A 57,291-nucleotide genomic window follows, 5' to 3' on the forward strand; every position below is an offset into this window, starting at 1 on the left:
CATCGATCACCTTGTCCAGCGCACGCTCGCCCTGGCCCTTGTCCATCAACGCCTGGTTGATCGGGTTTTGCCGGTTCAGGTAGCGGGTCAGGTGCTGGCCTTGGGCATCGTCGTACACCACGAACAGCACGTTGGGGTTACGCTGGGCACGCCGGGCAAAGTCAGAGAGCACTGGCACGTCGTTGTCCCAGATCGCCCGCGGGGCCACCGAAGCCAGCAGCTCGGCCATGTCGTTGGCAGAGTCCTTCAGGTTCTTTTCCAGGGTGCTGCGCAGTTGCTGCTGTTCGCTTTGCAGGCGCTCCGACAACCCGGCGCTCAGGCGCTGGCGGGTGCTGCTGGACAGGCTGTCCAGGCCCGAGCGCACGTCTTGCCCGGCTTGCTCCAGGTCGTTGGCCAGCTGGCGGCTGTCGTTGCCCAGGCGTTCGCCAAGGTCGGCTTCCAGGGCGGTGACCGTGCTTCGGGTGAGCGCAACGGCAACCAGCACCTGCACCAAAAGAGCGATACCAAGGGCAACAAACACAGGCCGCAAAAGGCGGCTTCGTAACAGTGAGAGGATGGCAGACACGGTGTAACCCTCGTGTTTACTGGCGCCACTATTTTGATGGCATCTACAGAAACTTCTTACAGCAAGGGTTGTGCCGAAGGCAGCAGGGATAAACGCCAAGTTTCAGGAAGAGGGTTGCCTGTACCGGCCTATCCCGAGATCTGTGGAGATGCTGTGGGAGCTGGCTTGGCGGCGATAGGGCCAGTGCAGGCATACCCCACAAATGAAAACGCCGCAGCCCCTTTCAGGGCCACGGCGTCAGATCAGCCTGGAGGGCAGATCAGGCGAACGGGTGACGCAGCACGATGGTCTCGTTGCGGTCCGGGCCGGTCGAAATGATGTCGATCGGCGCGCCAACCAGCTCTTCGATGCGCTTGATGTAGTCACGCGCAGCTTGCGGCAGCTCTTCCAGGGTTTTTGCACCCAGGGTCGACTCACTCCAGCCTGGCATCTCTTCGTACACCGGCTCCAGGCCGATGTAGCTGTCGGCATCGGAAGGCGCGTCGATGACAGCACCGTTCTCGTTCTTGTAGCCAACGCAGATGTTGATGGTTTCCAGGCCGTCCAGCACGTCCAGCTTGGTCAGGCAGATGCCCGAGATGCTGTTGACGTCGATGGCGCGACGCAGGATCACAGCGTCGAACCAACCGCAACGGCGAGCGCGGCCGGTGGTGGAACCGAACTCGTGGCCACGCTTGGCCAGGGTAGCGCCGGTCTCGTCGAACAGTTCGGTCGGGAACGGACCGGAGCCTACGCGAGTGGTGTACGCCTTGGTGATACCCAGGATGTAGTCCAGGTACATCGGGCCAACGCCGGAACCGGTGGAAATACCACCAGCGGTGGTGTTGGAGCTGGTGACGTACGGGTAGGTACCGTGGTCGATGTCCAGCAGCGAGCCTTGGGCACCTTCGAACATGATGTCCTTGCCGGCGCGACGCAGGTTGTGCAGCTCGGCGGTGACGTCGAGCATCATCGGCTTGAGCTGCTCAGCGTAGGCCATGCACTCGTCCAGGGTTTGCTGGAAATCGATGGCCGGCTCTTTGTAGTAGTTCACCAGCTGGAAGTTGTGGTAGTCCAGCAACTCACCCAGCTTGGCAGCGAAACGCTCGCGGTGGAACAGGTCACCCACGCGCAGGCCGCGGCGCGCGACCTTGTCTTCGTAGGCTGGGCCGATACCACGGCCGGTGGTGCCGATCTTGGCTTCGCCACGGGCTTTTTCGCGGGCCTGGTCCAGGGCCACGTGGTACGACAGGATCAGCGGTGCAGCCGGGGAGATGCGCAGGCGCTCGCGCACCGGTACGCCTTTTTCTTCCAGCTTGGTGATTTCGCGCATCAGGGCGTCCGGGGCAACGACCACGCCGTTGCCGATCAGGCACTGTACGCCTTCACGCAGGATGCCGGACGGAATCAGGTGCAGAACGGTCTTTTCACCGTTGATCACCAAGGTGTGACCCGCGTTGTGGCCCCCCTGGTAGCGCACTACGGCGGCAGCATGTTCGGTCAGCAGATCGACGATCTTGCCTTTGCCCTCATCACCCCACTGGGTGCCCAGGACGACGACATTCTTACCCATTACATTGGTCCTCATTCACGCAAACTTGGTTGCCGGCCTGTTGCCGACGCAGAAACTCACTGGGCCAGCGGCAGAACCTGCCAGCGCCCGTCTTGCTGAATCAATTGCCGATCACAATCCGCCTCGAGAGCAGCACTCAACGGCTGGCCAGGCAGGGCCTGGACCACACGCTGGCCCTCGTTGCGCAACTGGCAGACTTGCTGCCAGAGGGCCGCGTCGCCACTGTCCGGCATCCAGATGCCGCCAGTTGGCAATACGACCTCCGCTCGCCCCAGTGTGACCAGGGTCTTCAAATCCGTGGAAAAACCGGTGGCCGGGCGGGCCCGGCCAAAGTCGGCGCCGATGTCGTCGTAGCGCCCGCCCTGGGCGATCGATTGACCCTCGCCCGGCACGAACACGGCAAACACCACGCCGGTGTGATAGTTGTAGCCGCGCAGCTCGCCGAGGTCGAAGTACAACGGCAGGTCCGGATAGCGCGACGTCAGGCGATCGGCGATCGCCAGCAGGTCGTCCAGCGCCGCCAGCACGCTGGCCGGGGCACGGCCCAGGCGCACGCGGGCTTCGGCCAGCACTTCACGGCCACCGCACAGCTCGACCAATGCACGCAGCATGTTGCCCAGGTCCTTCGGCAGGTCGGCGGTCAATGCCTGCACTTCATCGACGGCCTTGCGCTGCAGGGCGTCGAACAGCTGCTGCTCGACCGCACCGGACAAGCCGGCAGCACGGGCCAGGCCGCGGTAGATACCGACGTGGCCCAGGTCCATGTGTACGTCCGGCACATCGGCCAGTTGCAGCGTGGCCAGCATCAGGCTGATGACTTCCACGTCGCTGGTCGGGCTGGCATCGCCATACAGCTCGGCGCCTAGCTGGATCGGGCTGCGCGAGGTGGACAGTGCACGCGGCTGGGCGTGCAGCACGCTGCCGGCGTAGCACAGGCGGCTCGGGCCTTCACGGCGCAGGGTGTGCGCGTCGATGCGCGCCACCTGCGGGGTGAAGTCGGCGCGGAAGCCCATCAGGCGACCGGACTGCGGGTCCACTACCTTGAAGGTGCGCTGATCCAGGTCCTGGCCGGCGCCGGTGAGCAGCGACTCCAGGTACTCGATATGCGGGGTGACGACCAGCTCGTAGCCCCAACTCTGGAACAGGTCCAACACCTGGCGGCGCGCGATCTCGATGCGCGCGGCTTCAGGTGGCAGTACTTCCTCGATGCCATCTGGCAGCAGCCAGCGGTCTACCGTTGCCATTACGCCTTTTCCCCTCTGGTCCGGGCGGCTTGCCAGCTGGCGAGCCGTCAGTAAAGCCGGTATCGCGCACAGCAGCGGGCAGCACTGATCCCAGCGCAGCCACCGTACCCGATACCCTCGAATTGCCTTGCGAGCTGACCAAACCGTCAACTGGCGCTGTGCCAATCAACCTTTCAGACGCAAAAAAGCCGGGAAATTTCCCGGCTGCCTCATCATACACCCCTTTTCATTCAGGATGCACCCCGCCTGGTGTTTTAGCTGCCAGGCGGGGCGCCGCTGCATGAAAATCAGGGCCTGAGCATCACGGCTTGCTCTTGTCCAGGTAACGGAAGAACTCGTTCTTCGGGTCCAGGACCAGCACGTCGCTCTTGCTCGAGAAGCTCTCGCGGTATGCCTGCAGGCTACGGTGGAACGCATAGAAATCAGCGTCCTGGCTGTAGGCCTTGGCATAGATGGCAGCCGCCTGGGCGTCGCCGTCACCACGGGTTTCTTCTGCTTCGCGGTAGGCCTCGGCCAGCAGCACACGGCGCTGGCGGTCGGCATCGGCACGAATACCTTCAGCCAGCTCGTTACCCTTGGCACGGTGCTCGCGAGCTTCACGCTCACGCTCGGTGCTCATGCGGTCGAACACGCTGCGGTTGACTTCCTTCGGCAGGTCGATGGCCTTGACGCGCACGTCGACCACCTCGATGCCCAGCTCTTTGTTGGCCATGCGGTTCAGCGATGCAGTGATGTCGGCCATCAGTGCGTCACGCTCACCGGAAACCACCTCGTGCAGGGTACGTTTACCGAACTGGTCGCGCAGGCCGCTTTCCAGACGACGCGACAGACGCTCGTCGGCGATCTGCTTCATGCCGGACGTGGCGGTGTAGAAGCGCTCGGCATCCTTGACGCGCCACTTGGCGTAGGCGTCGACCATCACCGCTTTTTTCTCCAGGGTCAGGAACCGCTGGGTCGGGGCGTCGAGGGTCATGAGGCGGGCGTCGAACTTGCGCACCTGGTTCACGTACGGAATCTTCACGTGCAGGCCGGGCTGAACATCTGCCTGGACCACCTTACCGAAGCGCAGCAGTACCGCACGTTCTGTTTGGGACACGATGTAGAAGCTGTTCCAGGCCACAATGGCCAGAACGACGGCGGCGATCAGGGCGATCAGCGATCTATTGCTCATCAGCGGCTCTCCCTAGTACGCAGCGGCTGCTGTTGCTGTTGCAGGTCCTGCGCCGCACGGGCGGCCGCATCGTTGGCCGATGGCGACACGCTGGTGGTTGGCGTGGACGGGTTGCGGCTGCCTTCGACCATCTTGTCCAGTGGCAGGTAAAGCAGGTTGTTCTGCCCGTCCTTGGTCGCCACCATGACCTTGCTCGAATTGCTGTAGACCTCTTGCATGGTCTCCAGGTACAGACGCTGACGGGTCACGTCAGGTGCCTTGTGGTACTCGGTAACCAGCTTGGTGAAGCGGTCGGCCTCACCCTTGGCCCGGGCGATGACTTCGTCGCGGTAACCGTTGGCGTCCTCGATGATGCGCTGGGCCTGACCACGGGCTTCCGGCACCACGCCATTGGCGTAGGACTCGGCCTGGTTGCGGGCACGCTGCTCGTCTTCGCGGGCACGGATCACGTCGTCGAAGGCTTCCTGCACTTCACGCGGGGCTGCCGCGCTCTGTACGTTGACCTGGGTAACGGTGATACCGGTACGGTAGTTGTCGAGGAAGCGCTGCAGACGTTCGCGGATATCCACGGCCATCTGTTCACGGCCTTCAGTGAGCACCTGGTCCATCGAGGTGGAACCCACCACGTGGCGCAGGGCACTGTCGGTCGCGTGCTGCAGGCTCACCTCAGGCTGGTCGACGTTAAGCACGAAGTCCTGCAGGTTGCTGATCTTGTACTGGACGGTCAGCGGTACCTCGACGATGTTCTCGTCTTCGGTCAGCATCTGCCCCTGCTTGGTGTAGGCACGCTCACGCGTGACGTTTTCCATGTACTTGCGATCAATCGGCGGGAAGTAGATGTTCAGGCCGGGACCGACCGTCTCGTGGTACTTGCCGAAGCGCAGCACCACGGCCTGCTCCTGCTCGTCGACCACGTACACGGCACTGTACAGCCAGATGGCAGCCAGCACCGCCAGGCCTATGCCCAGCAGGCCCAGGCCACCGCCCTTGCCGACATTGCGGTCACCGCCGCCACGTTTCTTGTTACCGCCGAACATGCCATTCAGGCTGTCCTGCAGTTTGCGGAAGGCCTCGTCCAGATCCGGCGGACCTTTCTTGTCACCACCACCGCCACCGCCACCACGGCGGCCGCCCCAGGGATCCTGATTGTTCGAGTTGCCACCCGGCTCGTTCCAAGCCATAGCGCTCTCCATCTGATAAAGCAAAGACGCGCCCACGGCGCGCCGTCCAATGCTACAGAATGCCTGTCACTGCTGCCCGGCGACCTCGACGAGCATTTATTGCAAAGTGTGTTGCTCGACAAACACTTGCGGCTCCATGCCTTCGCGGCTGACCAGGCGATTCAATTCGACCCTGGGCAGTCGCACGCTCAGCAGGCTGCGCCCTTCTTCATCATGCTCTTCACTCTGCACGGCACCCAGAGCAAAGAATTGCGCGCGCAAGCGGGCAAAACGCTGCTCCAGGCACAGGGTACCGACAAACAGATCATCCCCCAGCAACTCGGCAATCGCCTGGCCAACCAGCTCCAGACCACGCCCATCACGTGCCGATACCCAGACCCGTTCCGGCTTGCCGTCGGCATTGCGCTGGATCTGTGGCTCGACATCTTCGAGCAGGTCGAGTTTGTTATACACCTCAAGGATCGGCAAGCCTTCAGCGCCAATCTCACCCAACACGGCCAGCACCTGCTCGATCTGCTCCATGCGCTCTGGCTCATGGGCGTCGATCACGTGCAGCAGCAGGTCGGAGTTGCTCGACTCTTCGAGCGTAGCCCGAAATGCCTCGACCAGCTTGTGCGGCAGGTGGCGAATGAAGCCCACGGTGTCGGCAAGGACGATCGGCCCCAGGTCGTCGAGCTCGAGCCGGCGCAGGGTCGGGTCGAGGGTGGCGAACAGCTGGTCCGCGGCGTACACCTCGGATTCGGTCAGGGCGTTGAACAGCGTGGACTTGCCGGCGTTGGTGTAACCCACCAGCGATACTGAAGGGATATCCGCCCGATTGCGCCCGCGACGCGCCTGCTCACGCTGGCTGCGTACCTTCTCCAGGCGTGACTTGATCTGGCGAATGCGCACCCGCAACAGGCGGCGGTCGGTTTCCAGCTGGGTTTCACCCGGGCCACGCAGGCCGATACCACCTTTTTGTCGCTCAAGGTGGGTCCAGCCACGCACCAGCCGCGTGCTCATGTGATCAAGCTGGGCCAGTTCGACCTGCAGCTTGCCTTCATGGGTACGCGCCCGTTGGGCGAAAATATCGAGGATCAGCCCGGTACGATCGAGCACACGGCACTCGAACACACGTTCAAGATTGCGCTCCTGACTGGGCGTAAGGGTGTGATTGAAAATCACCAGGTCTACCTGTTCGGCATGGACCAGGTCGTGCAATTCCTCGACCTTGCCGCTGCCAATCAGGTATTTGGCCGTGGGCTGATGCCTTGTCACTGTCACCAGCGAGACGATGTCCGCCCCGGCCGACAATGCCAGCTCCCGAAACTCCTGCGGATCTTCGCGCGCCTCAGGGTTCTGACCTTCCAAGTGAACGAGCAACGCCCGCTCACCACCACCGTGGCGCTCAAAGAACAATGCAGGCTCCTATCAGGCGTTGCCTGGCTCGCTGTCGCCGAGGTCGGAATCGGACGGGCTTGGCAGGCGAACCGGACGGGCAGGCACTACAGTCGAAATGGCGTGTTTGTAGACCATTTGGCTGACGGTGTTCTTCAGCAGTACCACGAACTGGTCGAACGATTCGATCGAGCCCTGCAATTTGATGCCGTTGACCAGGTAGATGGATACCGGAACCTTTTCTTTTCTCAAGGTGTTCAAGTAAGGGTCTTGTAGCGAATGCCCTTTTGACATATGCCGCACTCCTGTAAGGATAAATAATAGAAAATCAAGAAAATCGATAAATTAGGCCGCCCCTTCGCAAGAATAGACGGCAATCAGCAGGGACTCAGCTCAATATGGAGATGGCCCCAAGGTATTTCAAGGTGCGGGACAGATTGTCGCAGGCCATGCTGTCAAGCCAGTGCACATCAGGCCAGCCACGCAACCAGGTGAACTGCCGCTTGGCCAGCTGCCGGGTAGCAATGATACCGCGTTCTCGCATCTCATTCTCAGTCAGCGTGCCGTCCAGGTAATCCCAGACCTGCCGATACCCCACAGCCCGTATAGACGGCAGCCCGGCGTGCAAGTCACTTCTGGCTCGCAGCGATCGGACCTCGTCAACGAAGCCCTGTTCCAACATCTGCGAAAATCGTAACGCAATTCGCTGATGCAAAATGTGACGATCTGTAGGAGCAATCGCCAAACTCGCGACAGTATAGGGCAAATGTCCGCCAGCGCCTGCGTCTGCGGCGCGACTTTCCGCGAATTGACGCTGGCGATGGGCTGTCATGCTCTCACCGCTCACCCGATACACTTCCAGCGCGCGGATTAGCCGCTGCGGGTCGTTGGGGTGGATGCGCGCCGCCGATTCCGGGTCGACCTCGGCCAATTGGCGGTGCAGTTCGGCCAGCCCCAGCGCCTCGGCTTGGGCTTCCAGGTCGGCCCGCACCGCAGCGTCAGCTGCCGGCATGTCGGCCAGGCCGTCGATCAACGCCTTGTAATAGAGCATGGTGCCGCCTACCAGCAGCGGGATCTTGCCACGCGCGGTGATGTCGGCCATGGCCTCCAGGGCATCGGCGCGAAATTGCGCGGCCGAATAGCTCTCGGCCGGGTCGCGGATGTCGATCAGCCGGTGCGGGTGGGCAGCCAGGATTTCTTTGGACGGCTTGGCCGAACCGATGTCCATGCCGCGATAGACCAGCGCCGAGTCGACGCTGATCAGCTCGCACGGCAGCACTTTGGTCAGTTCGATAGCCAGGTCGGTCTTGCCGGCCGCCGTCGGGCCCATCAGGAATATTGCAGGGGGCTTGCCGCTCATTTCATCGACCGCGCAGGAAGAGTTTGTCCAGATCGTCCAGGCCCATCTGGGTCCAGGTGGGACGGCCATGATTGCACTGGCCACTGCGCTCGGTATTTTCCATGTCGCGCAGCAGGGCATTCATTTCAGGAATGGCCAGGCGCCGATTGGCGCGCACGGCGCCGTGGCAGGCCATGGTGCCAAGCAATTCATTGAGGTGCGCCTGAATACGGTCGCTGGTGCCGTACTCCATCAGGTCGGCGAGCACATCCTGAACCAGGCGGTTGGCCTCGGCCTGCTTGAGCAAGGCCGGAATCTGGCGTATCGCCAACGTCTCGGGGCCCAGGCGCTGCAGCTCGAAGCCCAGGCGCTGGAACCACTGCGCATGCTCTTCGGCGCAATCAGCTTCACGCTGGCTCAGGGCCAGGGTTTCGGGCACCAGCAGCGGCTGGCCGATAAGGCCTTCGCTGGCCATGGCCACCTTGAGGCGCTCGTACATGATGCGCTCGTGAGCAGCGTGCATGTCCACCAGCACCAGGCCAACCGCGTTCTCGGCCAGGATATAGATGCCCTTGAGCTGCGCCAGTGCGTAGCCCAGCGGGGGAATATCACCCTGGCTTTCGGGCAACGTCGTGACCGGTGCCGCACCGCCTTCCAGCGGTTTGTAGAACTCGCGATACACCGCCTGTGCCTCGGCGGCCGGCAGCGGCTGCGAAGGGCGTGGGGTGTATTGATACTGGTAACCGGCGCCACTGCCGCCGTTGGAGATCGCATGCTGCGGCGCCTGAGGCCGTTCAAGCACTGGCGAAGCCAGGCGCATTTCGCCCTGTGGGCCGAACTCACCGGCCTGCTGACCGGTGGGGCGGATCAGCTCAGGTACGGCGGCAGGCGCGGCCAACTGGTCTTCCGGACGCACATCGGCCAATGCGCGGTGCAGGGTGCCATACAGGAAGTCGTGCACCGAGCGCCCCTCGCGGAAGCGCACTTCGTGCTTGGTCGGGTGCACATTGACGTCGACGCCGTTGGGTTCCAGCTCCAGGAACAGCACGAATGTGGGGTGCCGACCATTGAACAGCACGTCACGGTAGGCCTGGCGCACAGCGTGGGCAACCAGCTTGTCGCGCACCGCACGGCCATTGACGAAGAAGTACTGCAGGTCTGCCTGGCTGCGCGAGAAGGTCGGCAGGCCAACCCAGCCCCACAGGCGCAGGCCGTTGCGCTCGACGTCGATCGGCAGCGCCTGCTCCATGAAACCGGGGCCGCAAATGGCGCCTACCCGCCGCGCCCGGGCCGTTTCGTCATGGGCCTCGTGCAGGCTGAGGATGCTCTTGCCGTTGTGGCGCAGATGAAAGCCGACGTCGAAACGCGCCAGCGCCAGCCGGCGGATCACTTCCTGCAGGTGATCGAACTCGGTTTTCTCGGCCTTCAGGAATTTGCGCCGCGCCGGGGTATTGAAGAACAGATCGCGAACTTCTACCGAGGTACCCACCGGGTGCGCCGCCGGCTGCACGCGCGGGGTCATGTCACGGCCTTCGGTTTCGACCTGCCAGGCCTCGCTGGCATTGGCGGTACGCGAAGTCAGGGTCAGGCGTGCCACCGAACTGATCGACGCCAGGGCCTCACCACGGAAACCCAGGCTCAATACCCCTTCAAGGTCTTCCAGCTCGCGAATCTTGCTGGTGGCGTGACGGGCCAGGGCCAGCGGCAGGTCGTCAGCAGAAATACCACTGCCATCGTCCCGCACCTTGAGCAACTTGACGCCGCCCTGCTCCACGTCCACGTCGATACGTCGGGCACCGGAGTCCAGGCTGTTTTCCAACAGCTCCTTGGCAACCGAGGCCGGCCGCTCGACTACCTCGCCGGCGGCGATCTGGTTGGCCAGCCGCGGGCTGAGCAGCTGGATGCGCGAACCGCCACTCATTGCGCGGCCAATGTGGTAGCAGGGATGTCGAGGCGCTGGCCGACCTTCAGCTCATCCGTCTTGAGGCTGTTGGTGTTGCGCAGGCTGGCCACGCTGACCTGGTAACGCACGGCGAGCATCGCCAGGGTCTCGCCAGGGCGCACTGTGTGCTCACGTGGGCCGGCGGCAAGCTTGCCGGTATCACGCAGCCAGGCAATATAGGTACCCGGCGGTGGGTTCTGCTGGAAGTACTGGCGCACACCGGTATGGATCGAACGGGCCAAGGCCTGCTGATGGCTGGCGGTGGCCAGCTTGGCGGCTTCGTTGTTGTTCGAGATGAATCCGGTTTCAACGAGGATCGACGGAATATCTGGCGACTTCAGCACCATGAAGCCGGCCTGTTCCACACGCTGCTTGTGCAGCGAGGTGACACGGCCCATGTTGCCCAGCACCTTCTGCCCCACATTGAGGCTGGAGCTGAGCGTGGCAGTCATCGACAGGTCCAGCAGCACGCCGGCCAGCATCCGGTCCTTGTCATCGAGGCTGACGTTGCCAGCACCGCCGATCAGGTCAGAACGGTTTTCCGTGTCGGCCAGCCAGCGCGCGGTCTCGGAGGTGGCGCCGCGGTCAGACAGGGCGAACACCGAGGCACCAAATGCAGCACGCGACGGCGCGGCGTCGGCGTGAATCGAGATGAACAGGTCGGCCCCCTTCTTGCGGGCGATTTCCGTGCGTTTGCGCAGCGGAATGAAGTAATCGCCCGTACGGGTCAGCTCGGCACGAAAGCCTCTTTCGCTGTTGATCTGGCGCTGGAGCTCTTTGGCAATCTGCAGCACGATGTCTTTTTCATGCTGGCCACGCGAACCGGACGCACCCGGGTCTTCGCCACCGTGGCCGGCGTCGATGGCAACCACGATTTCACGCTTGCCGCTAGGCACCGGCGGCAACTTGATGGCGGGCTGGGCCGGGGATACCGGCACCGCTGGCGTGGTCGCCGGCGTCTGCACCGGCACGGGCGCCGGAGGTGGCGCGCTGGCCGCAATGGCGTCGGCTTCCTGATCGTACAGGTCGACCACCAGGCGATTGCCGTATTGGGCATTCGGCGCCAGCGTAAAGCTTTTCGGGGTGACCGACTTTTTCAGGTCTACCACCACCCGTAGATCGGTGGGGGTGCGCTGGGCTGAACGCACGCTACTGATCGGCGTGTTGGAGGTGGCCACGTTCAATGGCGCGGCCAGCGTGGCGCCATTGATGTCGATAACCAGACGATCAGGCGCGCTCAAGGTGAAGACGCTGTGCTGCACGGGGCCAGACAGGTCGAAGACCAGCCGCGTGTTGTCTGGCGCGCGCCACAGGCGCACGCTCTTGACTTGAGTGACGGCCAGAGCGTCAACGGTCACCGTTGTCAGCAGCAGCCCAACGATGGCAACCAGTGCGCGTATGCGCATACCTACCCCACTTACTGTTTATAGTGTTTGGCCAGTGCCACGCACCAGGCCTCGCCGCGAGCCCCCTGCGGCGAAAGGATCAGCGAGCGTCCGCCCGCTTGGGGGGTCATGGTAATGGTCAGGTCAGGCTTTGGCAAAACGCCCGCACCCTTTTGTGGCCACTCGAACAGGCAGAGCGGGTCGCCTTCGAAATAGTCACGGATTCCCATGAACTCCAGTTCCTCCGGATCGACCAGGCGATACAGGTCGAAGTGGAAGGCCCGCACCTCACCGATTTCGTAGGGTTCGACCACGGTGAAGGTCGGGCTTTTCACTGCACCCGTATGGCCCAGGCCACGGATCAGCCCTCGGGAAAGCGTAGTCTTGCCCGCACCCAGGTCGCCTTCAAGAAAGATCACGCCGCGACCGCCGGTCACCTCAGCCAGGGCTGCGCCAAACTTGACCGTGGCATCTTCATCGGCCAGAAACAGGGTTATGCCAGACACGCAGAATGCTCCTCCAGAAACTCACGAATGACCGGCGCCAGATCACTGGCCGCCAGGCCTCTACCTTGCACACCCAGCCGCTCCCCCGCACAGGCATGCAACCACACACCCAGCCCAGCGGCCTGCCAGGCGTCCAGCCCTTGGGCCAGCAAGGCCGCCAGCACACCGGTCAGCACATCGCCAAAGCCGGCCCCGGCCATCGCCGGGTGGCCTCGCTCGCACAGCATCAGTTGCCCGGCGGGGTCGGCGACCAGGGTACCGGCCCCCTTGAGCACGCAGACGCTGTTGTAACGGCGCGCCAGCTTGCGCGCAGCGCCCTGGCGGTCGGCCTGCACCGCCTCGGTGGAAATGCCCAGCAGCCGCGCCGCCTCCCCCGGGTGCGGGGTGAGGATACTGCCACTGGGCAGGGCCAGGGGGGTACGCGCCAGCAAATTCAGGGCATCGGCGTCCCATACCTGCGGCTGCTCGGCGTTGGCCACTGCCGACAGCAGGCTACGCCCCCACGCCGCTTGCCCCAGCCCCGGGCCAACCACCAGTACCGAGGCGCGCTCCAGCACGCCCATCAGCTGGTTGGCCGAGCTGACACCCAGGCACATGGTTTCGGGCAGACGGGCCAGGCTCGCGCCGACATGCTCAGGGCGCGTCGCCACGCTGACCAGCCCGGCGCCACAGCGCAGGGCGGCTTCAGCGCTTAACAGCACAGCGCCGCCTGTGCCAAGGTCGCCACCGACCACCAGTACATGACCGAAGTCGCCTTTATGGGCATGCGCATGCCGTGTCGGCAGGTGCGCGACGGTCACGCTGCTGAGCAGTTGCGGGGCATGGCTGGGGTGTTTGGTCTGCGGCATGGGGTCAAAGGCTCCATTGTCTGGCAGAATTATACGCACCTGAGCCCGTATTGCCTTACCCATCCATGTCCAGCTGCACACCTGACCTCGCCCAACTGGCCCAATCGATCAAGATTTGGGGCCAGGAACTCGGTTTTGCCCATGTCGGCATCGCCGGGGTCGACCTTGGCGAACACGAACACCACCTGCAGCGCTGGCTCGATGCCGGCTACCAGGGCGAAATGGAGTACCTGGGCGCGCACGGCAGCAAGCGCTCGCACCCCGACCAACTGATTCCCGGCACGGTGCGGGTGGTCTCGCTGCGCATGGACTACCTGCCCGGCGACACACAGATGGCGCAGCGCCTGGCGCAGCCGGAAAAGGCCTACATATCGCGCTATGCGCTGGGCCGGGACTACCACAAGCTGGTGCGCAAGCGCGTACAGTTCCTGGCCGACCGCATTCAGGAGGCTATCGGCCCGTTCGGTTACCGCGCATTCGTCGATAGCGCCCCGGTGCTGGAGAAGGCCCTGGCCGAACAGGCCGGGCTGGGCTGGATCGGCAAGAACACCTTGCTGCTCAACCGCAAGGCGGGCAGTTACTTCTTTCTTGCCGAGCTGTTTGTGGACCTGCCGTTGCCGGTGGACGAAGCGACCACCAGCGAGCATTGCGGGCGCTGCCAGGCCTGCCTGGACATTTGCCCGACCCAGGCATTTGTCGGGCCTTATGTGCTGGACGCCCGGCGTTGCATCTCATACCTCACCATCGAACTGAAAGGCGCGATCCCTGTCGAGTTGCGGGCAATGATGGGCAACCGGGTGTTCGGTTGCGATGACTGCCAGATCGTCTGCCCCTGGAACCGTTTTGCCAAGCACAGCCAGGAACAGGACTTCCAGCCACGGCATGGGCTGGAGAATGCCGAGTTGGCGCAGATGTTCCTGTGGGATGAACGTACCTTCCTGCGCAAGACCGAGGGCGGGCCGTTGCGGCGGGCGGGGTATGAGCGGTTCTTGCGCAACCTGGCGGTGGGGTTGGGCAATGCGCCTTCCACCATTCCTGTGATCGAGGCCCTGAAGGCCCGCCGCGAGGATGAATCAGAACTGGTGCGCGAGCATGTGGAGTGGGCTTTGGCCCGGCACAACATCCAGTAACCACCCGCCCCACAAAGACTGCATCAGGGCTGAAAATGACCTACTGCTGGTCGTTGTAGTGGAACTTGGGCATTTCCCAGTGGAAGCGGATAGCCAGCAACCGCACCAGAAACCCGCCAAACAAGGTCAGCAGCATCGCCTGCTCTGCCGGCACCTTGAAATACACGCACCCCAGGTAGAACCAGGCCGCCGCAAACGACACGCTGGCATACAGCTCACGGCGGAACACCAGTGGAATGTCGTTGCAGAAGATATCGCGCAAGATCCCACCAAACACCCCGGTGATCACCCCGCTGATCGACGCCACCAGCATGCCCTGCCCCATCTCGAGTGCAGTCATGCAGCCAATCAAGGTAAAGGCCACCAACCCCAGGGCATCGAGCACCAGAAACAGCGAGCGCAGGCGGCGCATCATTGGCGCAATGAAGATGGTCAGCAACGCCGCAAAGCTGGTCAGCACCAGGTATTCCGGGTGCTTCACCCAGGTCAGCGGGTAATGCCCGAGCAGCACGTCGCGCACCGAGCCGCCGCCCAGGGCGGTGACGCAGGCGATCAGCACCACGCCGAACCAGTCCATGCCGCGGCGCCCGGCAGACAACGCGCCGGTCATGGCTTCGGCGGTGATAGCGATGAGGTAGAGCATCAACAACATGGCGCGGGTCCGTGCAGGAAAGGCGCGCAGTCTAACCAGTTGCCCAAGGCACCAAAAGGGGGCGCAGATACAATATCTGCGCCTTGTGGGCTCACAGTTTGATGAAGTGCTCGCGGTAGTGACGCAGCTCGGCGATCGATTCGCGGATATCGTCCAGCGCCAAATGGGTGTTGCCCTTCTTGAAGCTGTCACGCACGCCCGGCGCCCAGCGCGCGGCCAGTTCCTTCAGGGTGGAGACATCCAGGTTGCGGTAGTGGAAGTAGTTTTCCAGGTTGCGCATGTGGCGATAGAGGAAGCGGCGGTCCTGGCAGATGCTGTTGCCGCAGATCGGCGACTTGCCTTTGGGCACCCACTGCTCGAGGAAGGCGATGGTCTGCGCTTCGGCTTCTGCCATGCTGAGCTTGCTCTCGCGCACGCGCTGGGTCAGGCCCGAAGCACCGTGGGTACGGGTGTTCCATTCGTCCATGCGCGCCAGCACTTCGTCACTGTGATGGATGGCGATCACCGGCCCTTCAGCCAGGGTGTTCAGCTCGCTGTCGGTAACGATGGTGGCCATCTCGATGATGACATCACTGTCCGGATCCAGGCCGGTCATTTCCAGGTCGATCCAGATCAGGTTCTGTGGGTTTTGCATGCAGGGGCTCCTCATATAGGCCGTCATATTAGCCTAGTGGTCAAAGCAAACCCATTCACTGCATCAAAGGTAAGCGGAATGGTCCAGCGCCTGGCGTGCTAAACTGCCAGCCGTTTTCAATGCCCTACCCGGGCCTTTCTCACGGTACCTTCATGGCCAAACGCCAGCTCAATCGCCGCCAAAACTGGCGGATCGAAAAAATCCAGGGCGAGCGCGCCGCTCGCGCCGCCAAACGCGAGCAGCATGCGCTGCAGGAACTGGAGGGCGGCGACCTGGGGCCCGAGCAACTGGGCCTGGTGATCGCGCACTTCGGCGTGCAGGTAGAAGTTGAAGCCCAGGATGGCGAAACCGCAGGCCAGGTGTTCCGCTGCCATTTGCGGGCCAACCTGCCGGCGCTGGTCACCGGCGACCGTGTCGTGTGGCGTGCGGGCAACCAGGGCATTGGCGTGATCGTGGCGCAGATGCCACGCAGCACCGAGCTGTGCCGGCCGAACAACCACGGGCAACTCAAGCCGGTGGCAGCCAACGTCGACCTGATCGTGATCGTGTTCGCCCCGGCACCGGAGCCGCACCCGAACCTGATCGACCGCTACCTGGTAGCGGCCGAGCACGCCGGCCTGCGGCCGCTGCTGCTGCTGAACAAGGCCGACCTGATCAACGACGAGAACGGCCCCGGCCTGCATGCGCTGCTGGAGGTTTACCGCGAACTGGGCTACCCGCTGCTGGAAGTATCGGCACACCAGGGCGACGGCATGCAGCGCCTGCAGCAACTACTTGACGGCCACATCAGTGTGTTCGTCGGCCAGTCCGGGGTGGGCAAGTCGTCGCTGGTCAACAGCCTGCTGCCGGACGCGGGCACCCGTGTCGGCGACCTGTCGGAATGGTCTGGCCAGGGCACCCACACCACCACCACGGCACGGCTGTACCACTTCCCTAATGGCGGCGACCTGATCGACTCGCCGGGCATCCGTGAGTTTGGCCTTGGCCATGTCAGCCGCGACGACGTGGAAGATGGCTTCATCGAGTTCCGCGACCTGTTCGGCACCTGCCGCTTCCGCGACTGCAAGCACGACCGCGAACCGGGCTGCGCGCTGCTCAAGGCACTGGACGAGGGGCGCATCACGCCGCAACGCATGAACAGCTACCGCTCGATCATCGCCAGCCTGACAGAAGACAGCTACTGAAACGCTTGAAATGAAAGTTGCCGCGATCCCCTGTGGGAGCGGCTTTAGCCGCGAACACCGGCAACGCCGGTGCCATCCACCGCGCTGGATGCTTCGCGGGTAAACCCGCTCCCACACTGATCGCGCCAGCGTTCAGGTTTTGTGTAGAACAGTCGCCCGCACAAAAAAAGCCGTTTACTGCTCCTTGGCCTCATCCATCTTCAGCGTGCCATCTTCAAAGATGTTCAGCTTCTGGCGCAGCTCACGCGGCTGCATCGGCGCTTGTTCCGCTGCCCCTGGGGCATCCGGCACGCCAGCCCCTGGCGCAGCGCCAGTGGCTGGCGGTGCAGCAGGGTCGGCGGCCGGCGCTTCGGGCGCACCCTGCTCACCCTCGATATTGCGCTGGGCCTTCTTGGTCAGCACGATGATATCGATACGGCGGTTGACCGGGTTGAACGGGTCCTTGCGGTCAAACAGCGACGACGAGGCATAACCCACCACCCGCGCCACCTGACCATCCGGGTAACCACCGGCTACCAGTGCACGGCGCGCAGCGTTGGCACGGTTGGCCGACAACTCCCAGTTGCCGAACTCGCCACTGCCGGCATACGGCTTGGCATCGGTGTGGCCGCTGATGCTGATCTTGTTCGGCACCGCCTTGATGGTGTCGGCCATGGCCAGCAGGATGTCTTCAAAGTACGGCTGCAAGCGGGCGCTACCGATGTCGAACATCGGCCGGTTCTCGGCATCCATGATCTGGATGCGCAGGCCGTCCTGGGTGATCTCGAACAGGATCTGGTCCTTGAACTTCTGCAGCTGCGGGTTCTCTTCTACCTTGTTCTGCAGCTCCTGCAGCAGCAACTCCAGGCGCTCGCGCTCGACCTGCTCGGCCATGGTCTCGACCTGGTCCTTGCTCAGCTGGGTCGTGGACTCGGGCATCGGCTCGGATTTGACTTCCGGGTTGATGGTTTTTTCCGGTGCCAGTTCAGGTGAGCCACCCAGGTCGATGACATAGGGCGTGCCGCTTTCCGAGAAGCCGATCGGGTCCTTGAAGTAGCCGGCAATGGCGATTTTCTGCTCCGGGGTGGCTGTGGACATCAACCACAGCACCAGGAAGAACGCCATCATTGCCGTAGCAAAGTCGGCAAAGGCGATTTTCCAGGCGCCGCCGTGGTGGCCGCCGCCAAAGCGTTTGACGCGCTTGACGATGATGGGCTGGTTGTTTTCCATGACTCAGCGACCGCGAACCGCTTGTTCCAGCTCGGCGAAACTTGGGCGGTGCATGGGGTACAGCACCTTGCGCCCGAACTCGACGGCCAGCGAAGGCGGCATGCCCGAGGCCGAGGCGACCAGCGAAGCCTTGATCGATTCGTAGAGGTTCAGCTCCTCCTTGGCATCGTGCTCCAGGCACTTGGCCAACGGGCCGAAGAAGCCATAGGCAGCCAGGATACCGAAGAAGGTACCGACCAGCGCCGCACCCACGTGCATGCCGATGGCCGCCTGGTCGCCCTCGCCCAGCGAGGCCATGGTCACCACGATACCCAGTACCGCCGCGACAATACCGAAACCGGGCATGCCGTCAGCGATGCCGGTCACCGCATGGGACGGGTGCTCCAGCTCTTCCTTCATGCTCAGCAGCTCCATGTCGAACAGGCCCTCGAGTTCGTGCGGGGCCATGTTGCCGGTGGACATGATGCGCAGGTAGTCGCAGACAAACGCGGTCATGCGCTCATCGGCCAGTACTGTCGGGTACTTGGCGAAGATCGGGCTGGCGGCGGCGTCCTCGATGTCGGCCTCGATGGCCATCATGCCTTCGCGACGGCTCTTGTTGAGGATCTCGTACACCAGGCCCAGTACCTCCAGGTAGTAGGCGTGGGTGAAGCGCGAGCCGAACATCTTCATCGACTTCTTGATGACGTGCATGGTCATGTGGCCAGGGTTGGCCTGCAGGAATGCACCAAAGGCGGCACCGCCGATGATCAGAACTTCGAACGGCTGGATCAGCGCCGCGATCTTGCCGTGGGAGAGCACGTAGCCGCCGAGCACGCTCGCGAATACGACGATGATGCCGATAATTTTAGCCATAGGTTCAAAGCACTTGCTGTCGTGGTCAGGGGAAGAGACGGGAGCTTTAAAACTCTTCTTCTACTTATCGGCAGAACTGCGCCAGACTATAGCCACTCAATGCGAAAAGCCAGTTCGGACTGATGTCAAAATGCCAATCGAAACCAAGGTGCCCGCTCAGGCCCCGCGTACGCTAGAGGCCTGGGTAAAGCTGCTAGAGAGTGTTCGCATCCCCGTGCCGAAGCACAGCTACGACCGGGTCATGGCTGCCATTCACGACAGCCGCCGCTCGCTGCGCGATATCGCCGAACTGATGCAAGATAGCCCGGCGCTGGTGCTTTCGGTGATGCGCGAAGCAAACCATCCCACCAACGCCAGCCAGGCCGAGCCCGCCGAAAGCCTGGAGGTGGCCCTGAATCGCCTGGGGCTGGAGCGCAGCGAGCAACTGCTCAAGCGCCTGCCCGCGCTGCCCGTCGAAGAAATACCGCCCGTACTGAGCCAGTTCCAGCTGATCAGCCAGCACGCCTCGCAGCAGGCCAGCGGCCTGTTTGCCAGCCGCCTGGCACGCCTGTGGCAGGAAATTCACTGGGGAAGCCTGCTTTTCCTGTCTCCACTGTGGCCGCTGGCACTGGCCTACCCCAAGCTGCTTGACACCTGGGAGCTTCGGGTTATCCACAAGGGCGAGGACGCCGCCCTGGTAGAGGATGAGCTGTTTGGCGTGCGCATCATGGCGCTGTGCCAGACCATGGCGGAGTACTGGCGCCTGCCGCAGTGGGTGACACAAGGTTACCGCCTGCTGCTGGAAGAACGCGATCAACTGGCCCTGGTGCTCAACATCGCCCGCGACGAAGATCTGCTCAGCCAGCAACACCGCCTGGACGCCGAGCCTGGCCTGCGCCGCTGGTTCAACCAGCCGGCCAACACCGTGCTGCTGGCCAACAACCTTGCGCTGGCGGCGCAAGTGGGCTGGGACAACCCGCACCTGCTGCGCTGGCAGCTGCTGACTGCGCTGTACCTGCAAACTTCGCTGGAAGACGTGCAGCAGCAAGTACACCAGCAGGCTGCCGCCAGCGCCCGCCGCCACGCCAGGCATGCCCTGTTCCACCCGGCTGAGGCGCTGATCTGGCCCTGGCACCAGCGCCGCCCGCACCCGGACATGCTGGCGCCGCCACCGCCCAGCAGCGACGACCTGGCGCGCTGGCGCAAGCTGTGCCAGGACTTGTTGGCACAGCCCAGCCCGTTCACCAACACCGTGCACCTGGCTACCCAGGCCCGCGAAGCCCTGCTGGCCTGCGGCATGCAACGCATCATGCTGCTGAGCCTGGACAAGGCCAGCGACAGCCTGCGCGTGCAGCAGATTGCGGGGCTACCCAACGAGGCAGGTGCCTTGGCCTTGCCGGTGTCACAAAACAAACTGCTGCAAAAGCTGATGGCCCAGGCCGGGCAACTGCGCATCACTCCGGAAAACCACAGCCAGTTCTCGGCCTTGCTGCCAGCCCCGCTACGTGCCCTGTTCCGCAGCGAGCACGTGCTGCTGCGCTCGCTGGCGGTGAATGACCAGGTTCTTATGCTGATGGTGGCCGACCAAGGCTGCCGGCCTTTGGCCGACATCAGCGTGCAGGCCTTCGGCAAGACCGCACAATGCACAGAGCGGGCACTGTCGGTGTTTGCCAACCGCAAGGGCTGAGCCTTGCGCTACAATCGCCCCTCTTTCCACACTGGAGACCGTGGATGACTGACTTTTCCGGCCTGCCCCTGGTGATCGAAGCGGCTGACCTGCTGCCACGCCTGGGTTCGCCACAGCTGATCCTGGTCGACCTGAGCAGTGCCAACCGCTATGTCAGCGGGCACATCCCCGGCGCACGCTTTGTCGAAGGCAAGCGTACCCAGCTTGGCCAGCCTCCTGCCCCCGGCCTGCTGCCGCCGCAGGGCGAGCTGGAAAAACTGTTCAGCGAACTCGGCCACCGCGACGACGCCGTCTATGTGGTGTACGACGATGAAGGCGGTGGCTGGGCCGGGCGCTTCATCTGGCTGCTCGACGTGATTGGCCACAAGGCGTATCACTACCTCAATGGCGGTATCCAGGCCTGGCCGGCAGACACGCTGTCCACCGAAGTGCCCGCCAGCAGCAACAGCCCGGTGCACCTGCGTATCGACAACGCGCCCACCGCCACCCGCGAGTACCTGCAAAGCCGCCTGGGCGCCGATGACCTGGTCATCTGGGACGCTCGCGGCCCGCAGGAATTCAACGGCGAGAAGGTACTGGCAGCCAAGGGCGGTCACATCCCCGGCGCTATCAACTTCGAGTGGACAGCCGGCATGGACCTCAACGACAACCTGCGCATTCGCCAGGACATCAAACAAGTCCTCGCGCAACTGGGCATCACTCCTGACAAGGAAGTGATCACCCACTGCCAGACCCACCGCCGCTCCGGCTTCACTTATCTGGTGGCCAAGGCCCTGGGCTACCCACGCGTCAAGGCCTACGCCGGCTCGTGGAGCGAATGGGGCAACCACCCGGACACGCCTGTAGAAGTTTAAGGAACCTGCATGAAATCCCGTTTGTTCATCATCAGCCAGTACCTGCTGCCGCACCACCTGCTGTCGCGGCTGGCCGGCTGCATTGCCGAGTGCCGCGTGCGCTGGTTCAAGAATGCCTTTACCGCCTGGTTCGCCAAGCGCTATCAGGTCAACATGTCTGAAGCCCTGGTCGAGGACTTGAGCGCTTATGAGCACTTCAATGCGTTCTTCACCCGCGCCCTGAAGCCGGGCGCCCGCCCGCTGGACGAAACCCCAGGCGCCATCCTGTGCCCGGCCGACGGTGCCGTCAGCCAGCTCGGCCCGATCGAGCACGGTCGCATCTTCCAGGCCAAGGGCCACGGTTTCAGCGCGCAAGAGCTGCTGGGCGGCGACCCGGCCATGGCAGCGCCGTTCATGGGCGGCGAGTTTGCCACGATCTACCTCTCGCCCAAGGACTACCACCGCGTGCACATGCCGCTGGCCGGCACCCTGCGCGAAATGGTCTATGTGCCGGGTCGTCTGTTCTCGGTCAACCAGACCACCGCAGAGAACGTTCCCGAGCTGTTTGCCCGCAACGAACGCGTGGTCTGCCTGTTCGACACCGAGCGCGGGCCGATGGCCGTGGTGCTGGTGGGTGCGATGATCGTCGCCTCGATCGAAACCGTGTGGGCTGGATTGGTGACGCCGCCCAAGCGTGAGCTGAAGACCTTCCGTTACGACGAAGCCAGCCGTGCGCCGATCCACCTGGAGAAAGGTGTCGAGCTGGGCCGCTTCAAGCTGGGCTCGACCGCCATTGTGCTGTTCGGGCCGGAGCAGGTGAAGTGGGCTGAGAACCTGGGCGCTGGTTCTGCAGTGCGCATGGGGCAGCTGTTGGCGGCGCCTGCACAGGCTTGACCGTGGTTTTTGCTTCGAGGTGATCGGCGCGGGTTCTTCAGCGCCTGTGAGATCGAGCGCCGCGCGGGCGGCGCTCGATCTCACAGGCGCTGAAGATTAAACGGCAAACTAGCCGCGGGCGTCGCGGTCGCGCAGGCCCAGCAGGTACAGCACGCCATCCAGCCCCAGGGTGGAAATCGCCTGCTTGGCAGACTGGCGCACCAGCGGCTTGGCGCGGAACGCTACGCCCAGGCCGGCCAGCGACAGCATCGGCAGGTCATTGGCGCCATCGCCCACGGCAATGGTCTGCTCCAGCTGCAAGCCTTCTTCGTGGGCCAGCTTTTGCAGCAGCTCGGCCTTGCGCTGGGCATCGACGATCGGCTCGACAGCTACGCCGGTCACTTTACCGTCGACCACTTCCAGCTCGTTGGCAAACACATAGTCGATGCCCAGGCGCGCCTGCACCTGGCGAGCGAAGTAGGTAAAGCCACCGGACAGGATCGCGGTCTTGTAACCCAGGCGCTTGAGCTCGGCGAACAGGTTTTCGGCACCCTCGGTCAGGCGCAGCGAGGCACCGATTTCGTCCAGCACACCCACATCCAGGCCCTTGAGCAGCGCCATGCGCTCCTTGAAGCTGGCGCGGAAGTCCAGCTCACCGCGCATGGCCCGCTCAGTGATGGCCGCCACCTGCTCACCCACGCCGGCCGCCTTGGCCAGTTCGTCGATGACTTCGGCTTCGATCAGCGTCGAGTCCATGTCGAACACCGCCAGGCGGCGGTTACGGCGGAACAGGTCGTCCTTCTGGAAGGCGATATCGACGCTCAGCGCTTCGGCCAGGGCAAAGAAGTCGGCACGCAGGGCCTGGGCATCGCTCGGTGCGCCACGCACGGAGATCTCGATGGCCGCCTTGCCTTTTTCGGTATCGGCATCCAGCGCCACGCGCGCAGACAAACGCTCGATGCGCTCGATGGTGAGCCCGTACTGGCTGATAACCGCACTCACCCGCTGCAGTTGCTCGGGGGTGATCTTGCGGCTGAGCAGGGTGACGATGTGGCGCGCTTCGCCTTGGCCGTCAGCCCAGTGCTGGTAGTCGGCCTCGGAAATAGGCGTGTAGCGGGCCTGCAGGTTCAGTTCGTGGGCCTTGGCCTGTACGCTTTGCAGCAGGGCGGTAGCCACTTCGTTGTCGGGGATGTCGACCAGGATACCGAACGACAAAGTGCCGTGCATGACTGCCAGGCCTATGTCGAGGATGCTCACACCGCCCTGCAGCAGGACGCCGGTGATTGCCGCAGTGAGACCGGGACGGTCCTCACCGGTGATGTTGATCAGGACGATTTCGCGCACAACCTGGCTCCGACTTCGATGAAAAATGCGCATTCTACCGATTTTCCGTGACCATCGGGCGCCAACGATACTTTGCCGACAAAACCGGGGTCGCTATACTGCCCCACACTTTCTGCCATTAAGAGCCGAGCTCAGTGAACCGGCCCACGCCCGTCAAACCAGACAATTTCTTCCTGATGATCTATCGTGCCCTGAGTCAACGCCGCGTGCCGCTGGCATTGCGCATCGCCTGCACCAACATCTTCCTGGTCGCGCTGGCGTTGGTGATCTATGCCTGCGTGATGGGCCTGCAGTTCAAGCAGGCCATGCACGAGCAGGCCGATGCCCTTGGCCAGAGCCTGACCACCCAGACCGCCACCTCGGCGACCGAGCTGCTGGTGTCCAACGACATCCTCAGTCTCAATGTGCTGCTGGGCAACCTGGTGAAAAACCCGCTGGTGGCCCACGCGGCTATCTATAGCGTGGACAACCGTATCCTCGCCGAAGCCGGCCAGCGCCCGCGCAATAGCCTGCTGGGCGAGGCCGAGGGCCTGTACCAGACCAAGATCACCTTCCAGGACGTGACAGCCGGGCAACTGCGCATCAGCCTGGACATGAGCCAGTTCCAGCAACCGATGCTGATCAGCCTGCAGAGCATGGGGATCATGGCGGCCATCCTGTTGGCCCTGGCCCTCAGCCTGAGCCTGCGACAGGGCCGTTTCATCACCCTGCCGCTGCTGCAGTTGCGGGTGTGGCTGCGTGACCCGCAACCCTATACCCCGGCCACAGACCGCCAGGACGAGATCGGCGACATCGCGCGCCAGCTGCATGCGCGCCTGGCCCCACCGCCGGAGCCAGAGCTTGAGGAGGAGGACGACGAGCATTTCGACGACTTCCACGACACAGCACCGGCCTCCACGGCTGCGTCGCGTCCCAGGGTTGCCGCATTGGCTGAGGAAGATGACGACGCCTTTGCCGGCCTGCTGGACGACGACAGTGCGCCCAAAGCCGCCCCGGTCGAGTCTGACGAGCCGCAGTACAGCGCCGTACTTGCCGTGCAACTGGGCTCGCAGGAACAACTGCGCCGTTTGCCCCGCACACGCCTGACCGAGCTGACCGAACGCTACCGCGATTGCCTGGAGCATGCAGCCTCGCTCTATGACGGTGAAACCCACACGCTCAACGACGGCAGCACCCTGGTGCTGTTCCACAGCCGCGACTGTGGCGAGGACTACCTGACCAACGCCATCTGCTGCGGTGAGCTGTTGCGCGCCTTGGGTCATGCCCTGCAGATCGAAGTGGCTGACAGCGGCATCACCCTTCAGCTGCAGCTGGGCCTGGTCCTGGGCAACGACCTGCAAGGGCTGGAGCTGGTGGACCTGCTGATGACCGAAAAGGCCCAGGATGCCCTGGCGCTGTCGCAGCACAGCCGCAACCTGTTGCTGGTGGAGCGGCAGATCAGCGATGACGCGCTGATTCGCCAGCGCGCCCGCATTCGCCCGATTGCCAGCCCTGAAGGCGCCTGCTGCGTGGAGCGCTTGATGGAGCCTTACCCGTCGATGCTGGAGCGCCAGCTGGCCCGCATGCACGAACGCCGCGCCTGACAGTTTCCCCCTGTGGGAGCGGGCACGCCCGCTCCCACAAAGTCCGCATCTATCCTTTAGATACAAAAAAGCCCGCAACCTATGCGGGCTTTTTTGTGGATGGCTGTTGGATCAGAACCGATAAACTTCCATGTCGGTGCGAATCGGCGAGGCCATCGGAATCTTGGACTTCTCCGGTCCCTTCTTCACCTGCACCGGTGCAGCGGGCTTTTTCGGGGCTTCTTCGGCAATCGCCGGCTGGTTGGCCAGCGGCTTGACTGCGGTGCTCAGCTGTTCAGCCAGCTTCTGCAGCAGTTGGCCCTGAGCCTGTACCTGCGACGACTCGCTACCCTCATGCTGCTGCTCGAGGTGAACGATACGGTTGTCACGCACATGGCCCCGGCGGTCCAGCAGACGCCACTGGGCATCCAGGATGGCCGGCTGGTTTTTGCCCGAGTCCAGGCGCGTGATCGACAACAGTACCTGCACGTCCGGGCTGAAGCCAGCGGTCGCCGGCGCCAGCACAACGCGCTGGCTGTCCAGGCGCCAGGCCAGTTGACGCACCAGCAACTGGTCGATATCCGACGAAAGGCTACCCGCCCAACGGCCGTCAGTCGCCGCGCTCAGGCTGCCATCGGCTTGACGCTGCAGGAACGTCTCACGCTGCAGGTAATCGGCTACCGATACCGGGCCGAGCACCACGGCCATGCCTGCACTCTGCGAAGGCTGGCCAGGATCACCACTGTCGAGCTGGTACAAGGCAACCGGCTGATGCATGGTGCACCCGCCAAGGCCCAGCAGGCCAGTCATCAACAGCGCAAATGGAAGGCGCAGAAGTTTCATCATCCCATCCAGGCGGTCGCCTATAGGCCACCGCAGTGATACATATAGATTCAAACGGGCACACGACTACGTCGGCACCGCAAGGGCCATATCATCCGCGAAATAACCGTCCGACTCCAGCATTTCTGCCCGGAACGGCGCTGAAATTGCCGTTCCAGACATTTCTGCACGTTACGCCGGCACTTCCACCTGCAACCCATCGACGCGCTGGAAGCCGCGTGGCAGCTTGCTGCCTCGCCGTCCGCGCTCGCCCTTGTAATGCTCCAGGTCGTCCGCTTTCAGAGAAAGGGTACGCTTGCCGGCTTGCAATACAAGGGTCGCACCTTCGGCAATAACGGCCAGATCGGTGACATATTCTTCACGACTGGCCACCCGGTCGCCCGGCACGCCAATGATCTTGTTGCCCTTGCCCTTGCCCAGCTGCGGCAAGTCGCTGACCTTGAACACCAGCAAGCGACCTTCGGTGGTCACGGCTGCCAGCCAGTCCTGCTCGCGATTGGCCACCGGGCGCGGGGTCATGACCTTGGCACCGTTGGGCAAGCTGAGCAAACCCTTGCCGGCCTTGTTCTTGGCCTGCAAGTCTTCACCCTTGACCACAAAGCCGTAGCCCGCATCCGAGGCCACCACGTACAGCGCGTCGTCGTCCGGCAACAGCACGCACTCGAAGGTGGCCCCTGGCGGTGGCGTCAGGCGGCCGGTCAGCGGCTCGCCCTGACCACGTGCCGACGGCAAGCTGTGAGCAGCCACCGAGTAGCTGCGGCCCGTAGAGTCGATGAGCACGGCAAACTGGTTGGAACGCCCGGCCGCAGCGGCCTTGAAGCCATCGCCGGCCTTGTACGACAAGCCGGTGGCGTCGATGTCGTGGCCTTTGGCGCAACGCACCCAGCCCTTCTCCGAGAGCACCACGGTGACCGGCTCGGTCGGCATCAGTTCGTTTTCCGAAAGGGCCTTGGCTTCGACGCGCTCGACGATGGGCGAACGGCGCGCATCGCCGTAGGTTTCGGCATCCTTGATCAGTTCGCTGCGCACCAGCTTGCGCAGCTTGGCCTCGCTGCCCAGCAGCGCCTGCAGCTTGGCCTGTTCCTTGAGCAGTTCGTCCTGCTCGCCGCGGATTTTCATCTCTTCCAGGCGCGCCAGCTGACGCAGGCGGGTCTCAAGGATGTACTCAGCCTGGATTTCGCTCAGCTCGAATCGGGCAATCAGCGCCTGCTTGGGGTGCTCCTCGGTACGAATGATGTGAATCACTTCATCCAGGTTGAGGAATGCGGTGAGCAAACCGTCCAACAGGTGCAGGCGCCTTTCCACCTTGTCCAGGCGATGCTGCAGCCGCCGGCGAACAGTGTTGGTGCGGAACTCCAGCCATTCCACCAATATTGCACGCAGGTTCTTCAACTGCGGGCGGCCGTCCAGGCCAATGATATTGACGTTGACCCGGTAGCTGCTCTCCAGGTCGGTGGTGGCGAACAGGTGCTGCATCAGTTCGTCGGCATCCACACGGTTGGAGCGCGGGATGATGACGATGCGGCACGGGTTCTCGTGGTCGGATTCGTCACGCAGGTCCGCCACCATCGGCAGTTTCTTGGCCTGCATCTGTGCGGCGATCTGCTCCAGCACCTTGGCCCCGGAGACCTGGTGTGGCAGTGCAGTCACAACGATATCGCCATCCTCGACGCGGTAAACGGCACGCATGCGGATCGAGCCGCGGCCGCTTTCGTACATCTTGAGGATTTCTGACCGCGGCGTGATGATTTCCGCCTCGGTGGGGTAGTCCGGCCCCTGAATGTGCTCGCACAGCTGCTCGATGGTGGCCTTGGGCTCGTCGAGCAGGCGCACGCAGGCGCTGGCCACCTCACGCAGGTTGTGCGGCGGCACGTCGGTGGCCATGCCCACGGCGATACCGGTGGTACCGTTGAGCAGGATGTTGGGCAGGCGCGCCGGCAGCACGGCCGGCTCCTGCAGGGTGCCGTCAAAGTTCGGTACCCAATCCACGGTGCCTTGGCCAACTTCGCTGAGCAGCACTTCGGCGTAGCGTGACAACCGCGCCTCGGTATAACGCATGGCGGCGAACGATTTCGGATCGTCCGGCGCACCCCAGTTACCCTGGCCGTCGACCAGGGTGTAGCGGTAGCTGAACGGTTGCGCCATCAGCACCATGGCCTCGTAGCAGGCCAAGTCGCCGTGGGGGTGGAACTTGCCGAGCACGTCACCGACGGTGCGCGCCGACTTCTTGTGCTTGGCATCGGCATCGAGCCCCAACTCGCTCATGGCATAGACGATGCGTCGCTGCACCGGCTTCAGGCCATCGCCGATGTGCGGCAAGGCGCGGTCCATGATCACGTACATGGAATAGTTGAGGTAGGCCTGTTCGGTGAAGTCAGCCAGCGAGCGGCGTTCGACACCGTCCAGGCTGAGTTCCAGTGAGTCGCTCATGCGGGCCTCGTCATTTCAGGTTCTGGCGTAGCAGCATGGTGCCGCCGCGCTGGGTAAATTCAAGTTGTTTCAGGGCACTCATGCCCAGCAGTACGGTTTGCCCGTCCAGCCCCGGCACCACGATGGCGCGCACATCCTGCAGGCGGATATCGCCCAGTTGCAGGCTGACCAGGCGTGTGCGGTAGCCTTCGGTGCGGCCATTGGCGGTGCTGAGCAACACCGGGCTGCCGCGCTCAAGGTTCAGGTCACGGGCCAGCGCCTCGGGGATCGCCACATCGGTGGCACCGGTGTCGAGCATGAAATGCACCGCCTGGCCGTTGATCGCGCCATCCACCATGAAGTGGCCCTGGCCGTTGCCCAGCAGGCGCACTTCGACAAAGCCTTCGCCGTGCTCGGACTGCACCTGGGCATTAGGGTTGCGCTGGCTGTCTTCCCACTGGCCGAAAAAACGCGTGGCGAGGAACAGTGCCGCCGCCCAGGCGACGATCATCAGTACCCTGCCCGCCCGCTTGCCCGGCGCCTGGCTCATGGTTTGGCGCTCCAGCCACCTTCCGGTGCAGCGAAGCGCCAGACAATCGGGCGCGTCTCGCCATCGGCCCGGGCGCCGTTGTTGTTGTCCAGGCCGATCCATGCGCCCTTGGCATCAATCACAAGGGCTTCGGCCAGGCCGAATGGTTGCGGGTATCGGCGCGCCTCGGCCAGGGCGTCGGCCGCAAACGACCAGCAGCGCTCGACCTGACCGCTGTCGGTATCACGCCGGCAGACCCGGTAAGCATTGCGTTCGAGGGTGAAGAGCTTGCCCTCGAACCAGGCCAGGTCGGCAAAATCGCGCGACAGCGCCCTGGCATTGGGCATTTGTGCAGGCTGCATCTCGACTCCGGCCTCGCTCAGCAGCACACAGCTGCGTCCGCAGGTCCACACCGATTGCTGGCGCTCGATGGCCACCAGGCCACGGCGCTCGCGTTCGGCGGCCAGCCACAGGCGGTCGCCCGCCGGGTTGATCGCCAGGCCTTCGAACAAGGCATTGAAGTTCAGCAGCATGCCGCTGGCGCGGGCCTGGCGCACCATGGCCGGGTCGATCTTCAACCAGTCCGGCTCGCCTTGTACCGGTAACTGCAATACGGCGGCATGGGCTTCACTGGCCAGGTACAGGTTACCCGCCTGGTCACAGGTGATACCTTCGAAATCCAGCTCGCCCCCGCGAATGTACGAGGCCGCCCAATTACGCGATTTCAGGCCCCATGGCAGGCCGCTTTCCGGAGGCGATGGCGGGGTAAAGGTTAGCGGTTGCGCGCGCCACGTCGGGTTCTGCTGGTCGAAGCGGTAGATGCGGTCGTCGTCGCGGTCGGACACGCCCCACAGCCCGCCCCGGCATTGCGCCAGGCCGGACAAGTTGCCACCGCGCATGCCGTCAATCGGGTACTCGGCAGTGAGCTTCAGCTCGGGCCAGTTACCCGCCAGGGCAGGCAAGGCAACCAACGCAACGCAAACGGCAAGAACGTGCCGAATCAAACCATGACCTCGGCCAGGTTGCCTTTGGTTTCCAGCCAGCTCTTGCGGTCACCTGCGCGCTTCTTGGCTAGCAGCTTGTCCATCAGCTCGCAGGTGGCCTCGACGTCATCCAGGGTCAGCTGCACCAGGCGCCGGGTGTTCGGGTCCATGGTGGTTTCACGCAGTTGCGGCGGGTTCATCTCACCCAGGCCCTTGAAGCGGGTAACCTGCGGTTTACCGCGCTTCTTCTCGGCCACCAGGCGGTCGAGGATGCCGTCACGCTCGGCTTCGTCGAGGGCGTAGTAGATTTCCTTGCCCAGGTCGATGCGATACAGCGGTGGCATGGCCACGTACACATGCCCCGCCTCCACCAGCGCACGGAAGTGCTGGACGAACAGCGCACACAGCAGCGTGGCGATGTGCAGGCCGTCAGAGTCGGCGTCGGCGAGGATGCAGACTTTGCCGTAACGCAGTTGCGCCAGGTCTGTGGCACCCGGGTCAACACCGATGGCCACGGCGATGTTGTGCACTTCCTGGCTGGCCAGAACTTCGCCACCGTCCACTTCCCAGGTGTTGAGGATCTTGCCGCGCAGCGGCAGGATCGCCTGGTATTCCTTGTCCCGTGCCTGCTTGGCCGAGCCACCCGCCGAGTCACCCTCGACCAGGAACAGTTCGGCACGCATCGGGTCCTGGCCGGCGCAATCGGCCAGCTTGCCCGGCAAAGCCGGGCCCTGGGTGATGCGCTTGCGCTCGACCTTCTTGCTGGCCTTCAGGCGGCGCCCGGCGTTGCTGATGGCCAGTTCTGCCAGTTGCATGCCCAGCTCGGGGTGGGCGTTGAGCCACAGGCTGAAGGCGTCCTTGACCACGCCGGAGACAAAGGCAGCCGCCTCGCGCGACGACAGGCGCTCTTTGGTCTGCCCGGAGAACTGCGGCTCCTGCATTTTCATCGAGAGCACGAAAGAGATGCGCTCCCACACGTCCTCCGGCGCCAGCTTCACCCCACGCGGCAGCAGATTGCGGAACTCGCAGAACTCGCGCATGGCATCCAGCAGGCCCTGACGCAGGCCGTTGACATGGGTGCCGCCCTGCGCAGTGGGGATCAGGTTGACGTAGCTTTCCTGGACGCTGTCGCCGCCTTCTGGCAACCACAGCAACGCCCAGTCTGCGGCTTCCTTGTTGCCCGCCAGGCTGCCGCAGAACGGCTCGTCAGGCAGGCGCTGGAACTCGCTGACCGCATCGACCAGGTAAGAACGCAGGCCGTCTTCATAGTGCCACTCGACCTTCTCGCCGCTGGCTTTGTCTTCAAAGCTTACCAGCAGCCCCGGGCACAGCACGGCCTTGGCCTTGAGCACATGCTTGAGGCGGCTGATGGAGAACTTGGGTGAGTCGAAGTACTTCGGGTCTGGACTGAAGTAGACGCTGGTACCGGTGTTGCGCTTGCCGACCGAGCCGACCACTTCCAGCTCGCTGGCCTTGAAGCCATCGGCGAAGGTCATCTGGTATTCGTTGCCGTCGCGCTTGACGCGCACACGTACCTGGGTCGACAGGGCGTTGACCACCGAGATACCCACACCGTGCAAACCCCCGGAGAACTGGTAGTTCTTGTTGGAGAACTTGCCGCCGGCATGCAGCTTGGTAAGGATCAGCTCGACACCGGACACGCCCTCTTCCGGGTGGATGTCCACCGGCATGCCGCGGCCATCGTCGCTGACCTCCAGCGAATGGTCGGCATGCAGGATGACCTGCACAGAACGGGCGTGGCCAGCCAGGGCTTCGTCAACACTGTTGTCGATGACTTCCTGGGCCAGGTGGTTGGGGCGGCTGGTATCGGTGTACATGCCCGGCCGCTTGCGGACCGGGTCAAGGCCCGAGAGGACTTCGATGGCGTCTGCGTTATAGGCGCTAGCGCTGGGATTGGCCATAGGGTCTCGTCGTCAGTCTGGTGAATGCAAAAAGGTCAAAATACAGAAAAATCGAGCGCCGCGTAGTGCCCGCGAGCAATGCCGGCAAACGCCAGCAGAGCCGGCAGGCGCTCGGCAAAGCCCTGGAAGCTGTGATCGCCACCGGCCTGGATACGCAGGGCGCATGCACGGTAATAACGCTCGGCATGGCGATAGTCCAGGGTCTCATCGGCGGTCTGCAGCCACACTTGATAGCGGCCGGCATCCACCGGGGCCGGCACTTCCAGCTCGGCCAGGGCCTGTACGTGATCGTGGGTCAGCTCCCAGGTTTCACCGCTGTAGTGATTGCGCTGAGTGCCCAGGTACCCGTCGAAATGCTTGTGCGGCGTTACCGCAGGGTTGACCAGCAGGGCCTTGAGGCCATGGCGCTCGGCCAGATGGGTGGCATAGTAGCCGCCGAGCGAACTGCCCACCAGCAGTGGCGCACCCAGTTCGGCGATGGCCGCTTCAAGCTGGGCGATGGCCTGCCGCGGGTGGTGATGCAAGGCGGGCACACGTAGCTGGGCCGACAGGCCCAGTTGCTGCATCACGGCGTCGAGCTGGCGCGCCTTGGTCGACAGCGGCGAGCTGTTGAAGCCATGGATATAGAGGATGGAACCCGACATGCTGCCCCCGAAATCTGTGGCTTCGCGCCTGATGATGTGGGCGCAGGGACGCGCAGTGTAGCGCGTTCGCCGGGTTTTGGCGCCGCACCGTGGTTTTAGCAACAAATTCTTCAACAGACTTGAAAGTACCGGGGGCGCTCTGCGCCCATTCGCGGCACAAGGCCGCTCCCACAGGGATTCCCGGTCTCCTGTGGGAGCGGCCTTGTGCCGCGAATGGGCTGCGCAGCAGCCCCAAGATCCTCAATACCCCGGGCTATCAAAGTCGAGTTTCACCGCAAAATCCGTGGCCCGCTCCACCCCGGTTTCCAGCCGCCCGTCGGCGTGCAGGCGCAACCAGCGGTACCCGGGCTGCTCCTCGCTCACCTTGAAGTCTTCGCTGCGCGCCGCGAACTGAATACAGGTTGAAGGCGTGGCCAGCAGGCGCCGCCCGTCGCGCACCTCATCCCATTCCTGATGCACATGCCCCCACAGCAACGCCCGCACCTGTGGATAAGCCTCGACGATATCGAACAGAGCCTGGGCATTGCGCAAGCCGATCGGCGCGATCCAGGCGCAGCCGATGTCTACCGGCTGATGGTGGAAGCACACCAGGCAATGCCGCTCGCCCGCCTCGTTCAAGGCGGCCTCCAGCACCGCCAGCTGGTCGCTCTCCAGCAGACCGTGTGTCGCCCCCTGCACCGCAGTGTTGAGCATGACAATACGCCAGGCCCCAACATCAGTTACCGCTTGCACCAGCTCCGGGGCCACTTCAGCCATTATCCGGGCCTCGTCGTGGTTACCCGGCAACCAGCGGGTGGGCACGGCTAACGGCGCCGTCAGCTCCCGGAACGCCTCATAAGAGGCAACGCTAGCGTCCTGGGACAGATCACCTGTACACAACAGCAGGTCGACAAGCGGTTGCTCGCGCCGCACCTGGGCCACCACATGGCGCAGGCTGTCACGGGTATTGAGCCCCAGCATGCTGCCGGCCGGATCGGCGAAAAGATGGGCGTCGGTCAGTTGCAGCACATGTACAGGGCGCGTCTGGTCTGGATGCATGTCAGCGAACGCTTGCCAGTTCGTGGCCGCAGGCCAGGCAGTGGCTCAGCCATTCACCCAGGAACAGGTTGAGCTGGGCCTTTTCGTCCGGCTGGTGCATGGCCTCGTTCGGATACGGGTAGATACTGCGCAGGCGCCGGGTGTGTTCGGCGCTGACCACTTCGGCCATGCGTGCATCGTGGTACACCTGCACTTCCAGGTGCGGCACCGGCAGCCACGGCAGGCTGTGCTCCTGACGCACATGCAAGGTGGTGGTGTACGGGCAGGCCAGCACCACGTCCAGCACCAGCACGCCGAGCATCTGGTCGCCCTGGGTCATGCCGATGCGGCGCGAGCTCTGGGTGGTGCGCATGTCGGGCAACAGGCGCATCAGCCGGGCGTAGTTGGCCTCGCAGGCGGCCTGCAGCCCGACCAGGTCGACTCGATAGCGCTCGCGCAGCAGGTTCACTTCCACATACCTCGTACTTCGTCACGGTTCAGCGCCAGCCATTGCAAGCCGATAATAGTCGCCGCGTTGCAGATGCGCCCATCGCGTACCGCCTGCAAGGCATCCTCGAACGACCACACGCGCACGCGGATGTCTTCGCCCTCTTCTTCCAGACCATGCAGCCCTCCCGCGCCTTCGCTGCTGCAACGGCCAAGGAACAGGTGAACGTATTCGTCACTGCCGCCGGGCGACGGGAAGTAGCGGGTCATCGGCCACAAGGCACTGAACGTCAGGCCAGCCTCTTCCTCGGCTTCGCGATGGGCGACTTCCTCGGGTTCTTCATCCTTGTCGATCAGCCCGGCAACCATCTCGATCAGCCAGGGGTTACCGACCTTGTCCAGTGCGCCGACGCGGAACTGCTCGATCAGCACCACTTCATCACGCAACGGGTCGTAAGGCAGCACACACACTGCATCGTGGCGCACAAACAGTTCGCGGCTGATCTCGCGGCCCATGCCACCGGCAAACAGCTCGTGGCGCAGGTGCACCTTGTCGAGCTTGTAGAAGCCCTGGAAGCAATTGTCCCGCTTGACGATCTCGACCGCCTTGGGCACCGAATTCAACGTGTCTGACATGGAAATCCTCGTTACCTCAATTACCGCATCGCGCCATCCTACTCTGCACGCTTGCCCGTTTCACCCCTTTCCGGCAACCGTTCGCACACTCGGGACAGCGCGTCTTCACTCTGTTAGCTTAGTGGCGAACTGAAGGCCGCGCAGACGGTCAAAGGCCGACTTTCCCTGTTCTGCAAGGATCACCATGACACTTGTCAAACTGACTTCCGTGGCTGTGCTGGCACTGGCTCTGGGCGCCTGCCAGAGCCTGTTCACGCCCAACTACCGGGCCCCGCTCGAGGTCAAGCGCGACGCCTGGGAGCATGTCAAACCCGGCTGCAGCGAAAGCGACTGCCCGCTGGTGAACATCGACACGGTCCACTTCCCCGCCCTGCCCGCGCTCGACGGCATTGTCGAAAAGCGCCTGCTGCAACTGACCGAAGACAATCAGCATGGCACCGCGCCCAGCACCTTGCAGGCCTACGAACAGCAATACCTGGCCAGTGCCGACAAACGTAACAGCAGTTATTTGCAAGCCAAGGTACGCGAGCAGCATGACGGGCTGGTGATCATCGAATTGTCCAGCTACCTGGACAGTGGTGGCGCGCATGGCATGCCCGGGCGCGGCTTCATCAACTACTCGCGCAAGCTGGACAAGGTGCTGACCCTGCAGGACATGCTGGTGCCAGGCCAGGAGGAGACCTTCTGGAAAACCGTCGAGGAGTCGCACCGGGCCTGGCTGATGAGCGTGGGCATGGACAAGGACGCCGAGTTCGTCAAGACCTGGCCGTTCAAGAAGTCGCCGCACATCGCCCTGACGTACGGCGCGGTAGTGGTCAAGTACGAGGTCTACGCCATCGCGCCCTATTCCATGGGCCACGTGGAACTGAAGATCCCCTACCCGCGCCTGAATGGCGTACTCAAGCCTGAACTGTTTCCCGGCCGCGGCTGAAGCTCAGCAGCCCGTGCAGCACACCTGCCAGTAACAGTGCTGGCAGGGTAGCCCCCAGCTCTGGAGCGTTGGCGGCAATCAGGTGATAGGCCGCCACCCCCGCAAACCAGGCCACCAGTGCCTGCCAGTGCAAGCCACCCACCTGCGCCGGCAGGCGACGACGACGGATCACGTAGTGGTCCATCAGCACCACGCCAAACAGCGGCGCGAACACCGAACCAATCAGCAGCAGGAAGTTTTCGTACTGGGCCAGCGGGGCCAGCAGGGCGATCAGGGTGCACAGTACGCCAATGCCCAGCGCCAGGTGCTCAACCTTCACAGGTACGAGCACGCCGGTGGAAACAGCCGCCGAGTGGATGTCGGCAAAGGCCTTTTCCGACTCGTCCAGCAGAATGAGCAGCAGCGGAATACCCATGCCTGCGCCCGCCAGGGCCAGCAGCAAGGCATTGACTTCGCCACTGGCGGCAAAGGCCAGGGTGTAGGCCACGCCCAGGCTCATCAGCCAGGTGTTGCCGATGAAATAGCCAAGTACCGTGCCGCCGAACACGTGCTTGCCGTTGCGGGCGAAGCGCGAGTAGTCGGCGATCAGCGGCAACCAGGACAGCGGCATGGCGATGACGATGTCAAAGCCCACGGCCAGCGACATCGACCCGTCACCGGCGCGGCCCCACAGTTCAGCCAGGTCGGCCTTGGCGAACAGGTTCCAGGTCAGCCACAGACAGGCGCCCAGCAACACCCAGATACCCCAGGCGCGCAGCACCTTGCGCACGAAGGCCAGCGGCCCGCTGACGGCCAGCAGGGTGGCCAGAGCGCCGAAACACAGGGTCCAGAGCATCGGGCTGTTCCAGGCACTGCCTTCGCCGAACGCCCGCGCGCCCAGCAGGCTGGCGGCATCGCGCATGACAATGATCTCAAATGCGCCCCAACCTACCAGTTGCAGCAGGTTGAGCACAGCCGGCAAGCGCGCGCCATGGCTGCCCAGGCTGAGTTTCAGGGTGCCCATGGCAGAAAGGCCGGTGTCGCTGCCGATGACACCGGCGGCGCCCAGCAACAGCACACCCACGCCGGTGCCCAGGGCGATGGCCAGCACCGCGCTGGCAAGGCCAAGGCCTGGGGCGAGCATGGCGCCGACTTGCAGCACCATCAGGCCGATGCCGAGGGAGAACCACAGCGAGAACAGGTCGCGGGCGCCGAAGATGCGCTGGTGGGTGGGGACCGGGTGGTCGGGGGAGAATTGGCTGGGGGTGGTCATTGTCATGTTCGCCAGAGGAATGGATGGGGCTTCGCCGAGCCATTGTGGGAGCGGGCTTGCCCCGCGAAGGCGTCTGGCCTGCCGAACGCGTTGGCGCAGCTGACGCTTTCGCGGGGCAGGCCCGCTCCCACAAAGGGAAATGACGTTCTTACACTTTGTGGTACAGCTGGCTGCCTTCCTGGCGGAAACGCTCGGCCTGCTCGCGCATACCTTGCTCGACCGTTACATCCACGGCCTCGATCTTGGCGGCGTATTCACGCACTTCCTGGGTGATTTTCATCGAGCAGAACTTTGGCCCGCACATCGAGCAAAAGTGCGCCACCTTGGCCGATTCCTTCGGCAGGGTCTCGTCGTGGAAGGCACGGGCAGTGTCCGGGTCCAGACCCAGGTTGAACTGGTCCTCCCAACGGAACTCGAAACGCGCCTTGGACAGGGCGTTGTCGCGAATCTGCGCGCCGGGGTGGCCCTTGGCAAGGTCGGCGGCGTGCGCGGCGATCTTGTAGGTGATGATGCCCGTCTTGACGTCATCCTTGTTCGGCAGGCCCAGGTGTTCCTTGGGCGTGACGTAGCAGAGCATGGCGCAACCGAACCAGCCGATCATCGCCGCACCGATGCCCGAGGTGATGTGGTCGTAGCCCGGGGCAATGTCGGTGGTCAGTGGGCCGAGGGTGTAGAACGGCGCCTCGTCGCAGCACTCCAGCTGCTTGTCCATGTTCTCCTTGATCAGCTGCATCGGTACGTGGCCAGGGCCTTCGATCATGCACTGCACGTCGTGCTTCCAGGCGATTTTGGTCAGCTCGCCGAGGGTTTCCAGTTCACCGAACTGCGCGGCGTCGTTGGCATCGGCGATCGAGCCAGGGCGCAGGCCATCACCCAGCGAGAAGCTGACGTCGTAGGCCTTCATGATTTCGCAGATTTCGTCGAAGTGCGTGTAGAGGAAGTTTTCCTTGTGGTGCGCCAGGCACCACTTGGCCATGATCGAGCCACCGCGGCTGACGATACCGGTGACGCGCTTGGCGGTCAGCGGCACATAGCGCAGCAGCACACCCGCGTGGATGGTGAAGTAGTCCACGCCCTGCTCGGCCTGCTCGATCAGGGTGTCGCGGAACAGTTCCCAAGTCAGGTCCTCGGCCACGCCATTGACCTTCTCCAGGGCTTGGTAGATCGGCACGGTACCGATTGGCACCGGCGAGTTGCGAATGATCCACTCACGGGTTTCGTGAATGTGCTTGCCGGTGGACAGGTCCATGACCGTGTCCGAACCCCAGCGAATGCCCCAGGTCAGCTTGGCCACTTCTTCCTCGATCGAGGACCCGAGGGCACTGTTGCCGATGTTGCCGTTGATCTTCACCAGGAAGTTGCGGCCGATGATCATCGGCTCCACCTCCGGGTGGTTGATGTTGGCCGGGATGATCGCGCGCCCGCGGGCGATTTCCTGGCGGACGAATTCGGGGGTGATTTCTTTCGGGATGTTGGCACCGAAGCTGTGGCCGGCGTGCTGCTCGTTCAGCAGGCCAGCGGCGCGGGCTTCTTGCAGCTTCATGTTTTCGCGGATGGCTACATATTCCATCTCGGCGGTGATGATGCCTTGGCGGGCATAGTGCATCTGCGAGACGTTGGCGCCGGCCTTGGCACGGCGCGGGTTGCGCACGTGGGCGAAACGCAACTTGGCCAGTTCGGCGTCGTTCAGGCGCTGCTGGCCAAAGTCGGAGCTGAGCCCGCCCAGGCGCTCGGTGTCGCCGCGGGCCTCGATCCACGCCGAACGCACGTCGGCCAGGCCCTTGCGCACGTCGATGATGACGTTGGGGTCGGTGTACGGGCCCGACGTGTCGTAGACCAGTACCGGCGCGTTGGTCTCGCCACCGAAATCGGTCGGGGTATCGTCCAGGCTGATTTCACGCATGGGCACGCGAATGTCCGGCCGCGAGCCTTCGACATAGATTTTGCGCGAGCGCGGGAACGGTTGCACGGACTGCTGATCGACTTGTGCCGATTCGCTGAGGTTGATCGCTTTTTCTTGTTTGGTCATCACAGGCTCTCCAGACGGCTTCCTAGCAGTGGAATGTCGGGGAGAACCTGAAAAACGCGGACGCACCCATGAAGGCGTGCAGTGCCGGATAGGGGGTGCCTGAAGCTGCATGCAGCTGCGACATTCCCGGACCTGGCACAAGAGGCTCCCCGGGAAGGCGAGCAATCTTGTTCCCTACGCAGGCGCTAACCTGATCAGGTTCAACGGGATCCGCACCTCTGCGATCTCAGCCTTTGCTTCAAGGCACCCCGACAAGAACATGCGCAGTCTAGACTGGAGTGGTCGGCAAAGCCAAGCGGGTAAATGCGCGGATGATGAAAGGCACACCGAGCGATTGTTGCCGGGTGCGCATGGCACTACACTGGCCCATCGCTCGATACTCAACAGTTCAGTAATTAAATTTCGTACAAGGATTGCCTCTATGCTGCGCAAACTCTCACTGGCGATAGCCGTGTCTTGTGCGTCCAACGGAATGGTCTGGGCAGCGGATATGCTCCCGACAGTTAAAACCGACCTGGTCAGCGTTTATCAGGAAGCGGTAGACAACAACGCCGACCTGGCAGCAGCACGCGCCGATTATGGCGCCCGCCGCGAAGTAGTACCGCAGGCCCGCGCCGGGTTGCTGCCGAACCTGTCGGCCGATGCCGAAATGATGAACACCCGCACCAAGCTGGACGAGCCCTCCATCACCTCCAACCGCAGCGGCAATTCATGGAGCGCAACCCTGGCCCAGCCAATCTTCCGCGCTGATCGCTGGTTCCAGCTGCAGGCCGCCGAAGCGGTCAACGAACAGGCAGCGCTGGAGCTGTCGGCCACTGAACAGAACCTGATCCTGCAAACCGCGCAAAACTACTTCGCCGTGCTGCGCGCGCAGGACAACCTGGCCGCGACCAAGGCTGAGGAAGCCGCGTTCAAGCGCCAGCTGGACCAGTCCAACGAACGCTTCGATGTGGGCCTGTCGGACAAGACCGACGTGCTGCAATCCCAGGCCAGCTACGACACGGCGCGGGCCAACCGGATCATCGCCGAGCGCCAGGTGCAGGATGCCTTTGAAGCGCTGGTCACTCTGACCAACCGTGAATACACCTCGATTCAAGGCGTGGTGCATACCCTGCCCGTGCAGGTCCCCACGCCAAACGACGCCAAGGCTTGGGTCGAAACCGCCGGCCGCCAGAACCTCAACCTGCTGGCCACCAACTATGCGGTTTCTGCTGCTGAAGAGACCCTGCGCCAGCGCAAGGCCGGCCATGCGCCGACCCTGGATGCCGTGGCCAAGTACCAGAAAGGTGACAACGACAGCCTCGGCTTTACCAACCCTTCGCAACTGGGCGTGCGCTACAGCGGCGATGTCGAACAGACCAGCGTTGGCCTGCAACTGAACATCCCGATCTACAGCGGAGGCCTGACCAGCTCGCAGGTACGCGAGGCATACCAACGCCTGAGCCAGAGCGAACAGCAGCGTGAAAGCCTGCGCCGCCAGGTGGTAGAAAACACCCGCAACCTGCACCGCGCGGTGAACACCGATGTAGAACAGGTACAGGCGCGCAAGCAGTCGATCATCTCCAACCAGAGCGCGCTGGAAGCCACTGAAATCGGCTACCAGGTAGGTACCCGCAACATCGTCGATGTGCTCGATGCCCAACGCCAGCTGTACACCTCGGTGAGGGATTACAACAACAGCCGCTATGACTACATCCTCGACAACCTGAGCCTGAAGCAGGCGGCCGGCACCCTGAGCCCGCAAGACCTGCAAGACCTCAAGCGCTACCTGAAACCGGACTACAACCCGGACAAGGACTTCCTGCCGCCAGACCTGGCTGCGGCAGCGGCCAAGAACTTTGAGCGTCGCCCTTGAAATAGGGGCGTATTTCTCACAGACCGGGTTGCTTTTGATGGCCTCATCGCCGGCAAGCCAGCTCCCACAGGTTCCTCACTGGCCTCAAACCCTGTGCAGTACCTGTGGGGGCTGGCTTGCCGGCGATGAGGCCAGGACAACCAAAGCAAACGTCAGCGGACAAGCGCATCCAGGCCATCGAGCAAGCGCTGCAACGCGCCCTGATTGGCCCGCATCACCGCCCTGCCCGCCTCGCCCATGCGCTGCGCATCCTGCGGCAACTCGACCAGCCGCCGCACCGCACCGGCCAGCCCGTCGGCATCGTCCACCTGCTGCAACGCCCCCGCTTCACGCAACATCGCGCTGATTTCGAGGAAGTTGAACACATGTGGCCCCATGAGCACCGGCAAGGCCAGCGCCGCAGGCTCCAGCGGGTTGTGCCCTCCCGTCGGCACCAGGCTACCGCCGACAAAGGCGATATCGGCCAACGCATAGAGGAACAGCAACTCCCCCATGGTATCGCCCAGCAACACGCGGGTCTGGGCATCGACCGGCGCTGCAGAAGAACGGCGCACGGTGGCGAATTGCTCGCTGCACAGCGCATGCACCGCAGCAAACCGCTCAGGGTGACGCGGCACGAGGATCAGCAAGGCATCGCCATGCACCTGCAACAACTGCCGATGAGCCTGCAGAATCAGCGCATCTTCACCGTCATGGGTACTGGCGGCAATCCACACCGGGCGCTGCTCGGCCCCCCACTGCTCACGCAATGCCTTGGCACGCGGTAGCAGTTGCTCATCGATCTTCAGGTCGAACTTGATCGAGCCGGTGACTTTTACGCATTCAGGGCGTGCGCCCAGATCACGGAAGCGCTGAGCCTCGGTTTCAGTCTGCACGGCAATCAGACTCATCTCGGCCAGCATCGGCCGGGTCAGCCTGGCAAAGCGCCCGTAGCCGCGTGCCGAGCGCTCGGACAATCGTGCATTGGCCAGCGCCACCGGAATCCCGCGTTTGGCACACTGGTGAATGTGGTTGGGCCACAGTTCGGTTTCCATGATGATGCCCAGCTTCGGCTGGACATGGTCGAGAAAACGCCCCGCAGCCCACGGCAGGTCGTAGGGCAGGTAGCAATGCTGCACGCGCGGTTCGTCGGCGAACATGGCGCGAATACGCTCGGAACCGGTCGGCGTCATGCAGGTCAGCGTGATCGGTAGTTCGGGATAAGCCTTGAGCAAGGCGCGAACCATGGGCGCTGCAGCAATGCTCTCGCCTACCGACACCGCGTGCACCCAGATCCCGCCCTGGTGCATAAGGGGCAGGTTGAGCGCAAAACGCTCGCCGATACGCTGCCCATAGGCTGGCGCCTTGCGCGCGCGCAGGTACAGGCGCAGCGCAACCAGCGGCAGGCCCAGGTGAAACAGCAAGGTATAGAGTGTTCTGTTCATGGCGGCGAAGTTTACCCGATCGCGCGCAGGTGCACTGCAAAGCGCTCTGCCAGCCACTGCGCGGCCGGGCCCAAGGGTTCATCGCGGCGCCAGGCCAGCTCGGCCACCAAGGCCGGAGGCCGCCAATCGCTGTCCAGTTCAACCATATGCGCTTGGTAGGTCGGATACTGCACCACATGCCGTGGTAACCATGCCCAGCCCAGGCCGCGCATCAGGAGTTCGGCCATGGCGTAGAAGCTGTCGGCGCGCCATACCTGAGGGCTGATCGCCTCGCCGCCGGGATAACCGCTTTGCTGTGGGGTGATCAGTAACTGCCGGTGGCGTGCGAGTTGTTGCCGGGTGACCCGGCCTTCGCCCGCCAGCGGGTGGCCGACCGCGCACACCGTAACCATCTCCACACTGCCCAGCGCCCGCCGCTCCAGCGATGCCGGGATGCTCTCGTGGAGGAAGAACAGGCCCAGATCGGCGCGCCGCTCCACCAGCTTACGCGCTACATCGCCCTGGGCACCGCTGGCCAGTTGCACCTCCAGAAACGGGTAGCGGCTGGCCAGTTCGTCGAGGCTGTCGATCACCGGCTGATACGGCATGGCTTCGTCCTGGGCAACCCGCAGCAGGGCTTCCTGGCCACGCATCAGCGCGAGCGCCCGGCCATCCAGGCGTTCGCACTGACGCAACAGTTCACGGGCATCTTCCAGCAAGGCCGTACCGTTTTCGGTCAGCCTGGGCTGGCGGCCGCTGCTGCGCTCGAACAAGGTGACGCCAAGGTCGGTTTCCAGCAGCGCGATGGCATTGCTTACGGCCGATTGCGCCTTACGCTGCTCGCGCGCAACGGCGGAGAACGAACGCAGCTCGGCAACCCGTGCAAACAGGCGCAGTTGTTCCAGGTCCCAGCGCTCTGCCATTAACCTATCTCCATTTCTGATAGGTAATGACTTTACCGCATCCAGGGCGCGTCTAGAATGCTCGACCAGTCACCGGAGAAACGCATCATGAACGCCTATACCTATCTCGCTATCGCCATCTGCGCCGAAGTCGTCGCCACTGCCTCCATGAAAGCGGTCAAAGGCCTGAGCACGCCGTTGCCTTTGCTTTTGATGGTGGTGGGTTACGGCATCGCGTTCTGGATGCTGACGCTGGTGGTACGCAGCATTCCGGTGGGCATCGCCTATGCCATCTGGTCGGGGCTGGGGATAGTGCTGATCAGCGTGGCGGCGCTGGTGATATACGGGCAGAAGCTGGATTTCCCGGCGATGCTGGGAATGGCAATGATCGTGGGCGGTGTGGTGGTGATCCAGCTGTTTTCCAAAACGACGGGACATTGAACATGAGTCATCCTGGTGCCGACAGTGCACTAACGCCTATCGGCAACAGGAAGAAACCACTGAGCATGTTGGGTTGTGACTTGTTTACCTAGCCGTTGATTCCCTTTTCATTGACCGAGATATTCAGTTGTGACATATAAAAATCGTTTCCCGCACTTTCAGCGACTGCGTTTTCGATAGCAAGGATTACCCCCTCATCCTCAACAACAAACTCCCCACCGTATTCGACAAAGTCGGCTGTTAACTGACGTTCGGGCACAACAATTTTCGTTCCGTAACGTACGGACAACCGTGGGGGATTGTTGTTACTGGCGTAACTTGCCACCATCAAGAACTTCACCTTGGTGCCAGGCGCATAACCTGAAATGACCTTATACATAATGATGCCTGGGCGCAGGTCCGCCCCCGAGTTGCTGTTATTGTAAAGTACACATTTATTTTCTTCCTTCGGATGCTTTCGGAAGCTCACGCCCGCGTGCTGGTTATAAAGACGCCAGCCATTCAAGCGTTCACGCTCTTTCTGTTCACCCGGCAGAAGCGCGAAATCCGTGTAATGTACAATTTTGCTCATAGCCATACCCCTTGCATTGTTGACCGCCTCTCTGTGCCACCGTGATGGCACCCACAAGAGAGACCAGCGTATCGACAGCGCCGCCAAGTCGAAACTGGCAAAAATAACAGTTGCCCTTGCGTATAAAACCCAACAGGTCGGTAAACTTCAGGCAGCCCGACTGGCCACACCAAGACAACGCCGCTTTTTAAATTACGTCCAAACCTTTAGTGAGATAGCGAGTTGCTGCTGCGGTGCACAGGGAATGCGCGTAGCTTGTATACTGCCCAGCTGTCCAACCTTGGAGGTAATCCATGCCAACCGCCATTTCCACTGACGTGCTGATCGTCGGCGCCGGGGTCGCTGGCTTGTGGCTCAATGCCCGGCTGCGCCGCCTGGGCTACTCGACCGTGCTGGTGGAACGCGCCAGCCTCGGCGGCGAGCAGACCATCAAGTCTCAGGGCATTATTCACGGCGGCACCAAGTACGCCCTGCACGGCGCCCTGACCGGCGCTTCGGAAGCCATCGCCGACATGCCACGGCGCTGGCGCGAGGCCCTGGCTGGCGACGGCGAACTCGACCTGGGGCGTACCCGTCTGCTATCCGATGCCCACTACCTGTGGTCGCCGGGGACCTTGGCCGGGAACCTCACCAGCTTCTTCGCCAGCAAGGCCGTGCGCGGCCGGGTCGACCAGGTTAAAGGTGAGCATCTGCCGCCCGCATTGCAGGACCGCGCGTTCAAAGGCAAGGTCTATCGCCTGGCGGAACTGGTAATCGATGTCCCGAGCCTGCTGGCCAACCTGGCCGAGCTGGCCGGCGACTCCCTGCTGGCAGGTGAACACATCGAACCGTTGCGTGAAGGTGATGCGCTGGTCGGCCTGCGCGTGGACGACCGGGAAATCCGTGCCCAGCGCATCGTATCAAGCGCCGGTGCCGGCACCGAAGGTTTGCTGCAGGCGCTGGGCCTGGACCAACCAGCCATGCAAACCCGCCCGCTGCACATGGTCATGGCCAAGGGACCGAACCTCAAACCCTTGTACGCCCACTGCCTCGGTGGCGGGCCCAAGCCGCGCGTGACGGTGACCACCCACCCGGCGGCCGATGGCCAGTGGGTGTGGTACCTCGGTGGTGACTTGGCCGAAGCCGAAGGCGTGGCGCGCGAACCTGCCGCTCAGATTGCTGCGGCGCAGAAGGAAATCGCCAACCTGCTGCCCTGGGTCGACCAGAGCCAGGTGCGCTGGGCCACCCTGCGAGTCGACCGTGCAGAACCCGCACAATCGGGCCTGGTACGCCCGGACAACGCATTCCTCGCGGACCAGCAACGCTTGATGGTGGGCTGGCCGACCAAGCTGGCTCTAGCACCCGACTTCAGCGACCGGGTAATCGCCAACCTGGAGCGCGACGGCATCCGCCCACAGGCACAAGCCGACCTGGCCGGCCTGCCACGTCCACCGCTGGGTGTACCCGCCTGGGAGCAACTGCTGCCATGACCCTGCCTACGTTGCACGATTTCCACCGCCCCCTGGGCAGCACCGGCTTCAAGGTGTCCCCCTTAGGCCTGGGCACAGTCAAGCTTGGCCGAGATCAGGGCGTGAAATACCCCACCGGCTTCACCATCCCCGGCGATGACGAAGCCCGCATGCTGCTGGCACAGGCCCGCGAATTGGGCATCAACCTGATCGACACCGCCCCCGCCTATGGCCGCAGCGAAGAACGCCTGGGCCCGCTGCTGCGCGGCCAGCGCGATGAATGGGTAATCGTCAGCAAAGTCGGCGAAGAATTCGACAACGGCCTGTCGCACTTCGACTTCAGTGCGGCCCACACCCGCCGTTCGGTGGAGCGCAGCCTGCGCCGCCTGGAAACCGACCGCATCGAACTGGTGCTGGTGCATTCCGACGGCAACGACCTGGCCATCCTCGAACAGCAGGAGGTCTACCAGACCCTGGCGGAGCTCAAGCAAGAGGGCAAGATCCTCGGCTTTGGCCTGTCCGGCAAGACCGTGGCAGGCGGCCTGAAAGCGCTGGAGCAAGGCGACTGTGCCATGGTCACCTATAACCTCAACGAACAGGCAGAACGCCCGGTGCTGGACTACGCTGCCGAACACGGCAAGGCCATCCTGGTAAAGAAGGCCCTGGCCAGCGGGCATATCTGCCTGGCCCCGGGCGTTGACCCGGTGCAGGCAAGCTTCGAGCTGCTGTTCGCCCACCCGGGTGTCAGCAGTGCTATCGTCGGCACCATCAATCCGCTGCACCTGGCCCACAACGTGGCCACCGTCGCCCGTATCCTGGGCCAGCACTGAGTTACCCCTGGCCCAAGGGCCAGAGGTACGACCCGACGCAAGGAGGAGCCTCGTGGCGCGAACGTTGATCCGCAAAAACCCGAGCAACTTCAAGACACTACCACTGCATGTCGAGGCAACGCCCGAAGGCCTGACCTATCAGAGCATCGGCATGCCGCTTAACTTTGCCCAGACCCAGCAGCGGCGCAAGGCCATTCAGCTGCCCGACACACAGCGCTTCGTGGTCGAACTCGCCAATCTGGGTGTGTCGGTGCGGCTTACCCTGCATTGGCAAAACCGTGATTACTGGGTGTTGGTACGTCAGCGTCGGCAAGACCGGGGCGATGTGGTGTTGAAACTGATTTCTGGCTATGTGCCGGCGCAGGAACTGAACCTCCCGCTGCACACGGCGGTTCAGGAAGTGGCCGAGGAATGCCTGCTGGAAACCCCGGAAGGCTGGCTGGGCGGGCGTTTCAACGACACCTGGCTGCCCGTGCCCTACGCCGCCGCCCTGCACTACCGCGAAACGCCACATTTCGTGCTTACCCCACAGTCCGGTGCCGCCCGCCCCGTGCACTGCAGCAAGCTGATGCTAATGGAGCGGCCACGGGCCTACGTGCACTTGCCCACCGCGTCGCTCCAGCTGATCTACGACATGCGTCTGCAGGTGCCTCGGGAAGCCAAAAAGCTCAGCTTGTTCCATGTCGACGAGCGACTGGAGGGTGACCAACTGGAAGCCCGCCTCAACCGCAAGCGGCCAGACCTGTATCTGATGCCGTTGAAGGACGGCCAGCCAGTGGCGGAGCTGTATACGCTGAAAAAAGATGAGCTGGTGCCGGCGAGCACACGCGGGCTGTATCTGGCCGAGAGTTTTGCCCGGCAGGAAGGCTGGGTGGTGACGGAGGAGCGGGTGCGTTGGAAGGACTGGGTCAAACAGCAGGGGTTGGTGGAGAGCAAGCCGGCGCGGGCGTCGCACCTGCAGCGGTTTGGCGACAAGGCCCGGGCGCTGCTGGAGCGCGCCCGCACCTCACTTCACAAGTGAGTCCCTGGGGCTGCTGCGCAGCCAATCGCCGGCACGCCAGCTCCCACAAGGCCTGTGCAGGACTCAAGGCCTGCGCTGTGCGTGTGGGAGCTGGCTTGGCGGCGATTGGGCCGCAAAGAGGCCCTGGCTGTATCAGTTCTTGCGAATCTTCTCGACAATCGCGGTAGTCGAGCTGTTCTCGACCAGGCCCAGCACCTTCACGGTGCCGCCATAGGCCTTGACGATATCAGCGCCTACCACTTGGTCGATGCCATAATCGCCCCCCTTGACCAGCACATCCGGCTTGACCTGGCTCAGCAGGTTTTCCGGGGTGCCTTCCGGGAAGCTGATTACCCAGTCCACCGCGCCCAGCCCGGCCAGTACGGCCATACGCCGGTCGACGCTGTTGATCGGCCGGCCCGGCCCTTTCAAGCGGCTGACCGAGGCGTCGTCGTTGACCGCGACGATCAGGCGATCGCCCTGGGCGCGCGCCTGCTCCAGATAGGTGACATGCCCGGCATGCAGGATATCGAAGCAGCCATTGGTGAAGACGATCTTCTCGTTGTGCGCCCGCGCATCATCGATGGCCAACAACAATTGCTCCAGGCCCAGCACGCCGCGCTCGGAGCCTTCCTCACGCTGGATTGCGCGGCGCAGCTCGGGGGCGCTGATCGCAGCGGTACCCAGCTTGCCGACCACAATGCCTGCCGCCAGATTGGCCAGGGCCACCGCATGGGGCAGGTCCTCACCCGCGGCAATGGCTGCGGCGAGGGTGGAGATGACGGTATCGCCGGCACCGGTCACATCGAACACCTCGCGCGCCCGCGCCGGCAGGTGCAGCGCAGGCTGGCCAACGCGCAGCAGGGTCATGCCATGCTCGCCACGGGTTACCAGCACGGCCCCCAGGTCCAGGTCCTGCAGCAGCTGCAAGCCTTTGGCAACCAGTTCGGCCTCATCGGCGCAACGGCCGACGATGGTTTCGAACTCGCTGAGGTTCGGGGTAATCAGGCTAGCGCCACGGTAGATGGAAAAGTCCTTGCCCTTGGGATCGGCCAGCACCGGAATGCCCTTGGCCCGTGCCGCCTGGATCAGGCTTTGGTGGTTCTTCAGAGCACCCTTGCCGTAGTCCGACAAGACCAGCACTTTGACACCTTCGAGCAGGCTGTCGACTTCGGCACCCAGCGATAGCGGGTCGGTGGCAAACGGCTCTTCGAAATCGATACGCAGCAGTTGCTGGTGACGGCTCATGACCCGCAGCTTGACGATGGTCGGCTGGTGCGCGATGCGCTGGAACACAGACCGCACCCCCGCAGCCTGCAGGCTGTTGGCCAGGCTGTCGGCGGCCTCGTCCTGGCCGGTAACGCCGATCAGCGACGCCGGTGCGCCCAGCGCAGCGATGTTCAAGGCAACGTTGGCCGCGCCGCCGGGGCGATCCTCGATCTGATCGACCTTGACCACCGGCACTGGCGCTTCAGGCGAGATACGCGAAGTACCGCCATGCCAGTAGCGGTCGAGCATGACATCGCCGACCACCAGAACCGGGGCTTGATCGAAACGCGGCATGGACAACTTCATGGGCAACCCATATGGAAATAATGAACAGGGGCAGGATATTAGCACAGGGTAGTCGACGGCTTTATGGCCAGATCGCCCCCGGAAAATTCCCGTGACAATCGGGGCCGTTACGGCCCCGATGAGGGAGGACTCAGGTGATATCGGCCTTGACCGGCTCATCCAGGCCCATGGCGTGCAGGCGGGCATAATGGCCATTAGCCGCGAGCAGTTCGGCATGGGTGCCGCGCTCTACCAGACGGCCCTGGTCCATGACCAGGATCTGGTCGGCCTTCTCGATGGTCGACAGACGGTGGGCGATCACCAGCGTGGTACGGCCTTGCATCACATGGTCCAGGGCAGCCTGGATGTGCCGCTCGGATTCGGTATCCAGGGCCGAGGTGGCCTCATCCAGAATCAGCAGCGGCGCGTTCTTCAGCAGTGCCCTGGCAATGGCCAGGCGCTGGCGCTGGCCGCCGGAGAGCAGCACGCCGTTTTCACCCACGTCGGTATCGAAGCCCTTCGGCAAGCGGTCGACGAACTCCTTGGCGTAGGCATCGGCCGCAGCGGCTTCGATGTCTGCGCGTGGGGCACCTGCCAGATCGCCATAGGCGATGTTGTTGGCCACGGTGTCGTTGAACAGGGTAACGTGCTGGGTCACCTGCGAAACGTGGCGGCGCAGGTTGCGCAGGCGGTAGTTCTCGATCTCCACACCATCGAGCAGGATCTGCCCCTGGTCATGGTGATAGAAGCGCGGGATCAGCGCCGCAAGGGTCGATTTGCCGCTGCCAGAGCGGCCAACCAGGGCGATCATCTGCCCTGGCTCGGCGACAAAGCTGATGTCGCTCAGCACTTCACGCTCGGTACCTGGGTAGGTGAAGCTCAGGTTGCGCACTTCCAGGCGGCCTTCCACACGGTCCTTCTCGACCGTACCGGTGTCCAGTTCAGGCTCTTCGTCCAGTTGCTCGAAGATGCTTTCTGCACCTGCCAGGCCCTTCTGGATGGTCGAGCTGACTTCCGACAACTGACGAATCGGCTTGGGCAGCAGGCCGGCAGCAGTGATATAGGCCACCAGGTCACCGGCGGTGGACTCACCACGCAGGAACAGCACCAGGAACATCAGCGCCGCCATGGCGCTGTAGATCACCAGCTGCAGCATTGGCGTGTACAGGGAGCCGGTCTTGGTCATGCGCAGCTGCTTGTCGGTGTTGCTCTGGCTGGCCTTGCTGAACCGCTGCTCTTCGTAAGCCTCGCCGCCGAAGCTACGGACAACGCGATAACCCTGGATGGTTTCCGACGCGACGTGGGTGACGTCACCCATCGCCACCTGGATCTTCTTGCTCTGCTTGCGGAATTTCTTGCTGGCGATGCTGACCATTACCGCGATCACCGGCAGGATGGCGACCATGACCAAGGTGAGGTGCCAGTTCATCCACAACAGGTAGGCGAACAGGAACACCACGGTCAGGCCTTCACGGATGACCACCTTGATTGCATCGGTGGCAGCACCGGTGACCATGGTCACGTTGAAGGTGATACGCGAAATCAGGTGCCCGGAGTTGTGGTTGTCGAAGTAGCGGTTGGGCAGTACCAGCAGCTTGTTGAACAACTCCACGCGCAGGTCGTGCACCAGGCACAGGGAAACCTTGGCCAGGAAATAGTTGCCAAGGAAAGACCCCAGGCCCTGCCACGCAGCGATCAGGATGATCAGCAACGGCACCGCCTGCAGCAATTGCAGGTCGCGCAGGTAGGGGACGTTGGGGAACAACACCGCTTCAGGGTTGCTCAGCCCATCGACAAAGTACTTGAGAATGCCGGCCAGCATCGGCTGGGTCGAGGCAAAGATCACGAAACCGACAATGCTCAGCAGGAAAATGCCGACATAGGGTTTCACATAGCCCAACAGCCGGAAATAGATCTTCAGGCTGGAGGTGTGCTCCGCCGGTCGCGGTGTTTCGGCCATTATCGAGCTCGCTGTTCAGGTTGAACCGGAAATTTTACCACAGGCGTCATTTTCGGCACGCCCCCATGGCAGCATCATGGCAAGGCCAACAGGCAGCCAGCTGATGAACCATTCTGCACGTGGCGTACCGGTAAGGCTGGCGGCATCGAACTGCATGGCCAGTGTCGAGTACACCCATAAGCCCAGCAGGAGCTTGCCGAACAGGGTACCGCGCGCGCGGATGATTTCACCCAGGGTGAACAACCACACCATGACCCAGAGCAGCATGCCAGGCAGGCCCATCTCCACGGCAACGTGGGTGAACATGTTGTGGGTGTGGTCGAAGTGCCTGCCCACCGCACTGACATCGTAGTCAGCCCCCAGGCCCAGGCCTGTCCAGGGGTGCGCGGCAATCATGTTGACCACGGCATGGAAAATTTCTGGCCGGTAGGATGAACCGCGCTCGGCGATCAGGTCATACGCCGCATACAAGGCAAAGCCGGTTGCAATGACTGCCAGGATGGCGAACACCCGGCTGTGGCGGTCACGGAACCACAGCGGTGCGATCATGACGGTGAGCACCAGGGCCAACAGCGCGCCACGGCTTTGACTGAGCACGGCAAACGCGCCAAGACAAGCCAGTGCGAGCACCCACAACAGCTGCGGGCCACGCTGCTGCGGCGGCTCATACAGCAGGAAAAGAACGGCCGAGCCAACGACATAAGCGCCCAGAATGGGGTGTGATATCTCGCCAATCCCGGCCAGGCGGACCAGCAACGGCTCACCCTGCAGCCCGTAGAAATTGATGATCGACACCAGCGCAGCGAGGGCCAGCAGGCCGCTCCCTAGCAGCAACAGCTGGCGAATCCTCGCAAGGCCAAGCTGAGCCAACAAGGGGAACGCGAGGAGGAACACCAGAATGTAGAGCAGCCGCTTGATTTCACGCCCCGTGTCCTCTGCGGGCGACCAGGCCAGGCTCAAGCCACTCCAGGCCAACAGCACCATCACACTCATCCATAGCGCCGGCTGACGCTTCCAGCCTTGCACCAGCACCTCGCGGGCGGACCATGCCAGCACCAATGTCGGTAGCCACAGGAACAGCACCAGGCCTTGCTGATAAATCTTGTTGCTCGGCGCCAGGGCAATCGCTGCCAGAAACCAGACCAGACCCAATCCCAGCCAGGCCTGCGCCCAGTTTTTTTGATACAGCATCCATTTCCCCCGATGAATCAAAAACACCATCCATGGTGCTAGAACATTATTTTCGGCATTATTGCCGGTCATTTTGCTCGCCAGACGACAAGGCTCTATTCATGCAATGCTCCCGGCTCACCCAGGTCGACTTCGATCAGCTGACACAAGGCGCACAGGTGCTTGAGGCAGACAGCCATGGCGCCAAAGTCTACCTGCTCGCGGATGGTAATTTCCTAAAGGTTTTTCGTAGGAAGCGGCTGATTTCATCTGCACTGCTGCGCCCATACTCCCAGCGATTCGTCGATAACGCCGCGCGGCTGGCGGAACTGGGTATCCCCACGCTCGAAGTGATCAGCCAGCACAAGCTCGACGTGCCAGGCCGCACTGCCGTGCTGTACCGCCCGTTACCCGGCCGCACCTTGCTGCAAATGTCGCGTGATGACGGCTTCAGCTGGGATACTTACCTGCCGCAACTGATCCAGCTGGTCCGCCAGCTGCACCGCAGTGGCGTGTACTTCCGTTCGTTGCACTTGGGCAATGTGGTGGTTACCCCCGACCAGCACCTGGGCCTGATCGATGTGGCCGACATGCGCTTCCTGCGCCCGCCGCTCTCGGCACGCATGATTCGTCGCAATGTGCAGCACATGGTGCGTTATATCGAGCGGGAGAACCTGGGCGACCAGTTCCCCCTCGCCGCCTTCGAGGCAGCCCTGCTGGCGCGCTGAGCGTCAGTTGCGCAACAGGCTCTGTGAGCCGGTACAGAAAGCCTGCCAGGCCTGCTCCGGCGCCAGTGCCTGACGCTGCCGCGCGGCAACCGCCGGGGCGCTGAGGGCTGTGCAACGCTCGATCGCATCAGCCCAGGCGCTTTCGTCGGCGATGGGCAGGTAGACCCCGGTGTCGCACAACTGTTCGCGGAACACCTGCAGGTCACTGCACACGACCGGTACATCGGCCATCACAGCCTCTTGCACCACCAGCCCCAAGCCCTCGGAACGCGAGGGCACCAACAGCCAGTCGAACGCTCGATACAGCAGCTGCAGGTCTTCGCGGTGACCGCGCAGATGCACGCGCCCAGCCAGGCCCAGCGCATTGATACGCTGCTGCAGCAAGGCATGCTGTGGCCCCTCGCCGATAATCGCCAGCTGCAGGCCTGGTTGCCGCGCACTGGCCTTGGCGAAGGCCTCGATCAGCATTTCAAATCCTTTGCTTTCAACCAACCGCCCTACCGCGCCCAGCATCACCCCGTCGGCCTGAGGCAGCTGCAACGCCTGCCTGGCCTGGTTCCGGCTCAGCAACGGTTCGACGAACGCCAGCGGGTCGAGCGCCATGCGCAGGGTCTGCACTGGCCTGCCCAGGTCATGTTCCAGCGATTTGGCCAGCGTATGCGACACGGCCGCGATGCTCAGCCGCTCGCCCGGAAACATGCGCAACAGGCGAATGTCACTGTTGTTCAGGCGCGTTTTGCCATGGAACAGCACCTTGGCCCGAACATGGGGAATGTTCCGCAGTAGCGGCAATACCAGCCGCGCAACCCCAATACCATCGAGCAGTACGATTTCTGCCTTGGCCTCTGTCAGCCCCTTGCGCAAGCGCATGCGCAACCACGGCCGCAGCAGGCGCCACAGGTGCCGCCCTTTCAGAGCTCGTGGTGGCATGTGCCACTCCCGTGTCGAACCGAGCCCACAGCACAGCCCGCTACCCAGCAGCAACCAGTTACTGATCCGGGCATCGGTGCCGGCGTGCGACAGCACTTGCCGATGCACCTTGTGGATGGACATGTACGGCGTTCCACCCGCCCACATCATATTGACGATGTTCATGGGCCCTCTCCCGCTCATGTCAGGTGGGACAGCGACTTCATTGAACAAAAAGGGTGATACCCATGCCGATCAAAGCACCTGTCACCAGCGTCAATGCCAGCTTGATACGATCACGTTGACGACGTTTGGCCTTGCGCGCCACTTCGATGGGCAAGGTCACGTGATTGCCAAAGCCAGTGTGCAACACTGCATCACCTTCCAAGGTGACCGCTGTCAAATTAAACTCAGCGTAGCGTCGGGAAAGCGCCTTCTCTCCAGCATAGGCGGCGAATGGCGCACAGCGCTGATAATCACTCAATCGACGCAGGCCGGGATTGAGCGAAAACGCTTGCCATTCGGCCTTGTCGGACAGCAGCGGATAACACGGCACGCCGGCAATGACCTGGCGATCGCCCAGGTGAATGTAAGGGCTGTGGATAGCCAAGTCATGTGCATGGCTGCGCAGCCACACTTGCAGCAGGTCAGGCCTGGCATCCAGGATAGCCCGCGAGTCTTCGACAAAGCTCTGGCGGTAGAAGTGCCAGTCGTCTTCGCAGTGGAAGATGTAAGGCGTCGTGACGTGACTGTAGGCCAGGTCGATCGAGGGCAACTGGCCGAGTTTGGGCCGGTTGACGAACACCTTGCAGTACGGTCTCCAGTGCTCAGGCACCGCAGCATGCACGGCATCGTCACCGGAATCTTCGGTGATGAACACTTCGCGAATGGGCGCTGTGTTGTAGCGATCGAAACTCTCAAGGGTGTCTTTGAGCAGATCGAACCGCCCACAACTGGTCACGACGAGCGTGACATCACTTTCTTCTGAAAAGCGCACCGGACTCCCTCCGCATTGCGACTATCGGCTTTCAACACCCGCTCCTGGGCGCGAAAGCTCTTGTTTAGATGCCCAGCGTCAGGCGTAGCCGCTGCCACGCAGACAACGGCGGGTGGGGCCTGAGCGCCGGGCGCATGTGGTCGACGATGCTACGTCCAACGGCGGCGAAACTGAAACGGGAAACCGCCAGATGGCGGCCATTTTCAGCAATCTGCCGGGCAAGTTCTGGGTCTGCACGCAAACGGCGGAGCTTTTCCTGAAGGGTCGGGATGTTGTCATAGAACACCACGTTGTGCATGTCTTCCAGGCCCAGCGCGCGGTTTTCTTCCTCGCCCTGGTCGTACGCCAGCAGTACACAGCCGCAGGCCATGGCTTCGAAGTTCTTGATCATGTATTCGCCCATGCCGACGTCGGCACTGACGAAGAAACGAATACGGTTGAGCGTGTTGCAGTAGTCTTCACCCGACTTGGTGCGGGTGACCAGCAGGTTCTCGACCTGCCCCAACTCATCCAGCAGCGCCTTGCGACCGCTGTAGGCCACGCTGTTGACACTGCCGACGAAGGCCAGTTCGATGTCGCGCTCACGCCCTTGGTCGGCCAGCAACTGCTCGTCATAGCCCTTGGGCACGAACACCGCATCGAAACCTTCCTGGCGCAGGCGCTCGCTGACCATGTAGCCAGAGCTGATCACCCGCGCCCATGGCAACTGGCGGTAATGGGCGCTGAACTTGCCGGTGTACTTGCACGGGATGTAGTTCTGGTAGGCGTCGTGCTCGAGGATGACCAGGTTCGGTACGGTACGGATGAAGGCCACCTGACGGATTTCCTGCTTGAAGCGCAGAAAGAACACGATGCGGTCATAACGCTCGACCTGCACTTCACGCTTGAAGTAGCGACGCAGGTTGCGCTGGTCTTCGCTGGTCAGCCAACGCAGGTCGCACTCGCAGTTGGCCGCGACGCCATCGTACAGGCGGTCGAGAATCGCCCGCTGTTCCTTCTGCACCAGAAATAGGACTTTCATTGCTTTCCTTGGGCGCTCTGCGCCATCGCGGTCAACCATTGGGCGTACTTACAGCTCGCGCCGCCAGAACAGTTCGTGTCGGCGCACGGCCTTGCGGAAGAACTCGTTCTCCCCATAAGGCGACGGCCGCCGTCCGGCCAGCCAGCGTTGCAGCAAGCGGCGCAGGCGGCGCTTGAATGGCGGGGCCGGCTGCAGGTCGTGCATCATGCCCAGGGCCATGGCCTTGTCGTGCTGGGTAGCCACGTCCAGGACCAGGCTGCAAGGTGCCCAGGCCTGCACAGCACTCAACTGCGGAGGCAAGGCCACACCATCGCCGCTGTCGCCCATGGGCCAGCGGTCGTTGTCATGCAGGTGGTTGGCGTAGCACAGCAGGGTTTGTGGCTGCCAGGCCAGGCCTTGCAAGGCCTCCAGCACCGCTGCCTGAGCGCAGATGTGATCGGGGTGCGGGTCGAGTTGCGGGTGCGGCATTACCAGGACTTGCGGCCTGGCCATTTCCAGCAAGGTACGCAGGTCGGCCAGCAGGTTGTTCCAGGTTGGCGCACCATCGCTGTCGGCCGGCAGCGGGAACGGGTTGAACTGGCGAAATACGCGGATATCGGCCAGCTCGGCCTCGCGTGACGCAACAGGCTGCTCTGGCGCGGCCTGCATGGCAGGCAACTGCAGGCAGAAGTAGCCCAGCTGTACGCAACGCGACTCCGGCACACCGGCCCAACGCGGCACGGCGATGCTGTCCCAGGCGCGCAGGCGGCCCTTCAGGCGCGCGGCCTCGGCCTTGCCCAGGCCCATCTGCTGATAGTGCTCGGCCTCGATTTCACCGGCGGTCAGCGTCACTACCCAGGTTTCATCTGCCTGGCTGTAAAGGCCATACGCAGCAAGCTCGGCGTCGTCGGCATGCGGCGCAATCACCATCACCCGGCGCCGTTGCAGTTCGACCGCCGGCGTTATCCACAGACGCGGCTCGCCCAGCAGCCGGCAATGGCGACCACGCAGGCGCAATGCGCCGGCCTGGAGCGGCGCAGCCAGGCCGGTCAGGTTGAGGAAGCGCACGCCATCGACGCCACGCTCGAAGGTTTGCCGATCGGCCTGCTCACCCGCCAGCAGCACGACCTGCGGGTCCAGGAACCGACCGAGCCAGCTGCCTTTTACCCGCAGCTCAAGCACAAGGGTTTCATCGCCCTGTAGCACGCAGTCGGCCTTGAGCAGGCCCGCGTGCAGGCTGGCAGGTACTTGCCGCGCCTGGTCACCGAAGTCGTAGGCGTAGTCCTCGCCGGGTGCGTAGAACAGGTGGTCGGCAAACCAGGCCTCGTGGGCGGCCCAGAGCAGCGGCAACAGCAACAGCGGCAGCCACCACCAGGCCAGTACACCGAGGGCGACCAGCGCAACCAGGCCTGCCAGCAAGCCCAGACGCTTGTTGCGCCGGTGGCGCTTGAGCAACTGCTGCTTACGGCTCACGCCTGATACACCGGCACAGGGTTGCACCAACGGTCCTTGTATTCGCGGTCGGCACGGCCGAACGAGAACCGCAATGGTTTGTTGCGCGCCCGGGCGTCTTCCCAGGCGGCCTGGGTATTGAGGAAACTCAGCACGCTGCCTGGGCTGAAGGCCTTGGTTTCAGGGTCTACACCGCCATTGATGTACTCGACGCTGACCCAGTCCGGCGCTTCGACGCGGTACACCAGCTGAATGGCAATCGGCTTGCCGTCCAGCATCAGCACAGAGCCGATCAGCAGCTCGCGCAGACGCTCCAGCACCTCGGCCATGCGCTCGGCACCGGTGGCAGGGAAGCCCCAGCGGCGCTGGAACAGGTC

Annotated in this window: 51 protein-coding genes, 1 pseudogene and 1 riboswitch (2 of these 53 running past the window's edge); of the genes and pseudogenes, 13 read left to right on the forward strand and 39 right to left on the reverse strand. The window is 63.1% G+C overall.

Going from position 1 to position 57,291, the window contains the following annotated elements:
- The 12 genes and pseudogenes from LU684_RS30755 to LU684_RS17305 form a co-directional block, all read right to left on the reverse strand.
- Positions 1-229 (reverse strand): annotated as a pseudogene (locus LU684_RS30755) (HAMP domain-containing protein) (its annotated part extends 512 nt beyond the left edge of the window); the annotation flags it as partial.
- Between the two features lie 595 nt (positions 230-824).
- The gene (locus tag LU684_RS17255) at positions 825-2,117 is read right to left on the reverse strand and encodes an adenylosuccinate synthase (protein ID WP_016489441.1); all 1,293 of its coding nucleotides are present in this window, start codon (positions 2,115-2,117) and stop codon (positions 825-827) included.
- A 56-nt stretch (positions 2,118-2,173) separates the two neighbouring features.
- A complete protein-coding gene (locus LU684_RS17260) occupies positions 2,174-3,361 on the reverse strand; it encodes an ATP phosphoribosyltransferase regulatory subunit (RefSeq protein WP_016489442.1) in 1,188 nt (395 codons plus the stop codon).
- A 301-nt stretch (positions 3,362-3,662) separates the two neighbouring features.
- A complete protein-coding gene (gene hflC, locus LU684_RS17265) occupies positions 3,663-4,532 on the reverse strand; it encodes a protease modulator HflC (protein WP_012274454.1) in 870 nt (289 codons plus the stop codon).
- Complete coding sequence (gene hflK, locus LU684_RS17270; protein WP_016489443.1) at positions 4,532-5,713, reverse strand: FtsH protease activity modulator HflK; 1,182 nt, start codon at positions 5,711-5,713, stop codon at positions 4,532-4,534. The genes hflC and hflK overlap by 1 nt, the downstream gene beginning before the upstream one ends.
- A 96-nt stretch (positions 5,714-5,809) precedes the next feature.
- Positions 5,810-7,111 (reverse strand): ribosome rescue GTPase HflX, encoded by a 1,302-nt coding sequence (hflX, locus tag LU684_RS17275; RefSeq protein WP_232894849.1) that lies wholly within the window; start codon positions 7,109-7,111, stop codon positions 5,810-5,812.
- A gap of 12 nt (positions 7,112-7,123) precedes the next feature.
- Positions 7,124-7,384 carry an RNA chaperone Hfq gene (hfq, locus tag LU684_RS17280; RefSeq protein WP_016489445.1) on the reverse strand — a complete coding sequence of 87 codons (261 nt, stop codon included), beginning with the start codon at positions 7,382-7,384 and terminating at the stop codon, positions 7,124-7,126.
- Positions 7,385-7,478: 94 nt separating this feature from the next.
- Positions 7,479-8,450: a tRNA (adenosine(37)-N6)-dimethylallyltransferase MiaA gene (gene miaA, locus LU684_RS17285; RefSeq protein WP_023048022.1), complete on the reverse strand. Its 972-nt coding sequence runs from the start codon at positions 8,448-8,450 to the stop codon at positions 7,479-7,481.
- Between the two features lies 1 nt (position 8,451).
- A complete protein-coding gene (gene mutL / locus LU684_RS17290; RefSeq protein WP_232894850.1) occupies positions 8,452-10,350 on the reverse strand; it encodes a DNA mismatch repair endonuclease MutL in 1,899 nt (632 codons plus the stop codon).
- On the reverse strand, positions 10,347-11,777 hold the full coding sequence (locus LU684_RS17295; protein WP_016489448.1) for an N-acetylmuramoyl-L-alanine amidase: 1,431 nt from the start codon (positions 11,775-11,777) through the stop codon (positions 10,347-10,349). The genes mutL and LU684_RS17295 overlap by 4 nt, the downstream gene beginning before the upstream one ends.
- Before the next feature lie 11 nt (positions 11,778-11,788).
- Positions 11,789-12,262 carry a tRNA (adenosine(37)-N6)-threonylcarbamoyltransferase complex ATPase subunit type 1 TsaE gene (tsaE, locus tag LU684_RS17300; protein ID WP_016489449.1) on the reverse strand — a complete coding sequence of 158 codons (474 nt, stop codon included), beginning with the start codon at positions 12,260-12,262 and terminating at the stop codon, positions 11,789-11,791.
- Positions 12,250-13,110 (reverse strand): NAD(P)H-hydrate dehydratase, encoded by an 861-nt coding sequence (locus tag LU684_RS17305; RefSeq protein ID WP_024717362.1) that lies wholly within the window; start codon positions 13,108-13,110, stop codon positions 12,250-12,252. The genes tsaE and LU684_RS17305 overlap by 13 nt, the downstream gene beginning before the upstream one ends.
- 65 nt (positions 13,111-13,175) lie before the next feature.
- Here LU684_RS17305 and queG point away from each other — a divergent pair, with 65 nt between their 5' ends.
- A complete protein-coding gene (queG, locus tag LU684_RS17310; RefSeq protein ID WP_016489451.1) occupies positions 13,176-14,240 on the forward strand; it encodes a tRNA epoxyqueuosine(34) reductase QueG in 1,065 nt (354 codons plus the stop codon).
- A 40-nt stretch (positions 14,241-14,280) separates the two neighbouring features.
- Here the strand turns inward: queG and LU684_RS17315 are convergent, their stop codons facing one another.
- Positions 14,281-14,892 carry a trimeric intracellular cation channel family protein gene (locus LU684_RS17315; RefSeq protein ID WP_003249516.1) on the reverse strand — a complete coding sequence of 204 codons (612 nt, stop codon included), beginning with the start codon at positions 14,890-14,892 and terminating at the stop codon, positions 14,281-14,283.
- A 91-nt stretch (positions 14,893-14,983) separates the two neighbouring features.
- Complete coding sequence (gene orn / locus LU684_RS17320; protein ID WP_016489452.1) at positions 14,984-15,526, reverse strand: oligoribonuclease; 543 nt, start codon at positions 15,524-15,526, stop codon at positions 14,984-14,986.
- 152 nt (positions 15,527-15,678) lie between these two features.
- Here orn and rsgA point away from each other — a divergent pair, with 152 nt between their 5' ends.
- Positions 15,679-16,710, forward strand: a complete 1,032-nt coding sequence (rsgA, locus tag LU684_RS17325; RefSeq protein ID WP_016489453.1) for a small ribosomal subunit biogenesis GTPase RsgA — start codon at positions 15,679-15,681, stop codon at positions 16,708-16,710.
- Between the two features lie 174 nt (positions 16,711-16,884).
- Here the strand turns inward: rsgA and motB are convergent, their stop codons facing one another.
- Together motB and motA are read right to left on the reverse strand one after the other, a co-directional pair.
- Positions 16,885-17,919, reverse strand: coding sequence for a flagellar motor protein MotB (gene motB / locus LU684_RS17330; protein ID WP_016489454.1), 1,035 nt, complete (start codon positions 17,917-17,919; stop codon positions 16,885-16,887).
- Positions 17,920-17,922: 3 nt separating this feature from the next.
- Entirely contained in the window at positions 17,923-18,774 is an 852-nt protein-coding gene (gene motA / locus LU684_RS17335; protein WP_016489455.1) for a flagellar motor stator protein MotA, read from the reverse strand.
- A 130-nt stretch (positions 18,775-18,904) separates the two neighbouring features.
- Here motA and LU684_RS17340 point away from each other — a divergent pair, with 130 nt between their 5' ends.
- Genes LU684_RS17340 through asd form a run of 3 tightly spaced genes read left to right on the forward strand, consistent with a single transcriptional unit; the run spans position 18,905 to position 22,167 of the window.
- Complete coding sequence (locus LU684_RS17340; RefSeq protein WP_023048988.1) at positions 18,905-20,440, forward strand: HDOD domain-containing protein; 1,536 nt, start codon at positions 18,905-18,907, stop codon at positions 20,438-20,440.
- Between the two features lie 44 nt (positions 20,441-20,484).
- Positions 20,485-21,294 carry a rhodanese-like domain-containing protein gene (locus tag LU684_RS17345; protein ID WP_016489457.1) on the forward strand — a complete coding sequence of 270 codons (810 nt, stop codon included), beginning with the start codon at positions 20,485-20,487 and terminating at the stop codon, positions 21,292-21,294.
- A 9-nt stretch (positions 21,295-21,303) separates the two neighbouring features.
- Complete coding sequence (asd, locus tag LU684_RS17350) at positions 21,304-22,167, forward strand: archaetidylserine decarboxylase (protein ID WP_232894851.1); 864 nt, start codon at positions 21,304-21,306, stop codon at positions 22,165-22,167.
- Between the two features lie 108 nt (positions 22,168-22,275).
- Here asd and serB read toward each other — a convergent pair whose 3' ends face one another.
- Positions 22,276-23,490, reverse strand: coding sequence for a phosphoserine phosphatase SerB (gene serB / locus LU684_RS17355; RefSeq protein WP_016489459.1), 1,215 nt, complete (start codon positions 23,488-23,490; stop codon positions 22,276-22,278).
- A gap of 134 nt (positions 23,491-23,624) precedes the next feature.
- Between serB and LU684_RS17360 the strand changes: the two genes are divergently transcribed.
- A complete protein-coding gene (locus tag LU684_RS17360; RefSeq protein WP_232894852.1) occupies positions 23,625-25,073 on the forward strand; it encodes an AhpA/YtjB family protein in 1,449 nt (482 codons plus the stop codon).
- A gap of 111 nt (positions 25,074-25,184) precedes the next feature.
- On the opposite strand, the gene LU684_RS17365 is transcribed toward LU684_RS17360, so the two are convergent.
- The 9 genes from LU684_RS17365 to LU684_RS17405 all read right to left on the reverse strand — a co-directional run bounded on the left by LU684_RS17365 (position 25,185) and on the right by LU684_RS17405 (position 34,482).
- Positions 25,185-25,895 (reverse strand): PqiC family protein, encoded by a 711-nt coding sequence (locus LU684_RS17365; protein WP_016489461.1) that lies wholly within the window; start codon positions 25,893-25,895, stop codon positions 25,185-25,187.
- 171 nt (positions 25,896-26,066) lie between these two features.
- Positions 26,067-28,325, reverse strand: a complete 2,259-nt coding sequence (gene parC / locus LU684_RS17370; protein ID WP_232894853.1) for a DNA topoisomerase IV subunit A — start codon at positions 28,323-28,325, stop codon at positions 26,067-26,069.
- Positions 28,326-28,335: 10 nt separating this feature from the next.
- Complete coding sequence (locus LU684_RS17375; RefSeq protein ID WP_060516852.1) at positions 28,336-28,854, reverse strand: retropepsin-like aspartic protease family protein; 519 nt, start codon at positions 28,852-28,854, stop codon at positions 28,336-28,338.
- The gene (locus LU684_RS17380; RefSeq protein WP_016489464.1) at positions 28,851-29,837 is read right to left on the reverse strand and encodes an esterase-like activity of phytase family protein; all 987 of its coding nucleotides are present in this window, start codon (positions 29,835-29,837) and stop codon (positions 28,851-28,853) included. Before LU684_RS17380 ends, LU684_RS17375 begins: the two co-directional genes overlap by 4 nt.
- On the reverse strand, positions 29,834-31,738 hold the full coding sequence (gene parE / locus LU684_RS17385; RefSeq protein ID WP_016489465.1) for a DNA topoisomerase IV subunit B: 1,905 nt from the start codon (positions 31,736-31,738) through the stop codon (positions 29,834-29,836). The genes LU684_RS17380 and parE overlap by 4 nt, the downstream gene beginning before the upstream one ends.
- Positions 31,739-31,773: 35 nt before the next feature.
- Entirely contained in the window at positions 31,774-32,382 is a 609-nt protein-coding gene (locus LU684_RS17390) for a YqiA/YcfP family alpha/beta fold hydrolase (RefSeq protein WP_016489466.1), read from the reverse strand.
- Between the two features lie 240 nt (positions 32,383-32,622).
- Positions 32,623-33,420, reverse strand: a complete 798-nt coding sequence (gene cpdA, locus LU684_RS17395; protein ID WP_232894854.1) for a 3',5'-cyclic-AMP phosphodiesterase — start codon at positions 33,418-33,420, stop codon at positions 32,623-32,625.
- A 1-nt stretch (position 33,421) separates the two neighbouring features.
- Positions 33,422-33,874, reverse strand: a complete 453-nt coding sequence (locus tag LU684_RS17400; protein ID WP_016501905.1) for a DUF1249 domain-containing protein — start codon at positions 33,872-33,874, stop codon at positions 33,422-33,424.
- Positions 33,865-34,482, reverse strand: a complete 618-nt coding sequence (locus LU684_RS17405; RefSeq protein ID WP_016489468.1) for an NUDIX domain-containing protein — start codon at positions 34,480-34,482, stop codon at positions 33,865-33,867. The genes LU684_RS17400 and LU684_RS17405 overlap by 10 nt, the downstream gene beginning before the upstream one ends.
- Before the next feature lie 184 nt (positions 34,483-34,666).
- Between LU684_RS17405 and LU684_RS17410 the strand changes: the two genes are divergently transcribed.
- Positions 34,667-35,413: an RsiV family protein gene (locus LU684_RS17410; protein WP_016489469.1), complete on the forward strand. Its 747-nt coding sequence runs from the start codon at positions 34,667-34,669 to the stop codon at positions 35,411-35,413.
- Here the strand turns inward: LU684_RS17410 and cytX are convergent.
- Both cytX and thiC read right to left on the reverse strand, forming a co-directional pair.
- Positions 35,382-36,665, reverse strand: a complete 1,284-nt coding sequence (cytX, locus tag LU684_RS17415; protein ID WP_016489470.1) for a putative hydroxymethylpyrimidine transporter CytX — start codon at positions 36,663-36,665, stop codon at positions 35,382-35,384. The two genes, LU684_RS17410 and cytX, sit on opposite strands and share 32 nt — an antisense overlap.
- A gap of 148 nt (positions 36,666-36,813) precedes the next feature.
- On the reverse strand, positions 36,814-38,694 hold the full coding sequence (gene thiC, locus LU684_RS17420; protein WP_016489471.1) for a phosphomethylpyrimidine synthase ThiC: 1,881 nt from the start codon (positions 38,692-38,694) through the stop codon (positions 36,814-36,816).
- Between the two features lie 154 nt (positions 38,695-38,848).
- A riboswitch (TPP riboswitch) is annotated at positions 38,849-38,955 on the reverse strand.
- Between the two features lie 160 nt (positions 38,956-39,115).
- Here thiC and LU684_RS17425 point away from each other — a divergent pair.
- Entirely contained in the window at positions 39,116-40,549 is a 1,434-nt protein-coding gene (locus LU684_RS17425) for a TolC family outer membrane protein (RefSeq protein WP_016489472.1), read from the forward strand.
- Between the two features lie 152 nt (positions 40,550-40,701).
- Here LU684_RS17425 and waaA read toward each other — a convergent pair whose 3' ends face one another.
- On the reverse strand, positions 40,702-41,973 hold the full coding sequence (gene waaA / locus LU684_RS17430) for a lipid IV(A) 3-deoxy-D-manno-octulosonic acid transferase (protein ID WP_016489473.1): 1,272 nt from the start codon (positions 41,971-41,973) through the stop codon (positions 40,702-40,704).
- Between the two features lie 11 nt (positions 41,974-41,984).
- Entirely contained in the window at positions 41,985-42,875 is an 891-nt protein-coding gene (locus LU684_RS17435) for a LysR family transcriptional regulator (protein WP_016489474.1), read from the reverse strand.
- An 87-nt stretch (positions 42,876-42,962) separates the two neighbouring features.
- On the opposite strand from LU684_RS17435, the gene LU684_RS17440 reads away from it, so the two are divergent.
- A complete protein-coding gene (locus LU684_RS17440; protein ID WP_060516868.1) occupies positions 42,963-43,295 on the forward strand; it encodes a DMT family transporter in 333 nt (110 codons plus the stop codon).
- Between the two features lie 88 nt (positions 43,296-43,383).
- Here the strand turns inward: LU684_RS17440 and LU684_RS17445 are convergent, their stop codons facing one another.
- Positions 43,384-43,866, reverse strand: a complete 483-nt coding sequence (locus LU684_RS17445; RefSeq protein WP_145913610.1) for a hypothetical protein — start codon at positions 43,864-43,866, stop codon at positions 43,384-43,386.
- Between the two features lie 293 nt (positions 43,867-44,159).
- On the opposite strand from LU684_RS17445, the gene LU684_RS17450 reads away from it, so the two are divergent.
- Genes LU684_RS17450 through LU684_RS17460 form a run of 3 tightly spaced genes read left to right on the forward strand, consistent with a single transcriptional unit; the run spans position 44,160 to position 47,165 of the window.
- Entirely contained in the window at positions 44,160-45,335 is a 1,176-nt protein-coding gene (locus tag LU684_RS17450; RefSeq protein WP_023048667.1) for an NAD(P)/FAD-dependent oxidoreductase, read from the forward strand.
- Entirely contained in the window at positions 45,332-46,144 is an 813-nt protein-coding gene (locus tag LU684_RS17455; RefSeq protein ID WP_016489478.1) for an aldo/keto reductase, read from the forward strand. The genes LU684_RS17450 and LU684_RS17455 overlap by 4 nt, the downstream gene beginning before the upstream one ends.
- A gap of 52 nt (positions 46,145-46,196) precedes the next feature.
- Positions 46,197-47,165, forward strand: coding sequence for a hypothetical protein (locus LU684_RS17460; RefSeq protein ID WP_016489479.1), 969 nt, complete (start codon positions 46,197-46,199; stop codon positions 47,163-47,165).
- A 132-nt stretch (positions 47,166-47,297) separates the two neighbouring features.
- Here the strand turns inward: LU684_RS17460 and hldE are convergent, their stop codons facing one another.
- The 3 genes from hldE to LU684_RS17475 form a co-directional block, all read right to left on the reverse strand.
- Entirely contained in the window at positions 47,298-48,719 is a 1,422-nt protein-coding gene (gene hldE, locus LU684_RS17465) for a bifunctional D-glycero-beta-D-manno-heptose-7-phosphate kinase/D-glycero-beta-D-manno-heptose 1-phosphate adenylyltransferase HldE (RefSeq protein WP_016489480.1), read from the reverse strand.
- Between the two features lie 130 nt (positions 48,720-48,849).
- A complete protein-coding gene (gene msbA / locus LU684_RS17470) occupies positions 48,850-50,658 on the reverse strand; it encodes a lipid A export permease/ATP-binding protein MsbA (protein ID WP_016489481.1) in 1,809 nt (602 codons plus the stop codon).
- A 15-nt stretch (positions 50,659-50,673) separates the two neighbouring features.
- Entirely contained in the window at positions 50,674-51,849 is a 1,176-nt protein-coding gene (locus LU684_RS17475; protein WP_024717358.1) for an O-antigen ligase family protein, read from the reverse strand.
- Between the two features lie 101 nt (positions 51,850-51,950).
- Here LU684_RS17475 and LU684_RS17480 point away from each other — a divergent pair, with 101 nt between their 5' ends.
- Positions 51,951-52,556 (forward strand): hypothetical protein, encoded by a 606-nt coding sequence (locus tag LU684_RS17480; RefSeq protein ID WP_016489483.1) that lies wholly within the window; start codon positions 51,951-51,953, stop codon positions 52,554-52,556.
- Between the two features lie 3 nt (positions 52,557-52,559).
- Here LU684_RS17480 and LU684_RS17485 read toward each other — a convergent pair whose 3' ends face one another.
- The 5 genes from LU684_RS17485 to LU684_RS17505 form a co-directional block, all read right to left on the reverse strand.
- Positions 52,560-53,651, reverse strand: a complete 1,092-nt coding sequence (locus tag LU684_RS17485) for a glycosyltransferase (protein ID WP_095116431.1) — start codon at positions 53,649-53,651, stop codon at positions 52,560-52,562.
- A 37-nt stretch (positions 53,652-53,688) separates the two neighbouring features.
- Positions 53,689-54,462 carry a glycosyltransferase family 2 protein gene (locus LU684_RS17490; RefSeq protein ID WP_016489485.1) on the reverse strand — a complete coding sequence of 258 codons (774 nt, stop codon included), beginning with the start codon at positions 54,460-54,462 and terminating at the stop codon, positions 53,689-53,691.
- 64 nt (positions 54,463-54,526) lie between these two features.
- Positions 54,527-55,483 (reverse strand): glycosyltransferase family protein, encoded by a 957-nt coding sequence (locus tag LU684_RS17495; RefSeq protein ID WP_060516862.1) that lies wholly within the window; start codon positions 55,481-55,483, stop codon positions 54,527-54,529.
- A gap of 48 nt (positions 55,484-55,531) precedes the next feature.
- Positions 55,532-56,935 carry a PIG-L deacetylase family protein gene (locus LU684_RS17500; protein ID WP_232894855.1) on the reverse strand — a complete coding sequence of 468 codons (1,404 nt, stop codon included), beginning with the start codon at positions 56,933-56,935 and terminating at the stop codon, positions 55,532-55,534.
- Positions 56,932-57,291, reverse strand: the final stretch of a protein-coding gene (locus LU684_RS17505; protein ID WP_145913606.1) for an antimicrobial resistance protein Mig-14. 537 nt of this gene lie beyond the right edge of the window; only the last 360 of its 897 coding nucleotides appear in the window; its start codon lies off the right edge, out of view; the stop codon is at positions 56,932-56,934. The genes LU684_RS17500 and LU684_RS17505 overlap by 4 nt, the downstream gene beginning before the upstream one ends.

Origin of the sequence: Pseudomonas sp. NMI542_15 (assembly GCF_021283425.1) — a bacterium.
GTDB classification, from domain to species: Bacteria; Pseudomonadota; Gammaproteobacteria; order Pseudomonadales; family Pseudomonadaceae; genus Aquipseudomonas; species Aquipseudomonas fortuita.

Coding starts and splice junctions, on each gene's coding strand:
- LU684_RS17255 (WP_016489441.1), bottom strand. CDS start 2,117: ATGGGTAAGAATGTCGTCGTCCTGGGCACCCAGTGGGGTGATGAGGGC.
- LU684_RS17260 (WP_016489442.1), bottom strand. CDS start 3,361: ATGGCAACGGTAGACCGCTGGCTGCTGCCAGATGGCATCGAGGAAGTA.
- hflC (WP_012274454.1), bottom strand. CDS start 4,532: ATGAGCAATAGATCGCTGATCGCCCTGATCGCCGCCGTCGTTCTGGCC.
- hflK (WP_016489443.1), bottom strand. CDS start 5,713: ATGGCTTGGAACGAGCCGGGTGGCAACTCGAACAATCAGGATCCCTGG.
- hfq (WP_016489445.1), bottom strand. CDS start 7,384: ATGTCAAAAGGGCATTCGCTACAAGACCCTTACTTGAACACCTTGAGA.
- miaA (WP_023048022.1), bottom strand. CDS start 8,450: ATGAGCGGCAAGCCCCCTGCAATATTCCTGATGGGCCCGACGGCGGCC.
- mutL (WP_232894850.1), bottom strand. CDS start 10,350: ATGAGTGGCGGTTCGCGCATCCAGCTGCTCAGCCCGCGGCTGGCCAAC.
- LU684_RS17295 (WP_016489448.1), bottom strand. CDS start 11,777: ATGCGCATACGCGCACTGGTTGCCATCGTTGGGCTGCTGCTGACAACG.
- LU684_RS17305 (WP_024717362.1), bottom strand. CDS start 13,110: ATGCCGCAGACCAAACACCCCAGCCATGCCCCGCAACTGCTCAGCAGC.
- queG (WP_016489451.1), top strand. CDS start 13,176: ATGTCCAGCTGCACACCTGACCTCGCCCAACTGGCCCAATCGATCAAG.
- LU684_RS17315 (WP_003249516.1), bottom strand. CDS start 14,892: ATGTTGTTGATGCTCTACCTCATCGCTATCACCGCCGAAGCCATGACC.
- orn (WP_016489452.1), bottom strand. CDS start 15,526: ATGCAAAACCCACAGAACCTGATCTGGATCGACCTGGAAATGACCGGC.
- rsgA (WP_016489453.1), top strand. CDS start 15,679: ATGGCCAAACGCCAGCTCAATCGCCGCCAAAACTGGCGGATCGAAAAA.
- motB (WP_016489454.1), bottom strand. CDS start 17,919: ATGGAAAACAACCAGCCCATCATCGTCAAGCGCGTCAAACGCTTTGGC.
- motA (WP_016489455.1), bottom strand. CDS start 18,774: ATGGCTAAAATTATCGGCATCATCGTCGTATTCGCGAGCGTGCTCGGC.
- LU684_RS17340 (WP_023048988.1), top strand. CDS start 18,905: ATGCCAATCGAAACCAAGGTGCCCGCTCAGGCCCCGCGTACGCTAGAG.
- LU684_RS17345 (WP_016489457.1), top strand. CDS start 20,485: ATGACTGACTTTTCCGGCCTGCCCCTGGTGATCGAAGCGGCTGACCTG.
- asd (WP_232894851.1), top strand. CDS start 21,304: ATGAAATCCCGTTTGTTCATCATCAGCCAGTACCTGCTGCCGCACCAC.
- LU684_RS17365 (WP_016489461.1), bottom strand. CDS start 25,895: ATGAAACTTCTGCGCCTTCCATTTGCGCTGTTGATGACTGGCCTGCTG.
- parC (WP_232894853.1), bottom strand. CDS start 28,325: ATGAGCGACTCACTGGAACTCAGCCTGGACGGTGTCGAACGCCGCTCG.
- LU684_RS17375 (WP_060516852.1), bottom strand. CDS start 28,854: ATGAGCCAGGCGCCGGGCAAGCGGGCGGGCAGGGTACTGATGATCGTC.
- parE (WP_016489465.1), bottom strand. CDS start 31,738: ATGGCCAATCCCAGCGCTAGCGCCTATAACGCAGACGCCATCGAAGTC.
- LU684_RS17390 (WP_016489466.1), bottom strand. CDS start 32,382: ATGTCGGGTTCCATCCTCTATATCCATGGCTTCAACAGCTCGCCGCTG.
- cpdA (WP_232894854.1), bottom strand. CDS start 33,420: ATGCATCCAGACCAGACGCGCCCTGTACATGTGCTGCAACTGACCGAC.
- LU684_RS17405 (WP_016489468.1), bottom strand. CDS start 34,482: ATGTCAGACACGTTGAATTCGGTGCCCAAGGCGGTCGAGATCGTCAAG.
- LU684_RS17410 (WP_016489469.1), top strand. CDS start 34,667: ATGACACTTGTCAAACTGACTTCCGTGGCTGTGCTGGCACTGGCTCTG.
- cytX (WP_016489470.1), bottom strand. CDS start 36,665: ATGACCACCCCCAGCCAATTCTCCCCCGACCACCCGGTCCCCACCCAC.
- thiC (WP_016489471.1), bottom strand. CDS start 38,694: ATGACCAAACAAGAAAAAGCGATCAACCTCAGCGAATCGGCACAAGTC.
- LU684_RS17425 (WP_016489472.1), top strand. CDS start 39,116: ATGCTGCGCAAACTCTCACTGGCGATAGCCGTGTCTTGTGCGTCCAAC.
- waaA (WP_016489473.1), bottom strand. CDS start 41,973: ATGAACAGAACACTCTATACCTTGCTGTTTCACCTGGGCCTGCCGCTG.
- LU684_RS17435 (WP_016489474.1), bottom strand. CDS start 42,875: ATGGCAGAGCGCTGGGACCTGGAACAACTGCGCCTGTTTGCACGGGTT.
- LU684_RS17440 (WP_060516868.1), top strand. CDS start 42,963: ATGAACGCCTATACCTATCTCGCTATCGCCATCTGCGCCGAAGTCGTC.
- LU684_RS17445 (WP_145913610.1), bottom strand. CDS start 43,866: ATGAGCAAAATTGTACATTACACGGATTTCGCGCTTCTGCCGGGTGAA.
- LU684_RS17450 (WP_023048667.1), top strand. CDS start 44,160: ATGCCAACCGCCATTTCCACTGACGTGCTGATCGTCGGCGCCGGGGTC.
- LU684_RS17455 (WP_016489478.1), top strand. CDS start 45,332: ATGACCCTGCCTACGTTGCACGATTTCCACCGCCCCCTGGGCAGCACC.
- hldE (WP_016489480.1), bottom strand. CDS start 48,719: ATGAAGTTGTCCATGCCGCGTTTCGATCAAGCCCCGGTTCTGGTGGTC.
- msbA (WP_016489481.1), bottom strand. CDS start 50,658: ATGGCCGAAACACCGCGACCGGCGGAGCACACCTCCAGCCTGAAGATC.
- LU684_RS17475 (WP_024717358.1), bottom strand. CDS start 51,849: ATGCTGTATCAAAAAAACTGGGCGCAGGCCTGGCTGGGATTGGGTCTG.
- LU684_RS17480 (WP_016489483.1), top strand. CDS start 51,951: ATGCAATGCTCCCGGCTCACCCAGGTCGACTTCGATCAGCTGACACAA.
- LU684_RS17485 (WP_095116431.1), bottom strand. CDS start 53,651: ATGAACATCGTCAATATGATGTGGGCGGGTGGAACGCCGTACATGTCC.
- LU684_RS17495 (WP_060516862.1), bottom strand. CDS start 55,483: ATGAAAGTCCTATTTCTGGTGCAGAAGGAACAGCGGGCGATTCTCGAC.